Origin of the sequence: Rhizobium sp. SG741, assembly GCF_012275435.1 — a bacterium.
GTDB lineage: Bacteria > Pseudomonadota > Alphaproteobacteria > Rhizobiales > Rhizobiaceae > Rhizobium > Rhizobium lusitanum.
This window is the reverse complement of record NZ_JAAZQP010000001.1, coordinates 110,154-166,918: the sequence shown is the minus strand read 5'-3', so window position 1 is coordinate 166,918 and position 56,765 is coordinate 110,154. Positions and strand designations below refer to the sequence as shown.

Here is a 56,765-nt window from a genome sequence, read left to right as displayed (position 1 = left end):
CCGGCGCCATTGCGGGTAATCAGCCGCTTCTGCTCGCCGAACGGCGTGTACCAGAGATAGTTCGGATCCGCCTGCGTCCATTCGAGGCCGCCCTTGGTGCCATAGACCCGGAGCTTCAGGCCGTTCTCATGGCCCGGCGCCACCTGGCTGCACCAGAGCATGCCCTTGGCCGGCTTTTCCGAACCCTTGGCCTTAAAACGCAGCAGCAGATGGGCATTATCATCTAGACGTCGGCCTTCGACGAAGCTGTCGAGATCGGCAGCAAGGCTGTCGAGTTCCAGGCCGGTGACGAAGGAGGCGAGATTATAGGCATGCGTGCCGATATCGCCGGTGGAACCGCCAGCACCGGACTGCGAGGGATCGGTGCGCCAGGCCGCCTGCTTCTGGCCCGACTGCTCGATATTCTCCGTCAGCCAGTCCTGCGGATATTCCGCCTGCACGATGCGGATATCGCCGAGCTCGCCATTGGCGATCATCTCGCGCGCCTGCCGGATCATCGGATAGCCGGTGTAGTTGTGCGTGAGGATGAAGAGCGCGCCGCTCTCGTCGGCCACCTTCTTCAGCTTCTTGGCATCGGCAAGATTGGATGTCAGGGGCTTGTCGCAGATGACGTGGATGCCGCGCCTCAGGAATTCCTTGGCAGCATCGTAATGGACATGGTTCGGCGTCACGATCGAAACAGCCTCGATGCCGTTCTTCAGCTTGGCTTCGCGGATCGCCATGTCACGATAGCTGGAATAGGTGCGGGTCGGATCCAGCCCGAGATCGCGCCCGGAAGCAATGGCCTTTTCCGGCGAGGACGACAGCGCGCCGGCGACGAGATCGAACTGATCGTCAATGCGTGCGGCGATGCGGTGCACCGCGCCGATGAAGGCGCCAGCCCCTCCGCCCACCATGCCAAGCCGAATGCGCGGCTCCCGCGTCTGTTCCGATGATCCTTCGATTGCCATAAGGCTCCTCCTCAATGAAATGAATTGTTTGAACACGATCGCTTGCCGCAATCGTCCCCTCTCCCCGCCTGCGGGGAGAGGGTTAGGGTGAGGGGCTACCGCGGGTCCGGCAAACTCTGCCGTCGCGATGGATATCGAAAAGGCCCCTCATCCGTCCTCTCTCGGCTTCGCCCCACTCAACCGTTCGAGTCCACCTTCTCCCCGCTTTGCAGGGCGAACGGGCTTGATTACAGCCCCAACATGCGCCGGTTGGCTGCCTGATCCGTGCCGCTGCCGGCGAAGTCGTCGAAGGCCTTCTCGGTCACCCGGATGATATGTGCCTTGACGAACTCGGCGCCTTCGCGTGCGCCGTCCTCGGGATGCTTCAGTGCGCATTCCCATTCGACCACGGCCCAGCCGTCGAAATTGTTGGCGGTCATCTTCGAGAAAACAGCGCCGAAATCGACCTGGCCATCGCCGAGCGAACGGAAGCGGCCAGCGCGCTCGACCCAGCCCTGATAGCCGCCATAAACACCCTGACGTCCGGTCGGATTGAATTCCGCGTCCTTGACGTGGAACATCTTGATCCGGTCCTTGTAGATGTCGATGTTGTCGAGATAGTCGAGGCACTGCAGGACGTAGTGCGAGGGGTCATAGAGCATGTTGGCGCGCGGATGGTTCTTCACGCGCTCCAGGAACATCTCGAAGGTGATGCCGTCATGCAGGTCTTCACCGGGATGGATTTCGTAGCAGACGTCGACGCCGTTTTCGTCGGCATGGTTGAGGATCGGCGTCCAGCGGCGGGCAAGCTCTTCGAAAGCGGTTTCGACGAGACCGGCCGGGCGCTGCGGCCAGGGATAGATGAAGGGCCAGGCGAGCGCGCCTGAGAAGGTGGCGTGCGCCTTGATGCCGAGATGCTTCGAGGCCGTCAGCGCCATCTTCACCTGCTCGACAGCCCATTCCTGCCGCGCCTTGGGATTGCCGCGCACCTCCGGCGCCGCAAAGCCGTCGAAAGCCTCGTCATAGGCCGGGTGGACAGCGACGAGCTGGCCTTGCAGATGGGTCGAAAGCTCCGTCACTTCGACGCCGTTCGAACGGGCAACGCCGGCGAATTCGTCGCAATAGTCCTTGGATGTGGCCGCCTTCTTCAGGTCGATGAGCTGGCCGGCCCAGGTCGGAACCTGTACGCCGATATAGCCGGCATCGGCCGCCCATTTGGTGATCGAATCCCATGAGTTGAACGGCGCCGCATCGCCTGCGAACTGGCCGAGAAACAGGCCGGGGCCCTTGATCGTCTTCATCCGTAATTCCTCCCTAATCGCGTTCTGTAAACGTTTCCGAAGCCTTTCGAACCTCTATTCGAGGTGGTTTTGACACCGTTACCTCAAAAAACATAGGGTCGTTTGGCTGAAAGTCGAATGCCTCGTGACCTAATCACGGCCCGCCGCCGACGGCAAGAGGTACGTGCCGCAAAAATCGCCGCCCAGTGCGAAACGAAGCGGCAGCTGCATAGAAAACGCCCGCCGGAACCGGCGGGCGCATCCGTTCAAATCAACCGATCAGAAGGGTGAATCGGCGAAGTAGAAATCCTTGGCATTGTCCTTGGTGACCAGGGTCGCATCCAGGATGTAATTGCCGCGAACCGGAACCTGATTGTAGAAGTTGGCGGCGGTCAGCTCCATGGCCGTCCCGACCATTGCCGGTGGGTAAAGCACGTCGACCGGGATCAGCTTGTCGCCGTCCATGACCTTCTTGACCATGTCCTTCGAGCCGGCGCCGGCGATGACATACTTGATGTCGGTGCGCTTGGCCTGATCGATCGCCTGCAGCACGCCGACGGCCATGTCGTCATCCTGGCACCAGACCACGTCGATCTTCGGGAACTTCGTCAGATAATCCTGCATGACCTTGAAGGCGTCGTCTCGATTCCAGTTGCCGTATTGGCGGTCGAGAACCTTGACGTTCGAGCCGGCAATACCCTTGTCGAAACCGTCCTGGCGCTGCTGATCGATCGGGATCGGCAGACCGCGGATGACGACGACCTGAGCGTCCGGCGTATTCTTCTTGATATATTCGCCGGCGGTCTGGCCGAGCGCCGGATTGTTGCCGGCGACATAGAGGTCGCGGACGGAATTGTCGTTGTTGCTCGGCGCACGGTCGACAAGCGTCACGAACTTGCCCTTGTCCTTCACTTCCTTGATGGCGTTGACGAGAGGATCAGGGTCCGAAGGCAGGATCACGAGCGCATCGATGCCCTGGGTCTCAAGGTCCTGCACGGCATTCGCCTGGCTTGCCGCATCCGGCGAGGTCTTGACGATGACGGTGAGCCCCGGATGCTCCGCCATCAGCAGCTTGGCGACACGCTCGGCATGAAAGACGACGCCCGAGGTCCAGCCATGATCCGCCGCCGGAATGGAAACGCCGATCGTCACCTTCTTGTCCTCGGCATGCACCGTGCCGGCCAGAGCGGCGAGCACGACGGCCAGACCAATTAGTCTTTTACGCATGATTTATCCTCCCAGATAGAAACAGGGCCTTGTCCTGATGACCGGGCGCCCCTTGACCCGGTTATTCATGATTTGCGAGCAAGCGAGCGCTGAACCAGCATGGCGATGATGATGATCGCGCCCTGGATGGCACTCAGCAGATACTCGCTGATGAAATTGGAAAGCAGCATGATATTGCCGACCAGCTCGAGGATGAAGGCGCCGCAGATCGTACCCCACACCCTGCCCGCACCGCCCTTCAGCGCCGTGCCGCCCACGACGACGGCGGTGATCGCCTGCAACTCCCAGAGGATACCCGTCGTTGCCGAGGTGGAGCCAAGCCGTGGCACGTAGAGAAGCACGGCAATCGCCACACACAGACCCTGGATAACGAAGGCGACGGTGCGGACGCGATTGACCGCCACGCCGGAATAACGCGCAACGTCGCGGCTGGAGCCGACGGCGATGACATGCCGCCCGTAACGGGTGCGATAAAGAATGAAGGCCGCGACGCAGGTGACGACAAGGATGACCACGATCGGCACCGGCACACCGAGAACGGAGCCGTAATAGGCGGGCTTGTAGAGCGCCTGCAGATTCGCCGGGCGCAAGGTGATCGCGCCGCCCTGCGACAGCCAGGTCGTCAAGCCGCGGTAGACGCCCATTGTGCCCAGGGTCGCGATGAAAGGTTCGATCTTGCCCATGGTCGTGATCAGGCCATTGGCCAGGCCGCACAGGACACCGGCGATGATCGAGAACAATACCGCGGCCGCCAACATCAGGCTGGGATCGGCGATGACGCCCGAGTTCATAAAGAGGATCATCAGGCTCGCGACGAAGGCGACCATCGCACCAACGGACAAATCGAGATCGCCGGCCGAAATGACGAAGGTTGCCCCCACCGCGATGATCGCAATAAAGGCGCATCTCGTCGCGACATTGGTAAGATTGGTCATGCCGATGAAATTCGGATTGACCAATGCGCCCACGATCAGAAGCAGCACCAGCGCCGCAAACGGTGCGACTGCCCGCAGATCGACATCCCGCCAGGATCGGCCCCGTCTGCCTGTCTTCTCGCCGCTATCCTCGCCCACGCTCATATCCAAAACCAACCTCCCGTCCCATTATTGCTGGGAATTCACCCATGCCTTCGCCGCCCGTTCAGGCGGCCGTCTTTTTCTTCAGGCCCGCCGCATACCGCATGATTTCCTGCTCGGAGATCTCTTCGCCCTCGAGCACGCCGACGATCCGGCCCTCTCGCATCACGGCAACCCTGGTGCACAGCCCGATGACCTCAGGCATCTCCGACGAAACCACGATGATCGAATGGCCGTCGCGCGCCAGCGCCGAAATGAAATGATAGATCTGCTGCTTCGTGCCGACGTCGATGCCGCGGGTCGGCTCGTCGATGATGATGATCTGCGGCTCGGTCTCCATGACCTTTGCCAGCAGCAGCTTCTGTTGATTGCCGCCTGACATGCGGCCGGCGACGATATTTCCATCGCGGACACGGATATCGAAGCGACGGCGCGCCCGCGCCAAGGCGTTCGCCTCGCTCGTGGCGCTGAGATAGCCGAACTTGCCGTGCCGATCGAGAGATTGCAGGGTAAGGTTCGCCGTCATGCCTGAGTTCAGAAGCAGGCCCTTGGATTTGCGGTCCTTGGTCATATAGGCAAGACCGGCGTCGATCGCGGCATGCACATCATGCGGCGGCACGGGGTGCCCATTGGCGATGACTTCACCGGCGGCACGCGAGCGCAGACCGACGATCGCCTCCATCAATTCGGTACGCCCGGATCCGATCATACCGGAAAAGCCGAGTATCTCGCCCTTGCGCAGCTCGAAGCTCGCATCGCGGACATAGCCCGTCGAAACGGAATTCACGGCGAGCACGACCTTCTCATCGACATCGGGCTCGTTCTTGGCAGGATAGAGGCTGGAGAGTTCGCGCCCAACCATCAATTGCGCAATCGATTCACCGTCGAGCAGTGAAGTCGGCGATGTCTTTACCCACTGGCCGTCGCGCAAGATCGTGACCCGGTCCGTCAATTCCATGACCTCGTCGAGCTTATGGGACACGAAGACGAAACTCGTCCCCTGGTCGCGGAGCTTGCGGACCTGCTTGAACAGGAAATTGGTTTCCTCCCGCGACAGCACGGCGGTCGGCTCGTCCATGAAGACGATCCTCGCGTCGCGGCTGATCGCCTTGGCGATCTCCACCATCTGCTTGTCGGCGATCGAAAGCGTGCCGATCAGGGCATTCTCGTCGACATGCGAACCGAGGAGATCAAGCACGCGCCGCGTCTCGGCGCGCATATGCTTGCGGTCGAGCACGCCGAAACGCGTGACCTCGCGGCCGAGAAACAGGCTCTCGGTCACGGTCAGATGTTCGGCGAGATTGAATTCCTGGTGGATGATGACGATGCCGAGCGCTTCGGCGGCGCCATTCGGCGGCAGCTTCACCGGCTGGCCGTCGAGCAGGATTTCGCCGGAGCTCGGCTGCTCGAAACCTGAGAGAACCTTGACCAGCGTCGACTTGCCGGCGCCGTTTTCGCCCATGAGCGCATGGATTTCGCCGGCGCGGAGATCGAAGTTGACGCTGAACAGCACCTGCACGCCGCTGAAGGATTTGCAGATTCGCCTCGCGGACAGCACAACTGCACCGTCGACGGCCTCCGAACTCATGGCTTCCTCCCTTGCGGCTCCACCCGCTTTCCATGCTATGTAAACCTTTACATATAACGTGTAAAGGTTTACATCTTTGGATATTGCACAATTTTTCGCGGTCGCCTTTGACCTCCACGGAAGTCTGTGTAGTGTCCGGTGCGAGACGAGACCCAAGGCAGAGCGCAGTGTCGAATTCCACGCCCGCAACCATCGAAGACGTCGCCCGAATTGCCAATGTTTCGATCGCAACGGTCTCGCGGGCAATCCATATGCCGGAGAAAGTCGCCAACTCGACGCGGCTGAAGGTCAACCAGGCGATCGCAGTCACCGGTTATACGACCAATGCCATGGCGCGCAGCCTTCGGCTCGGCCGCTCGAACATGATTCTGGTGGTCGCACCTGACATCGGCGACCCCAATTTCTCTAATATTCTCATCGGGCTGGAGAACGAGGCGCGTTCGCACGGCTACGGCATTCTGATCGGCCACACGCAGAACGATGCCCAGCGCGGGCTGGAATATCTGAAATTCCTGAATTCCAACCAGGCGGCGGGTCTGATCCTGTTCACCGGCATCCTGCCCTTCGGACATCAAACGATGACGGCACGGCTGCCGCCGAGCGTCGGCGTCTTCGAGCCGGTCTTCAATGGCGGCATCCCCTATGTCGGCGTCGACGACATCGCGGGAGCCCGCAAGGCCGTCGACCTCTTGATCGCCGAAGGCCACCGGAAGATCGCCTTCATCGGCGATTCCCGTACCCGCCTCGCCTACAGCCGGCGGCGCATGGGCTATGAGGCGGGGATGGATGCCGCTGATATCAGCGCCAATCTCCGCATCGTTTTCGAAGGCGACGGCACCATCGAGAGCGGCCGGCTGGCCGTCGAGCGGCTTTTCATGCGCGACACGCTGCCGACAGCCTTCATGTGCGTCAACGATCAGACTGCGATCGGCGTTATGATCGGCCTCAAGGCGCGCGGTTACGACATTCCCGGGGATTTTTCGGTGACCGGCTTCGACGACGTGCCGCAAGCCGTGTTCATGACGCCGTCGCTGACGACGATCCGCCAGCCGCGCACCGCCATCGGCAAGCATGCCATGGCGCTTCTCCTCGAACTCTTGTCCGACGGCCAGCCGGCCGAGACGGAAATTCTGCTCCGGCCGGATCTGGTGGTACGCAATTCGGTCTCGGCGCCGTCGCGTATCAGGCGATAGGAATGCGAAGCGATGCCGCTCGGCAGGATCACTCTTTATGTCCGCGATGTGGAGGCGACGATCGGCTTTTACGAGAGGCATTTTGGGTTCAAGCCGCTCCGGCAGGAGGGCGATCGGATTGTCGAGCTGCTGGCGCAGGATGGTGGCGCCAATCTGATGATCCATCTCGCAGGAAAGGCTCAAAAGATGGGCCAGGTGCTGGTGAAACTGGGCTTCGACGTGGAAGATGTCGAAGCCTTCCGCGCCAAATGCGCTGCCGAGGGACTTGAATTCGGACCTCTGCATCAGGCCGACGGCTATGTGTTCGCCAATGCCAAGGATCCCTCTGGAAATCCCATAGCTATTTCCAGCCGCGCATTCAGGCGGTAGCCCGAGAGGCGATGAGTGATCGCCTCTCGGATGTCGTCGATCAAACGTAGCGGTTGACGATATTCTCAAGCAGTTCCTGCTTGCCGGATTTCGGCTGCGGATTGATATCCTTGGCCTCGACCCACTGGGCGATCTGATCGAGCGAATATTCGCCGCGAAGCAGCTTCTGGCCTTCGGCCGAATCCCAGCCGGCGTATCGGTCAGCGAGCGGCTTGGAGAGCGCCTTGTCCTCGATCATCTTAGCGGCGGCCTTGAGACCACGGGCGCAGCAATCCATGCCGCCGATATGGCCGATCAGCAGGTCTTCCGGATCGAGCGACTGACGGCGCAGCTTCGAGTCGAAGTTGGTGCCGCCCGACTTGAAGCCGCCGCCTGCCAGGACCTGATAGTAGGCGAGCGTCATTTCCGGAACATTGTTCGGGAACTGGTCGGTATCCCAGCCGGACTGGTAGTCGTTGCGGTTCATGTCGATCGAGCCGAAGATGCCGAGCGCGTTGGCAAGTGCCAGTTCATGCTCAAAGGAATGGCCGGCGAGGATCGCATGGCCCTGCTCGATATTGACCTTCACTTCGTTTTCGAGGCCGTTCTTCTTCAGGAAGCCGTAGACCGTCGCGACGTCATAATCGTACTGATGCTTGGTCGGCTCCTGCGGCTTCGGCTCGATCAGGATCGTGCCCTTGAAGCCGATCTTGTGCTTGTATTCGACCACGAGGTTGAGGAAGCGGCCCATCTGGTCCAGCTCGCGCGACAGATCGGTATTGAGCAGGGTTTCATAGCCTTCGCGGCCGCCCCAGAGCACATAGTTCTCGCCGCCGAGCTTGTGAGTCGCGTCCATGCAGGTCTTCACGGTCGCAGCCGAGAAGGCGAAGACATCCGGATCCGGATTGGTGGCAGCGCCCGACATGAAGCGGCGGTTGGAGAAAAGGTTAGCCGTACCCCACAGCAGCTTGACGCCGGTATCGGCCTGCTTCTGGGCGAAGTAATCGACGATCTCATTGAGGTTCTTGGTGTTCTCGGCGAAATTCTTGCCTTCCGGACGCACGTCTGCATCGTGGAAGCAGTAATAGGGCGAGCCAAGCAGGGTAAAGAATTCGAAGGCGACATCGGCCTTCAGCTTGGCGGCTTCCATCGTGTCGTTGAACCAGGGGCGAAGGAAGGTCTGGCCGCCGAAGGGATCGCCGCCCGGCCAGGTGAAGGTGTGCCAATAGGCGACGGCAAAGCGCAGATGGTCTTCCATGCGCTTGCCGGCAACAACCTCGTCCTTGTTGTAGTGGCGGAAGGCCAGCGGATTGGTGCTGTCGGGGCCTTCATATTTTACCTTGCTGATGTCGCCGAAAAATCCGGTGCTCATGATCTATCTCCTTGGGTTGGTTGTTCAAATGTTGTTGTTCGTGTCGTGTCGCTTAGCCCTTCACCCTAACCCTCTGCCCGCCTGCGGGGAGAGGGGATGACCTCTGTATCCTCGCCGAGAAAATCGTTAGGGACGGGCAGTAGCTGCCGCTTTCCTCTTCTCCCCGTCAAAACGGGGAAAAGGTGCCCGACAGCGCGGATGAGGGGCATTACGCCACGGTATTTCAATGCGCAGACCACGGCTTGATCGCCGGATAGAGCGCCCGATAGCGCTTGTAGGCATCCGCATAGGCATCGCTCAGCGAAGCAACCGGTTCGATCGTGCCGGCCGTCTGCGGAGGGGTGCAGACCGCAACCGGATCGGCGCCGGTCGCCGCGATCAGGCCGAGACGTGCCGCACCGAAGGCAGCTCCGAAATCGCCGTCCGCCGGCAGATCGACGGGTACGCCGAGCGCGGTGGCGATCGAGGCCAGCCAGTAGCGCGACCGCGAGCCGCCGCCGATGGCGGTGACGCGCGCGATATCGGTGCCGGCCGAACGCAACGCCTCGAGATTGTCGCGGATGGCGAAGGCGACGCCTTCGAGCACGGCCTGGGTCAAGACGACGCGGCCGCTTTCATGGCCGAGACCGATAAAGGCGCCGCGGATCGTCGCATCATTGTGCGGCGTGCGCTCACCAGAGAGATAGGGCAGGAAAGTGACGCTGGAAGGCGCTTTCAGCGTCTCGCCAAGTTCGCCAGTAAGGTCTGCGGCGGATTTGCCTGTCACGCTCGAATGCCAGTTCAAAGCATCGGTCGCGGACAGGATGACGCCCATCTGATGCCAGGTGTTCGGAAGCGCATGGCAGAAGGCATGAACGGCGCTTTCCGGCTTCGGCAGGTAGGAGCCGTTGGCGGCGAAGAGCACGCCGGATGTGCCGAGCGAAACGAAGGCGGCGCCATGGCTCACCGTGCCCATGCCGCAAGCCGAGGCCGCATTATCCCCTGCCCCGCCGGCGACGACGACATCGCCGCCAATGCCCCATTTCGACGCCAGTTCGCCACGCAGCTTGCCGGCGACTTCGGTGCCCTCGACCAGTGTCGGCATCTGCTTTTCATCGAGGTTGGTTGCGGCCAGCAGCTCGGAAGACCATTTGCGCTTGCCGGTGTCGAGCCAGGAGGTGCCGGCGGAATCGGACATTTCCGACATGTGCTCGCCCGTCAGCCAGAGACGCAGATAGTCTTTCGGCAAAAGCACCCAGCGCACTTTGGCGAAGACGTCGGGCTCATGCTTGGCGACCCATGCAAGTTTCGGCGCGGTGAAGCCGGGGAAGACGATGTTGCCGGTCAGCGCGCGGAAACGCGGGTTGGCATCGAGCGCCGCCGCCTCATGATAGCTGCGCGTATCGTTCCAGAGGATGCAGGGCCGCAGCACCTTGTCGTCGGCGTCGAGCAATGTCGCGCCGTGCATCTGACCGGAAAGGCCGATGCCGCGCACGGCAGCCAGCTCCTTCGGATGCGCCGCCTTCAGGCCGGCAACCGCTTGCTCGGTCGCACGGATCCAGTGCGCCGGCTCCTGCTCCGACCAGCCGGAATGCGGACGCGATACATCGAGGTCGCCATTGGCGGAACCGATGATCTTCTGATTGCCGTCGATCAGCATTGCTTTGACGCCGGACGTTCCGAGATCGAGACCCAAATACATCAGATGCTACTCCCTATGTTCTGCCGCTTTCGAATGATCAGGGCAGATTGTCCTTCAAGAAAATGTCGAGACGTATGCGCTCCTGGTCGGCGATGACGCTTTGACCATCGGCCTTCGCCTTCATGACGCGAATGGCGCTGCGCACTTCATGACCGGCATCCTGGTTGAGAACGGCATCGACCGTGCCGTCCATCAGCGCGGCCCGCGTATGCTGTGTCAGCTCGTGCACGACCACCGTCAGCTCCCGCTTGGGCCGGACGGCCTTCAGCGCCGCGATCAGCCCTCGATTGCCGGCGCCGAGGCTGTAGACGCCGATGATGTCCTTGCTTGCCGAAAGCGCCTTGGACACGAGCGATCTGGCAAGCTCCGGATCGTCTCGCCCCTCGAGCACGGGCAGCAGCCGCAACCTCGGAAACTCCGCCGCCATGACGGCCGAGAACCCTTCCACGCGCTCGCGATGGTCGCGCACCAGCATCGAGCCTGCAAGAACGGTGATATCGCCCTCGTGGCCGCCGAGAAAACGGCCGAGCAGCCGGGCAGCAGTCCGCCCCGCTGCGATATTGTCGATGCCGGCATAATGATGCCGGGTGGAATCGGTGAGATCTGAGACCAGGGTGACGACGGGGATTCGCTTGGATACGAGCCGATCGACCGCAGCCCGCACCTCCGGCGCATCCGTCGCCACCAGGGCGACGCCGGCGATATCCTGCCCCTGAAGGGCATCGAGTGCCGCAACCAGCGCCGATACGTCGAAAGCCGGTACCTCTACGATGCGGATTTCCGTGCGCTCGAAGCTCGAGCGCAACGTCGCGTGATGCACTTCGGAGCGGAGCCCGTGCATAAAGGAATTGTCGCCCGTCGGAAGGATGAAAACGAAGGGATAGACGCGCCCCTTGGCCAGATTGGCGGCGGCGACATCGCGGACATAGCCGATCTGGCGGATGGCCGCCTCCACCTTCTCCCGCGTCACCAGCCGCACGCCCGGCCGCTGGTTCAGCACGCGGTCCACGGTGGCGAGGCTGACGCCCGCAGCGGCGGCGATATCATGCACAGTCGGTCTCATCAGCTCCTCCTGCTGAAATCCTTACTGCGATTTCTGATGTACGTAAATCAGAAATTTTCGACGGCCCGATTTTCCTGTCGTTCGCCCTCCTGAAACGAAAAAAGGCCCCTTGGAGCGAGGGGCCTTACATTGATGCTGGCATCGCGGCGAGGTCAATGGCCTCCGCCGCCGCCGCCTCCCGGTGCCTTCGGCTTGCTGAGCATGAGGACGCCGAGGATCATCGCCAGGAACAGGATGGTGAGCATCAGGAAGATATCGCTGAAGGACATGACGATTGCCTGTTGCGTCGCCATGTTGACCATCTGTTTCAGCGCAGCCTGCTTCCCATCCAGGCCAGACGCGCTGAAGTTGGCGGCCATGTTGTTCAGCTGAGCGACGGCAGCCTGGTTGCCCCAATGGATATTGTCGCGCAGGTTGAAGTAATGCTGATCCTGCCTGTCCGTCAGCAGCGTATTGATGATCGCAAGACCGACGGCGCCGCCGAGGTTACGCGTCAGGTTGAACAGGCCGGAAGCCCCGCGCATGCGGGCGGGCGGCATGGTTCCGAGCGCGATATTGTTGATCGGCACCATGCAGAGCATCAGTCCGAAACCGCGCAGGATCTGCGGGATCAGCAGTTCCCAGAAATCCCAATCCGTCGTCAGATGCATCATGATGTAGGTGCCGGCCGAGAAGCTGGTGAAGCCGATGATCATCAGGATGCGCAGGTCCAACTTGCTCGACAGGAAGCCGGCAAGCGGCGCAGTGAAGAACATGGTCAGGCCCGAGACGAACATAGTCTCGCCGATCTGCAGCGAATCGTACCCACGAATACGGGCAAGATAGAGCGGGTAGATATAGGTCAGACCATAGAGGCCGATGCCCATCACGAAGGAGAACACCGAACCGAAGGAGAAGTTCTTATTCGTGAAGGCCTTCAGATCGACCACGGGGAAATCCACCGTAAAGGCACGGTAGAAGAAAATCACAGCTGCGATGGCAGACGCGATGGCACCGGCAACGATGTAATTGTCGTTGAACCAGTCGTTGGTGTTGCCTTCCTCGAGCACATATTCCAGTGCGCCCAGGAAAACGCCCATCGAAACCAGGCCCCACCAGTCGAATTTCTTGAACAGCGATAGTTCTGGCTTGTCGAAATCGATGTAGTTCCAGGTGACGATGGCAACGATGATACCAGGTGGAATATTGACCAGGAACAGCCAGTGCCAGGAAAAGGCATTGGAGAGATAGCCGCCGACCGTCGGGCCGATGGTCGGCGCCAGCGTCGCGATCAGGCCGATGATCGGCGAGACGACATTGCGCTTCGACGGCGGGAAGATGGTGAACGCCGCCGCAAAGACCGAAGGGATCATGCCGCCGCCGATAAAGCCCTGAAGAGCGCGATACACGATCATCTGGTCGATGTTGGTGGCGGTCGCGGCGAGCGCGCTCGCCGCGGTGAAGCCGGCGGCCGAGATCGCGAACAGGTAGCGCGTCGAGATGATGCGCGCCAGCGTTCCCGACAGCGGAATCATGATGACTTCGGCGATCAGATAGGCCGTCTGCACCCAGCCGATCTCGTCCGAGCCGGCACTGAGGCCGGCCTGGATTTCGCTGAGCGAGGCCGAGACGATCTGAATGTCGAGGATCGACATGAACATGCCGAGCACCATCGCCAGGAAGGCGATGAGCTTTCTCGGCTCGATATGATCCACCGCCGGTGGCGCGGCGGGCCCGGCCGCGCGTGGGGGCGACCCGGCTGTAGTGCTGGCGGACGACATGGCGCGTCTCTCCCGAGCTTGATCGCTTACTTTTCCGGTGCCGTGCGGGTATCGACGTCGACAACGACGCTGAGGCCTGCGCGCAGACGACCGGTATCGAGCGCATCCTGTGGCAATGCGATGCGAACAGGCACACGCTGGATGATCTTGGTGAAATTACCGGTCGCATTTTCAGGCGGCAGGAGCGAGAAGACCGAGCCGGACGCCGGCGAGATCGACTCGACGGTGCCGACGATCGGATGATCGCCGTAGGCGTCGACGTGAACATTGACCTTGGAACCGGGAACCAGGTGCTGGATCTGCGTTTCCTTGAAGTTGGCATCGATATAGAGCTGCCGGGTCGGCACGATCGCCATCAGCTTCTGTCCGGGAGAGACAAGGTCACCTTCCTGAACGGAACGATTGCCGACGACACCGTCATAAGGCGCCTTGAGCACGGTGAAGGACAGGTCGCGGGCAGCTTTGTCACGAGCAGCCGCGAGACCCTTGATCGTGCTTTCGGCCTGGCGCCGCTGGGCCTGCAGCAGGTTGATATTGGCTTGCGAGGAAGCGATGGCGGCATCGCCACCGACCAGGTTGGCCCTTGCTTGGTCGAGCGCGATGTTAGCGCTATCCAAGGCGGCCGTGGTGCCGACCGACTTGGACTGCAGTTCCGCAGCGCGCGTCTGGGTGATCTGGGCGCCACGAACAGTGGCTTCCAGGGCAACCTTCTGCGCCTGCGACTGGGCAAGAGCGGCCTGGCCGGCGGCAATTTGTGCATCGATGGTGTGGAGCGAAAGCTGTTCGGTGTCGTACGAGGCCTGAGCCTGATCCAGCGCCAGCTTGTAGTCACCGTCATCGAGCGTGGCAAGCACATCGCCCGCCTTGACCAGCTGGTTGGCGACGACGTTCACCTTGGCGACATAGCCGGTAACCTTCGGCTGGATGGTCGCGATATCGCCTTCGATATAGGCATCATCGGTGGAGACCATGAAGCGGCCCGTCGTCCACCAGTCATAACCGTACCAACCGCCGGCTGCGAGGGCCAGGACAACGATGATCCGCATGGCCAGGCTGCGCCGCTTCTTTGCCGGCGGCGGTGGGGCCGCGGGAGCCGGAGATGCGGGCGCAGCCTGGGCCGGAGCCGGATTGCCGCGCGTTTCAGCAACGGGAGCATCGGCAGATGCGCCGACCTCCTGGGCTTCCGCTCCGGCATCAGCGGGCTCATTCACGATGCGCGCTACATTGTTACCATGACTTGACGACATTGCCCTACCACCGGAATTCTGGGTAAAATAATCGAACCGAACGGTTCAGTTCAATTGACATAGAGCCTTTTTCACTCCATATCAAGAGATATCGAACTGCATGGTTCGATTATTTGACGAGTCTGTTTAAGATTCATAAAAAATGATCGATTGAAGGAGACGATGAAACACGAACCGCAAAATGCCATTGCACTCGACGCCACAGCGCCTGCATCTGGTGGGCGTTGGGCCGCTGGCGAAGATCCGGTCAAACGTCACCAGATTCTAGAGGGCGCCAAGCGCGTCTTCATGAAGATGGGGTTTGACGCGGCGAGCATGAACGACGTTACCCGTGAGGCCGGCGTCTCCAAAGGCACGCTTTACGTCTACTTCGCCAATAAGGAAGACTTGTTTTCCGCGATGATGGACAGCGAGCGCGCTCATTTCGTCGAGTTGGTGCGTACCGTCCTTGCCGACGAAGCGGATGTCGCTTCCTGTCTTTATGAATTTGGCATGGTATTTGGGACGCATGTTACCTCGGACAAGACCATCAGCGCAATGCGCACGGTCATCGGCGTGCGCGCGCGCATGCCTTCGCTCTGTCAACGCTTCTTCAGCGGCCCGGAAAACCTGCGAACCGTGTTGCGCGGCTTTCTCGAACGCAAGGCTGCGGTAGGCCAGGTGAAGATCGACGACTTCGATATGGCCGCGCGGCAGTTTCTTGAGATGGCAAGCGGCGGTTACTTCAAATTACGGCTGTTCGGCGACATGGACGTCCCTCCTTCGAAAGAGGAGATCGACTACGTCGTGCGCGGTGCCGTGCGCGTCTTCCTTGCCGCTTATGGCCCCAATCGCCGGGATCAAGACTGACAATCTTCCCAGTTGCCAGCGAGCGGAGGCACCCCAACTCCGCAATGGCGATCAAGCGTCCCGGCCACCATGCGGCTATGACTGGCCCGGCAACCAGGGGAGTTAAGCATTGAGCGCGATCGGAAGAGCGATATGGTTTATCGAAAGCCACTTTGCATCCGACATCTCGCTGGACGAGATCGCCGAAACGGCCGGTCTGTCGCGCTATCATCTGTCGCGCGTTTTCGGGATGACGACAGGCCATTCGATCAGCGGCTATATCCGTAGCCGCCGCCTCAGCGGGGCAGCTCTCGCCCTGATCGACAGCTCCTCCACAATTCTCCAGGTTGCCCTCGATGCCGGCTACGGCTCGCACGAGGCTTTCACCCGTGCCTTCCGCGAGCAATTCGGCATGACGCCGGAAAACCTGCGCAAACAGGGGCACGTTCGCAACCTCGCTCTACAGGAGCCGATCAGAATGGACGACACCCGCCTTCCCAAGCTCGATGCCCCGCGCTTCGAGACCCGCCCCGCAATGTTGCTTGCCGGCCTTGTGGAAACCTATGCCTATGAAGCCACGCAGGCGATCCCTTCGCTCTGGCAGAAGTTCAATCAGCATTTCGGCCACATCCCGGGCCAGGTCGGCAATGTCGCCTATGGCGTCTGCACCCAGGCGGACGAGGGCAGCGAAGGCTTTCGCTATATGTCCGCCGCCGAGGTCACGGGCACCGACGGCCTGCCCGAAGGGTTCACGACGACAAGACTGCCGCAGCAACGCTATGCGGTTTTCACCCATCGCGGCCATATATCGGGCATTTCCGCTACCGTGCATCAGATCTTCGGCGAATGGCTTCCGCAATCAGGCCATCAGCACGGCGGAACCCCCGACATGATGGAGCGCTATGACGATCGCTTCGATCCGCGTACCGGCATGGGCGTGACCGAGATCTGGATCCCGCTCAAGGCGTAGATGCGCCCGCCGCCATGAAAATGACGGCGGCGCTTGTCTTGTACGGACGGCGACGCTCCTTACATTACGGCCATTCTTGACAGGCCGGGCTGGGGGTCAGCATCGGCATATGCTGACCAAAGGGGAAATAGTCTATGGATATTGTTGGGCTGGTGCAGGATCCGAGTGCGTGGGTCGCACTCGTCACGCTCGTAGTCATGGAGGTGGTGCTTGGCATCGACAACCTCATCTTCATCTCGATCCTGACCAACAAGCTGCCGGCGGAACACCGCGACAGGGCGCGCAAGATCGGCATCGGCCTTGCCCTTGGCATGCGTCTCGTCCTGCTCGGCACGGTCGCCTGGATCGTGCAACTGACGACGCCCGTCTTCGAGATCTTCGGTCAGGGCTTCTCCTGGAAGGACATGATCCTCATCGGCGGCGGCCTCTTCCTGGTCTGGAAGGCGACGAAGGAGATCCATCACAACGTCGATCCCCAGGAACAAGGCGAGGATTTCATCGCCAAGTCGACGACATCGACCTTCGCTTCCGCCATCGGTCAGATCCTGCTGCTCGACCTGGTCTTCTCGATCGACAGCATCATCACCGCCGTCGGCATGACACAGCACCTGCCGATCATGTTTATCGCCGTGATCGCCGCCGTTACCGTGATGCTGGTGGCCGCCAATCCGCTCGCCAACTTCATCGAGAAGAACCCGAGCATCGTCATGCTGGCACTGGCCTTCCTGCTGATGATCGGCACGACGCTGATTGCCGAAGGCATGGGCGTGCATGTGCCCAAGGGCTATATCTACGCCGCCATGGCCTTCTCCGCTCTCGTGGAAGTGCTCAACATGCTGGCGCGAAACCGCCGGAAAAGGGCATCCGGCAGCCATTGAGGACAAGACCCGCACCCCGAAACGGGTGCGGCGTTCATTCCTGAACGTGGACGTCGACCCATTCGCCGGTGTCGCCGCGCCCATAGATATCGACCTTGATCCAGACATTGCCGCGGACGATGAAGTTCCCGGCATCGTCCGCGATATTGCCGCTTGCCAGCATGGCTTCAAGCTTCTGACGGTTTGATGGCAGCGAGAAGAAGCTGTCGCCCTGATCACCGCGGTCGCGGCGGCGGTAGGCGTGATAGTTCGCGCGATCCTGACGGATGATCTGCCAGGGCAGCGTCAGACGCTCCCCCTTCGAGTTGTATAGGTCGTCGCTGCCGATATAGGCACGATAGGACTCGATCAGCTTCGCCGAACTGTCGCGCGTAATCGTCGATTGGGCCGCGGCGGGACCGAAAACGGCGGCTGCCAATATGAAGCTCAAAATCAATCTCTTCATTGTTTCCTCGCGGTGATTGATTGAAGACCTATTCCGTCACTGCCCCAAGAATTGCAAATAAAATTCAGCGAGCGACCCTGTTTTATCCCGATAGCCTTATGAGGGGTAAAGAGGCATCATGACTTTGATAGGTCGGCTCGAATCGTCGCGCCGTACTGTCCCTAGCATATTACCCGGTTGATCTTGCGGCGCAGTTTCCCTTGACGTCATCCATTGAATATGGCCTAAGGCCAGCCATACGGAAAACGCGGGATTGAAGCGGCAACACGCCCTTTTCCGACCGGTTTCCTGATCCAGATACACATCTTCGGCTGGACAGCGCTTGTCCCGAGCGCGGCCCGGCCTTTTATGACGGGCAAACAAAATGACCACTTCAGGCGTTCGCGTCCGCATCGCACCCTCTCCGACAGGCGAACCGCATGTCGGCACCGCCTATATCGCGCTGTTCAACTATCTCTTCGCCAAGAAACATGGCGGCGAGTTCATCCTGCGCATCGAGGATACCGACGCGACCCGCTCCACCCCGGAATTCGAGACCAAGGTGCTCGACGCGCTGAAATGGTGCGGCCTGAAATGGCCTGAGGGACCCGATGTCGGTGGCCCCTATGGCCCCTATCGCCAGAGCGACCGCAAGGATCTCTACAAGCCCTACGTCGAGAAGATCGTCGAGGCCGGCCACGGTTTCCGCTGCTTCTGCACACCCGAGCGCCTGGAGCAGATGCGCGCCGCCCAGCGCGCCGCCGGCCTGCCGCCGAAGTATGACGGCCACTGTCTGAACCTTTCGGCCGAGGAAGTCTCAACGCGCGTTGCCGCCGGCGAGCCGCATGTCGTGCGCATGAAGATCCCGACCGAGGGCACCTGCAAGTTCCACGACGGCGTCTATGGCGACGTCGAAATTCCGTGGGATGCCGTCGACATGCAGGTTCTGCTCAAGGCCGACGGCATGCCGACCTATCACATGGCCAACGTCGTCGACGACCATCTGATGAAGATCACGCATGTGGCACGCGGCGAGGAATGGCTTGCCTCGGTGCCGAAGCATATCCTGATCTACCAGTATCTCGGCTGGGAGCCGCCGGTGTTCATGCACCTGTCGCTGATGCGGAATGCCGACAAGTCGAAACTGTCGAAGCGCAAGAACCCGACCTCGATCTCCTATTATACGGCCCTCGGCTATATCCCCGAAGCGCTGATGAACTTCCTCGGCCTGTTCTTCATCCAGATCGCCGAAGGCGAAGAGCTCTTGAGCATGGATGAGCTTGCCGCAAAGTTCGATCCGGAAAACCTCTCCAAGGCCGGCGCGATCTTCGACATCCAGAAGCTCGACTGGCTGAACGGCCGCTGGATCCGCGAAAAGCTGTCGGAAGAAGAATTCCAGCACCGGGTGCTGACCTGGGCGATGGAAAACGACCGCCTGAAGGAAGGCCTGAAGCTGTCGCAGTCGCGCATCACCAAGCTCGGCGAGCTACCCGACCTCGCCGGTTTCCTGTTCAAATCCGACCTCAACCTCGATCCCTCTGCTTTCGCCAGGATCAAGTCGACGCCGGAAGAGCTGCTGGAAATCCTGAACACGGTGCAGCCCGACCTCGAAAAGATCCTCGAATGGAATGTCGAGACCATCGAAGCCGAACTGCGCGCCATCGCCGACCGCATGGGCAAGAAGCTGAAAGTCATCGTCGCGCCGCTCTTCGTCGCCGTCTCGGGCTCCTCGCGCTCCCTGCCGCTTTTCGATAGCATGGCGATCCTCGGCCGTTCCGTCGTGCGCCAGCGGCTGAAACTTGCCGCCCAGACCGTTGCGACCCTCGTCGGCCCGAAGAACTGAACCGGACTTTAAAACCATGAACGACAAGACCGAAGCCTCCGCCCTCTCCTCCGACGCAACGGAAGTTCGCCGCCAGAAGCTGAAGCTGCTGCGCGAACAGGTCGGCGACGTCTATCCGGCGCATTTCCACCGGACCATGACCAATGCCGAACTGGCTGCGAAATACGAAGGCCTGGAGCCGGATACCGAGACCGGCGATGTCGTCACCGTTGCCGGCCGCGTCTATTCCTCGCGCAACTCAGGCATGTTCATGGATATCCACGACGCCTCGGCCAAGATCCAGATCTTCAGCCACAAGGACGTGACCGGCGAAGAAGCCCGCGCCTTGCTGCCGATGATCGATATCGGCGACATCATCGGCGTCACCGGCGTCGTCCGCCGCACCAAGCGCGGCGAGCTGACGATCAATGCGCAGCAGATCACCATGCTGACCAAGTCGCTGTTGCCGATGCCGGAAAAGTGGCACGGGCTTTCCGATATCGAGCTGCGCTACCGCAAGCGCCACCTCGACATCATGACCAACGAGGAATCGAAGCTGCGCTTCCAGCAGCGCAGCCGCATCGTCTCCGGCATTCGCCGTTTCATGGAAAATGACGGCTTCATGGAAGTCGAGACGCCAATGCTGCATTCGGTCTATGGCGGCGCCACCGCCGAGCCGTTCAAGACGCATCACAACACGCTGAAGCTTGACATGTACCTGCGCATTGCGCCGGAGCTGTTTCTGAAGCGTACTCTGGTTTCCGGCCTTACCGACAAGGTCTTCGAGATCAACCGCAACTTCCGCAACGAAGGCGTCTCCACCCGGCACAATCCTGAATTCACCATGATGGAGTGCTACTGGGCCTACGCCGACTACGAGGACATCATGGACCTCGTCGAGCGCTTGTTCTCGACGCTCGCCATGTCGATCCACGGCAGCACCGAATTCGCCTTCGGCGACAAGCAGATTTCCTTCAAGGGCCCGTTCCGTCGCGTGCCGATGCCCGATGCAGTCAAGGAAGCGACCGGCATCGATTTCCTGGCGATCAAGACCGACGAGGAAGCCCGTGCCGCCTCCAAGGCTGCCGGCTTCGCTGTCGAGAAGGACGCCACCTGGGGCGAATGCCTCGCCTTCATCTTCGAAGAGAAGGTCGAAGGCACGCTGATCCAGCCGGCGCATGTCACGCATTTCCCGAAGGACATCTCGCCCTTCGCCAAGGAAGTGCCGGGCGAGCCGCGCCTCGTCGAACGCTTCGAGACCTATTGCAATGCCTGGGAGCTCGGCAACGCCTTTTCCGAACTCAACGATCCGGAAGAGCAGCGCGCCCGCATGGTCGAGCAGCTCGAGCAGGCCCATGCGCGCGGCGAGAAGCAGAAGGAACTGGATGAGGAATTCCTCGACGCCATCGACCAGGGCATGCCGCCTGCAGGCGGTCTCGGCATCGGCGTCGATCGCCTGATCATGCTGCTCACCAACTCGCCGTCGATCCGCGACATCATCCTCTTCCCGGCGCGTCGCGCCAAGGCGGATTGACAGTTCCGCCCTCCGAAAATCAAAGGTGAACCATGACCGAGAAAGAGACATTGGCCGCGGATGCCGACAGCGAGCAGCAGCGGCTGGCCGATCTTGCGGAGATCGGCGATATCGATCTGTCGCAATACGCGCCGGGAACTTTCGGCTGCCACGAGGCGATGCACACGACGTCGCTCATGCTCGACATGACCGACGATCACTTGCTGCAACACCCCGCCATCGTCGCGGATCCCGAATTCTACCGTCTTGCCGGCGAAGTTCACGAGGCGCTCTTCGCGCTTTACCAAGCTATTGGCGAGAAGCATCTGGCGGATTGACGGGTATTCCCCTTCCGCTCACGGCGCAAAGCCAGCTTAGATCAGTTCGTTACCGGCGAGCGTCGTTCGGCAGCACCCGTCATGGTCGGATCGAGCCCCGGTGAGGGGCTCTTTTCCCTGTCGCTGGCATCGGCGCCGATGAATTCGCCATTCTTGTCATATCCGGGCTGCACGTTGCCGGTCGACTTCGGCTCCGGAGGAGCCGGCTTCGCTTCCCGCTCTTCCGTCTTGGCAGACGCCTTTTCTTCGGCGGCGATCGCTGCCTTGACCTTATCCTTCTTGGCATTGCCGCCAGCACCGGCGTCGGCCGCCAGCGCATTGTCACAATCGCTGTAATCCTTCAATCCGGCCAGTGCTGCATCGATATCCTCGGCGGGCATCGTGATCTCCTCGCCGTAAAACAAGCCAGCAGTGCTTGCGCCGCCATTGTAATAACGTGCTGTGACCGGCTCTTCGACACTGCCTTCGGTAAGTTTGTCGGGATGCGGGACGTAGACGACATCGGCACCCAGCGCCCGACCGCGTATGTCGGATCGAAGCGACGGCCCATTCTTGTCGAGAACCACAACCTGAACGAGATCGGGCTTTTGCTCCTGGTATACGGCTTTAGCGACACGAAGCGCCGTTCTTACCCGGGTCAAACCATCGGTCGGATCGGTGCGGATATATTTGCGCACCCAGAAGCGATTTTCCTTGCGAATGGTCACGAGATTGACGTCGGTGCACTCCAACCCGTTGGGCGAAGGCGACATAAAACCAAGCAGTCTGTCTTTGCCGATACAAAGCGCGAAAACGCCGGAGGTGCCTATGAGAAAGGCCACTCCGCCGATTATGACGACAAGCTTCCGGGGAATCCGGAAAATGTGCAGTAAGGCGCTCACGCCAACTGCTCCCGCATAGACCGCTCCAAGGCAACAAAGATGATCAACCCTCACGTTAGGGAAATGGCGTTTCGGAATACTTAAAGCAGAAGCGAAACTTGCAACTCTAACGGCATCGACACAAAAAAGGTCCGAACTTTCACAGCGATGGCGACGCTTGCCTTCGGTGCCGCGCACATGCTCTAACGGCAACATGGCGTTCACCTTGAGACAGCTGCAATACTTTGTCGCCGTGGCGGAACAGGGCTCGATCACCCGCGCCGCGCAGAACCTGTCTATCTCGCAATCCTCGGTCACCGAGGCCCTGAAGGAGCTGGAAGGCGACCTCGGTGTCGAGCTGTTCGACCGGCATCCGCGCGGACTGTCCATCACCCATAACGGCCATCAGTTCCTGCGTCATGCCACGAAGATTCTGGCGACCGTTTCCGATGCCCGCACGAGCTTTTCCGGCCAGCAGAATGCAGCCGGCGGCACGCTGAACATCGGGGTCACATCGCTCGTCGCGGGCTATGTCCTGTCGGATCTCCTGGCGCGCTACCGTCGTGCCTGCCCCGGCGTCGAGGTCAGCGCCATCGAAGACAATGGCGGCTATCTGGAACATCTTCTGGTTGGTGGCGAGCTCGACGTCGCTGTCATGGTCATTTCCAACCTGCGCGACCGCATGGCCCTGCAGGCCGAGATCCTTGAAACGTCGCCCTACCGGCTCTGGTTGCCCATGGGCCATCCGCTCGTCTCGGCCGACATCATCAGCGTCGCCGATATCACCCGCGAGCCGCTGATCATGCTGACCATCGACGAGATCGAGGAAAACACCGGCAAGCTGCTGACCGCGCTTGGCGCCCGCCCTCACGTCGCCTTCCGCACACGCTCGGTCGAGGCGGTGCGCAGCCTCGTTGCAACAGGCGCCGGCGTGGCGCTGCTGCCGGACCTCGTCTATCGCCCCTGGTCGCTCGAAGGCGACCGCATCGAGAGCCGCGACGTGTCCGGCTCGTTGCCGGTCGTGCAGGTCGGCATGGTGTGGCGCAAGGGATCAAGCCTGCCGCAGGCCGCCCGGGACTTCGTCGGCGTCGCGGAGAGCATGCGCTCCGGGCGCCAGAGATAACGCAACGCCAATCATTGCGAAGGAAAGGGACCGATTATGAAGAACGCAATCATATTCGACTGCGAATTTCTTTGTCTTGAAGGCTCGCAACGCAGATTCTGGTGCGCGGCCCATGATCCCGATCCGGTCATCGCTGAGATCGGCGCCGTCAAGCTGGGGCTGGAAGGCGATTTTCCTATTTTGGGCACCTATAAGGCCTATGTTCGCCCGATCGACAGATTTGGCAACCAATATGCGCTCGACCCGTTCTTCACCACGCTGACCGGCATTACCGACGAGAATATCAAGGCCGAAGGAGTGGCCTTGCAGGATGCGCTTGCTGGCCTCGACAGCTTCTCGGACGGCGCCCGCTTCTGGTCCTGGGGCAAGGACGAACTGAACATGGTGGCGATCAGCTGCTATGTCTCCGGAATTCAGCCTCCAATTCCCGCCCACCGGTTCGACAATGCCGTCAAGCTCCTGATTGCGGCGGGAATGCCGATCGAGGATCTGGCGAAGACGCCGAGCAACAAGCTTGCCGACTACTATGGCGTGGAACATCCGCATTTACAGGGTCATGACGCGCTCGACGATGCACTTTCGGTGTCATATACCCTGCAACACCTTATGAAGGCTGAACATTTGCGGCCTGAAGTCTTCGACCGCAACTAGCAGCGCCGCGCTTTAACTTGGTGCATATGGAGTGCGATCGCCTCTCAAGCAGGCCATATTCCCCCTCACCTACGGTCACACACGAAGCAATCGGAATTTCCGATATCGACTTTCTGATAAATGAATTTGCGAATGCGGCGAAATCAGATCACCTTTTCTTCCGGGAACAAAAAGCCAGCTACTGGCTCCGCCAATATCAAGGCTCAAAAACCGGGAGAGTCCGATGAAGCATCTGCTGAAATCATGCACGGCTGCATTCGCATGCTTAAGTTTCGCCACGCAGGTCATAGCTGCTGAGCCGCTGAAGACGCTCGGCAAGGGCGAAGGCGCCGTCAGCATCGTTGCCTGGGCCGGCTATATCGAGCGCGGCGAAAGCGACAAGAATTACGACTGGGTCACCGGTTTCGAGAAGGAAACGGGCTGCAAGGTCAGCGTCAAGACCGCCGCGACCTCGGACGAAATGGTCGCCCTGATGAACGAAGGCGGCTTCGACCTCGTCACTGCCTCCGGTGACGCATCGCTGCGGCTCGTCGCCGGCAAGCGCGTCCAGCCGATCAACACCGACCTGATCCCGAGCTGGAAGACCCTCGACGACCGGCTGAAGAATGCTCCCTGGAACACGGTGAACGGCGTCCATTACGGCGTTCCCTATCTCTGGGGGCCGAACGTGCTGATGTACAACACCGACGCCTTCAAGGGTGAGGCACCGAAGAGCTGGAACGTCGTTTTCGAAGAAACGACCCTTCCCGACGGCAAATCCAACAAGGGCCGCGTCCAGGCCTATGACGGCCCGATTTATATCGCCGACGCCGCCCTCTATCTGATGGCCCACAAGCCCGAACTCGGCATCAAGGACCCGTACGAGCTCAACGAAGATCAATACAAGGCCGCCCTCGACCTGCTGCGCGGCCAGCGCAAGCTCGTCAGCCGCTACTGGCATGATGCGATGATCCAGACCGACGACTTCAAGAACGAAGGCGTTGTTGCCTCCGGCTCCTGGCCGTTCCAGGTGAACCTGCTGCAGGCCGACAAGCAGAAGATCGCCTCGACCTTCCCGGATGAGGGAACGACCGGATGGGCCGATACGACCATGCTGCATGCCGACAGCGAACATCCGAACTGTGCCTACATGTGGATGGAGCATTCGCTCCAGGCCAAGGTTCAGGGCGACGCGGCAGCATGGTTTGGCGCCGTGCCCTCGGTTCCGGCCGCCTGCAAGGGCAATGAGCTGCTGACCGACAGTGGTTGCGCCACCAACGGCTACGATCACTTCGACAAGATCAAGTTCTGGAAAACCCCTGTCGCGAAATGCGGCACGCAGGGCGAATGCGTGCCCTATCATCGCTGGGTCTCCGACTATATCGGCGTGATCGGCGGGCGGTGACGTCTCTTCTTCCCCAGCGGGGAGAAGATGCCCGTCGGGGCAGATAAGGGGGCGAGGAGCGAAGCGACGAACGTCCTGAGCGATAAACGAAGGACAGCTTATGCCGCGCTAGCCCTCATCCGACCCTTCGGGCCACCTTCTCCCCGCTGGGGAGAAGGAGAAGTGTCTCCGCCAAGCGCCCTTCGAACATCAAGCCGGCGCAAGACATAACCATTTTGGGGAGAAACCAATGACCGCCGTTCGTTTCCAGCAGGTGTCGCGCCATTTCGGCCAGGTCCGCGCTGTGGATCGCGTCGATCTGGAGATCGCGTCCGGCGAGTTCTTCGCCATGCTCGGCCCTTCCGGTTCCGGCAAGACCACCTGCCTCAGGCTGATTGCCGGCTTCGAGCAACCCACAGGCGGCCATATCGAGATCTTCGGCGAGACCGCCGAAGGCGTGCCGCCTTACCGGCGCAACGTCAACACGGTCTTCCAGGATTATGCGCTCTTCCCGCATCTGAATATTCTCGACAATGTCGCCTACGGCCTGATGGTCAAGGGTGTGGGCAAGGCCGAGAGGCTACGCGCCGCCGAGCAGGCGCTGGAACTGGTGAAGCTGCCAGGCTATGGCGCCCGCCGCCCCGGTCAGCTCTCCGGTGGGCAGCGCCAGCGCGTGGCGCTTGCCCGCGCCCTTGTCAACAAGCCGAAAGTCCTGCTCCTCGACGAGCCGCTCGGCGCGCTGGACCTGAAATTGCGCGAGCAGATGCAGGAGGAGCTGAGGGGCTTGCAACGGGCACTCGGCATCACCTTCGTCTTCGTCACCCATGATCAGGGCGAAGCGCTTTCGATGGCCGACCGCGTTGCCGTCTTCAACGATGGTCGCATCGTGCAGCAAGGCACGCCGCACGACATCTATCAACGGCCGAAGACTCGTTTCGTCGCCGATTTCGTCGGCTCTTCCAACGTCATTGCCCCTGAGATGATGTCGTCGCTCGGCGGCGAGCGGCGTTGGGCGAGCCTGCGCCCGGAAGCAATACGGTTGACTGAGGAGAGCGGCGTGGCAGCGACCGTGAAAGCGATGAGCTTTCTCGGCGCTGCTACCCGCCTCTCGGTGGAGGCGAATGGCGCGCACCTGCATGTAACCGTGCCCGCCGGCCAGCCGACGCCGGATACCGGCACTTCCGTCCGCCTCGCATGGCTACCCGCGGATGTGCACTACATGGATGATGCCGCATGAACGCCGCCGCCTTCCCAGCCTCGTCAGCGCAAGCGCCGGCCTCGATCCTGCCGAGCCGTGGCGGCTTCTTCGGCCGCCTCTCGGATCTCTTCTGGCGCCGTCCGCGACTGCTGCTCTTCCTCATGCTGACGCCGCCGCTGCTCTGGCTCGGCGTCATCTATATCGGCTCGCTGATCGCGCTCTTGCTGCAGAGCTTCTTCTCGATCGACGACTTCTCGGGAATGGTGAACTACGAATTCACGCTCTCGACCTATGCGCAGCTGCTGAATTCAGCCAATTTCGATATCATCGTCCGCACGGTGGTCATGGCCGCCCTCGTCACGTTAGCCTCCGCCTTCGTCGCCTTCCCGATCGCCTATTATGCGGCGCGCTATGCCCAGGGAAAATGGAAGGCGCTGTTCTATCTCGGCGTCATGCTACCGCTCTGGTCGAGCTATCTGGTGAAGGTCTACGCCTGGAAGCTGATCCTCGCCAAGGAGGGCATCCTCACCTGGATCTTCGACAAGCTGCATCTGGGTTGGCTGCTCGACGGCGTGCTCGCTTTGCCCATCATCGGCGGCAATTCGCTGTCGGTGAGCTATATCGGCACCTTCCTGGTCTTCGTCTATATCTGGTTGCCCTATATGATTCTGCCGACGCAGGCTGCTCTCGAGCGCGTGCCGGCCAATCTGCTCGAAGCCTCGTCCGACCTTGGTGCGACGCCGAATCAGACCTTCCGCACCGTGCTGCTGCCGCTGGCGCTGCCCGGCATCGTCGCCGGCTCGATCTTCACCTTCTCGCTGACATTGGGCGACTACATCATCCCGCAGATCATCGGCTCCTCGCGCCTCTTCATCGGCCAGGCCGTCTATGCGCAGCAGGGCACCGCGGGCAACGTGCCGCTTGCCGCAGCCTTCTCGGTTGTGCCGATTGTCATCATGGCCATCTATCTCTGGATCGCCAAGAAACAGGGAGCTTTCGATGCGCTCTGATCGCGGCCAACGCGCCTCCCTATCGTTGAAGACAGCCGCTGCCGGCGGCCTGCTCTTCCTGCATCTGCCGATCCTGCTGATCTTCGTCTATGCCTTCACGACCGAGGAGAAGAGCTATCAGTGGCCACCACCCGGCTTCACGCTGCAATGGTTCGGCATTGCCTGGAACCGGCCGGACATCTGGTCGTCCCTGGCGCTCTCGGTGCAGGTGGCGACCATCGCGACTGCCATTGCGCTCGTGCTCGGCACGCTTTGCGCCGCCGCCGTCAGCCAGACCAAGTTCTTCGGCCGCGAGGCGATCTCGCTGCTGGTCATCCTGCCGATCGCGCTTCCGGGCATCATCACCGGCATTGCGCTGCGTTCCGCCTTCAGCCTGTTCGACATCCCGTTTTCAGTCTGGACCATCGTTCTCGGCCATGCGACCTTCTGCGTCGTCGTTGTCTATAACAACGCAGTCGCCCGCTTCCGCCGCACCTCCGGTTCGCTGATCGAGGCGTCCATGGATCTCGGCGCCGATGGCTTCCAGACCTTCCGCCATATCATCCTGCCGAATATCGGCACGGCGCTGCTCGCCGGCGGCATGCTCGCCTTCGCGCTGTCCTTCGATGAAGTCATCGTCACCACCTTCACCGGCGGCCAGCAGATGACCCTGCCGATCTGGATGCTGGAGGAGCTTATCCGCCCGCGCCAGCGACCCGTGACCAACGTCGTCGCCATGGTCGTCGTGCTTGTCACTTTCCTGCCGATCCTGGCAGCCTACTATCTTACCCGCGACGGCGACCAGATCGCCGGCGGCGGCAAATGAAAGGGAGATAAATATGGATACCCAGATGCTGATCGGCTCCCGCTTCGAAGCCGGCACGGAAACGGAAGAGCATGTCCTCAACCCGAAGACGGGCGAGACCGTGCTCGACCTGCCGGAGGCCTCGCTCGGCCAGATCGATGCCGCCGTCGATGCTGCCGAAAAGGCCTTCACGAGCTGGTCACAGACGACGCCGAGCCAGCGTTCGGCCTATCTCCTCAAGATCGCCGACGCCATCGAGAGGGATGCCGAAGGCTTCGCTGCCCTCGAAGCTCTCAACTGCGGCAAGCCCATCAATGCCGTCCTTAATGACGAGATCCCCGCCATCGTCGATTGCTACCGCTTCTTTGCCGGCGCGGTGCGCAACCTGCATGGCCCGGTCGCCGGCGAGTATCTGCCCGGCCACACCTCGATGATCCGCCGCGACCCGATCGGCATCGTCGGCTCGATCGCGCCGTGGAACTATCCGCTGATGATGATGGCCTGGAAGCTGGCGCCGGCGATTGCCGGCGGCAACACCGTGGTCTTCAAGCCCTCCGAACAAACGCCGCTGACGGCGCTGAAGATGGCGAAGCTGCTCTCAGAGATCCTGCCCGAGGGCGTCGTCAACGTCATCCTCGGTCGCGGCGAGAGCGTCGGCAATGCGCTGATCAACCATCCGAAGATCGGCATGGTCTCGATAACGGGCGATGTCGCCACCGGCAAGAAGGTGCTTGCCGCTGCCGCCAAGACCGTCAAGCGCACCCACCTCGAACTCGGTGGCAAGGCGCCCGTCGTCATCTTCGACGACGCCGACATCGACGCCGTTGTCGCCGGCATCCGGACCTTCGGCTATTATAATGCTGGGCAGGACTGTACGGCCGCCTGCCGCATCTATGCCGACGCCAAGGTCTACGACAATTTCGTCGCCGACCTGACTTCCGCCGTCTCCAGCATCAAGTTCAACCAGGCCGACGACACGGAGAACGAGATCGGCCCGCTGATCTCCAAGCGCCAGCGGGATCGCGTCGAAAGCTTCGTCACCCGCGCCGCCGAACACAAGCACATGGAAATCACCACCGGCGGCAAGACCTCCGGCGAGCGCGGCTTCTTCTACGCCCCGACCGTGGTTGCCGGCGCAACGCAGGACGACGAGATCGTCCGCCGCGAAGTCTTCGGCCCTGTGGTCTCGGTCACGCGCTTCACCAATCCCGACGACGCCGTTGCCTGGGCCAATGACAGCGACTACGGCCTTGCCTCCTCCGTCTGGACCAGGGACATCAGCCGCGGAATGCGGACGGCCGCCCGACTGCAATATGGCTGCACCTGGATCAACACCCACTTCATGCTGGTCAACGAAATGCCGCATGGCGGCCTGAAACAATCCGGCTATGGCAAGGATATGTCAGTCTACGCTATCGAAGATTATACGGCCGTCCGACATGTGATGATCAATCATGGGTGAGGCATAGATCTCGATCAGGTCGGTTTTCCGAATTTGGGACAGCATTGTGCCCCCTCCCTCTCTGTCGGGACATCTCTCCCACAAGGAGGGAGATCGTTGGGCGTTTGACGCCCGCCTTCACCAAAATCGGGACATCCGTGCCAGCAGATGCAATGTCGGCGTGAGATGAGAGGATGCCACAAGTTACCAATCTCCCCCCTCGTGGGGGAGATGTCACGAAGTGACAGAGGGGGTGCCCCACTCGCCACAAATTCAGCAGCACCTGCGATAACACTCCTTAATCGAAACGGCTTCGGAACAATTTACCGTCCTTCCGCGTCTTTAAGGAGTGCAACGCAGAGGAGATTCACCATGCTGAAGTGGGCACTTATATTCTTTGTTATTTCGCTGATTAGCGGCTTTTTCGGCTTTTCCGGCGTGTCGGCGGCAACCGCAACCATCGCGCGCGTCCTCTTCGCCATCTTCCTGATCATCTTCCTGGTGTTCCTGGTTCTGGCTGTTATGGCCGGCAACGCCGTGGTCTGAGGATATAAGCCGCTATTTTTGAAGGGCGGGCCTAGATCAGGCTCGCCCCTACATTTATGGCGAGCGCCAGGATGGTCGTGTTGAACAGGAACGACAGGATGGCGTGCAGAAGCACCAGCTTACGCATCCCGACGGTGGAAACGCCGATGTCGGCGGTTTGCGCGGCGACGCCGATGGTGAAGGAGAAATAGAGAAAATCCCAATAGATCGGCTCTTCCACCGGCTCGGCGAATTTAAGCCCCTGCCCCTTGCCCAGGCTGCCATAGAAGCGATGCGCATAGTGGGTGGTAAACAACGTGTGCAGAAACGCCCATGAAATCAGGATCGTCACGATCGCCATCATCACGCGGAAGAATGCGACCTCCGGCGACGCATCCTTCACACCAATCAGATCCAACACGATACCGCCGATGCTGGCAATCGCGGCCGCGATCGACAGGAACAGCAGCAACCCGTCCGAAAAATCGAGATCGGCGGAGCGTTTGCGGATCCGTTGCACATTGGCCGTCAGCATCCGGTAGAGACTATAGAGGATATAGACGACGGCAGTCGTATCCCAGGCGATGAGCAGATTGCTCGTGTCGAGATCCCTGGAGGTCAGCAGCAGAAACACGGCGATACCGGCGAGTACGGCAATCAGGATCACTTGATGCTTGCGCAACAGCACGAGACCCCTGGAACGCTGCAACAGTCCGTTGGTGCTCATGCGCCGTTCTCCCGATCGAAAATCGCCTTGCAGAACCGATTCGCAAACGAGAGTGGCAAATAAAAGGAGGCCCCGCAATACGGAGCCTCTTATCGGTCAAGCGAGGGATTCAGCCGGTCCAGCCGCCGTCGACGACGTGGATCTGGCCCGTCGTGAAGCCTGCCTCGTCGCCAGCCAGGTAGGTCACCAGCGCAGCGATCTCTTCGGCGTTTGCAATCCGGCCCATCGGCTGGCGTGCAATGAAATCCTTCATCGCCTTGTCGTAGTCGCCCGTTGCCCGCAGCCGCTCGTGCAGTGAGGGGCTGTCGACCGTGCCCGGGCAGATAGCATTGGCGCGGATGCCCTTGGAGACGAAATCGGCGGCGATCGACTTGGTAAGCCCGATAACGGCGGCCTTCGAGGCGCAATAGGCGAAGCGGTTGGGCACGCCCTTCACGCTGGAGGCAACCGAAGCCATGTTGACGATCGAGCCCTTGCCCTTGTCAAGCATGCCCGGCAGGAAGGTGCGGCATGTCGTGTACATCGCCTTGGCGTTGAGGTTGAAGGAGAAATCCCAATCCTTCTCTTCGCAGTCTAGGATCGTGCCCGCATGCACGAAGCCGGCACAATTGAAGAGCACGTCGATGGGGCCGATTTCGCTGGCGTAAGCCTTGACCGCGGCACTGTTCAGCACATCAAGCACATGCTTGCTGGCGCCTTCCAGCGTCGAAAGCGTCTGCTCGTTGATATCGGTCGCGTATACATGCGCACCGAGCGAAATGAAGCGCTCCGCCGTCGCCCGGCCGATGCCCTGCCCCGCCGCCGTGATGACGACCTTCTTGCCTTCCAACCCGTGACCCATAATCCTGATCCTTTCCTCGGGAATATGATCTCATCCATTCCGGCCGCCGGAAAAGTCACCGGCGGTATGTCAGATAAGATCATGCAATAACAAACAGATGGCGCAGCCTTTGCCTTAACCTTCGAACGATCGCGCGAAGCGCCGGTTGAGCTTTTCGACGAGGACTGTATGCCGCTCGCCCGTTCGCAGTCCATCGCTAATCATCTCAGACGCCTCGCTCTGGAACGCCATGTAACCGTCGTGCCGCGGCCGCACATAGGCGCCTTCCAGCGTGGCGCGCGTGTTGCGGTAGAAATCGAGCGCCGCGCCGTTGACGGCATCGCTGACCCAGGCGTCGGAATGACCAGGCTGACCGTTGCTGGCGGCATAAATGCCTGCTTGCACCGGGCCGCCGGCGATCCAGCGCGCAAAGGCCTTCGCCTCTTCCAGCGCTTGCGTTCGGGCCGAGACGGCAATGCCTGTGCCGCCAAGCGCCGAACCGTTCGGCATTCGGCTATCGATGACGGGCATGTCGGCGAAGGCGATCCGCGCCGGCCTGAACCCGGCGAAGGAATAGTTGACGTAACCGTAGACGAACGGAGACACATTGTATGGGCTGTCGGGTTGGCTCATCAGATCGAGCACCGCTATCGGATCCATCTCATAGCAGCGGACATCCATCGCGGCGACGATCCTTGCCATCCAGTCGAGCACCGCCTCGCCAGCCGCCTTCCCGATGAAATCCGGTCCCTCGATGCTGCAGGGCGTGCCGAGATGAGCTGCAAGCGTGATGAAGGTCATTAGCGAATGCGGCGGCCGCATCGGCAGGATTGCCTTGCCCTTTGCAGCGAGCGTCACGAACTCGGCAAGGTCCGCCACCGGGGCGCTCAGGCGATCCGGACGGTAAGCCTGCACCTGCGTCGCCGCGTCGATCGGAAAGGCCCATTGCCGACCCTGCCAGTTGTAGCTCGGATAGGAGCGGCCGACCGTGCCGGCGGCAATCGCGGCGATCTCGTCCGTATAAGCGGCATCGTCGAGCGGCAGCAGGCAGTTCTCGCGCATGATCTGCCCGACATGCGGATGATCGATGACGATAAGATCGTAGGCGGCCGCAAGCTCCTCGACCGGGAAGGTCTCGAAATCCTGCAGCGAGCGCTTTTCCCAGGTGATCGCGACGCCGGTCTTGTCCTGCCAGATCTTCGAACATGCCAGCATCGGATCGTAGCCGCGCGGATGCGACCAGGTCATTCCCCTGAGCTTAATCATGTGAGCTTCACCATCATGCCTTCTCCGTAGCCGATTTGCGCTCGACGATCAGGATATGATCGGCGGCGAGCACGACTTCGTCCCGCTGGTTCAGCACCTCACAGCGCTCGACGACGCGGCCGGCCGCCGGCCGCTTCGGATCGTCCTCCTTCGCCGATATGGTGACGCGGGTGCGGATCGTATCGCCGATATGCACGGGACGGACGAAGCGGAGCCGGTCATAGCCATAGGAAAAGGCGACAGGATTGATGAGCGACGCCGTGAGCCCGACGCCAATCGAAAAGATCATCGTGCCATGAGCGATACGCTGCCCACCTGGCAAGGTCTTGGCGAATTCCGCATCCATATGATGCGGAAAGAAATCGCCGGTATGGCCGGCATGAACGACGAAATCGGTCTCTGTGATCGTCCGTCCGGTGGTCACCCTGACATGACCGAGTTCGTAGTCTTCGAAATGGATTGTTTGTTCAGACATTCCTCAAGCCTTCGGAAGTTCGGCAATCGGCGTCGCCGGAGCGGCGCTCGACTGATAGGCGGCTTCGACCAGCGCCATGGTCTGCCAGGCATCCTCGACGGAACCGACCAGCACCTTGTCCTCGCCCGAGGCGAAGCGCTGCAGATTGGCCATGCGATTGACGAAAGCATCCGGAAACCAGGCCCCTTCGAGCTTCACCTCCACCCATTCGCTGCCACCGTCGGGGCGGATCCACAGCTCGTCCGGCTCGCCGCGCGGATAGTCGAGATTGACGCCGAGCTTGATATAGGCAGCCCCCTTGGTGCCGGAGATGCGGAACTCGCACGCCTGGTACTTACGCCCGAAATCATGGTCGTGATTGACCGACAGCACGCAGCGCACCTTGTCGCCATAGTCGAGGATCGCCGCCGTCCGCGTCTGGGCGACATCGTGGTTGGGATGGCCGATGGTCTTGGCATGGACCCCCTGCGGATTGCCGAGCAACCCGCGAATGAAATCGAGGTAGTGGATTGAGTGCATGGCGATCTCGATCCGCGGCAGGCCCTTCAGGAAGGGCCAGAGCCCCCATGGCGTGGCAAGCGCCAGCCAGGCGTCGAAGTCGACGACCTCGCCGAGATAGCCCTTCTCCACCGCGTCATAGAGCGCCAGCATCATCGGCGCGAAACGCAGCTGGAAATTGACCGCCGCCTTGATGTCGCGCTCGCGGCAGACCCGCAGGATTTCCGTGGCGCCAGTGAGATCGCTGCCCATCGGCTTCTGGATCAAAGCAAAAGCGCCGCGCGGCAATTTCGCAAGGATCGCCGCATGGGCGGCCGGCGGCGTCGCGAGATCGAAGATCGCGCCTTCGACGGCTAGCGCCTCGGCCTCATTGGCGAATGCGCGGATGTTCCATTGAGCGGCCAACGCCGCCGCTTTTTCGGCGTTCGGGTCATAAAGGCCCGCCACCGGGAAACCGCCCTTCTTGTAGGCCGGAAGATGCGCGTCGCCGACAATGCTGCCGGCACCGAAGATCACGATCGGGCGGGGATTCGAAGGCTTAGGCCACCATTGGCGGAGGGATTTGGGATCGAAGGTCATTACACCCTCCCCTTGAGGGGGAGGGTCGGACCAAAGGTCCGGGGTGGGGTGATCCCTCCCCGTGTAAGAAAGACAGACATGTGCATCCCGAGCGTCACCCCCACCCGCGCGTACTGCGCGACCTCCCCCCTCAAGGGGGAGGTGACCGCTTCATGGCGCCTTCCATTCCTATCCCTAATCAAGGTGAAACACCTCCTCCATCATGGCCCACCACTCGCCCTCCTTGCGGGTTTCGAATGGCTTCTGGCAGGGAATACAAACCGACCACCATTCCTGGTTCTTCGGGCTCGCGGCCATCTTGCGCATATCGGCCTCGAAATCCGTGCCGACATATTCCCAATAGCCGAAGAGCAGGTTTTCCGGCTCCTTCAGGAAGATCGAATAGTTGGTGATGTTGCAGTCTGAGATCAGCGCCAGGATCTCGGGCCAGACGGCCGCATGCAGCGCCTTGTATTCCGCGATCTTGGCCGGCTCCAGGCCGATCACCATACCCATCCGTTGCATGGCCAGTTCCTCCTCAGCCGTGAATTTCCAGGGTGAATTCGCCGATCGATCGAGCCTTCACCGCCTCCCAATCCCAGGCAATGCCGATACCAGGCTCGGAGGGTGCAAGCGCCTTGCCGTCAACGATCTCCATGCCCTTGGTGGTGAGATCGTCGAGCTGCGGGATGTATTCGACATATTTACCGTTCGGCACCGCGCAGGCGAGGCTGACATGCAGCTCCATCAGGAAATGCGGGCAAACCGGGATGTCGAAGGCTTCGGCCGCATGTGCGACCTTCAGCCAGGGCGTGATGCCGCCGATGCGGGCAACGTCGACCTGCACGATCGAGCAGGCGCCCTTCTGCATATATTCACGGAAATGCCGGATCGAATACATGGATTCGCCGACCGCAATCGGCGTCGGTGTCGATCGCGTCAGCCGGATATGGCCGTCAAGATCGTCGGCTGGCAGCGGTTCCTCGATCCAGGCGAGATCAAGCTCCTTGAGGCGCGCGGCCCGGCGGATCGCCTCATCGACGGTAAAGCCCTGATTGCAATCGGTCATGATCTCGAAACCGGAGCCGAGCGCCAGGCGCATCGCCGCAAGCCGATCATAATCCTCCGAGCCATGCGGCTTGCCGATCTTTACCTTGGAGCCGGAAAAGCCCTTGGCCTTCGCCCGCAGGGCGTCCTCGACCAAGGCTTCCTTCTCGATGTGCAGCCAGCCGCCTTCCGTGGTGTAGAGCGGGCAACGATCCCTAGCGCCGCCGGCGAGCTTCCAGAGCGGCAAGCCCTGCTTCTTGGCCCGCAGGTCCCACAATGCCGTGTCGACGGCGGCAAGCGCCAGCGCGGTTATTGGACCGATGGTCGTCGCGTGGGTGGCGAATTCCAGCCTGTGCCAGATCACCTCGATGCGATCGGCATCCTCGCCGATCAGCAGCGGCACCAGATGATCCGATAGCAGCCGCATGACGGACGAACCGCCCGTGCCGATCGTATAGCTGTAGCCGGTGCCGACGGCGCCGTCGGAATCCGTGATGGTGACGATCGGCGTCTCCTGGCTGACGAAACTCTGGATCGCATCCGTCCGCTTCACCTTCGGCGGCAGGTCGACCATGCGCAGTTCTATCTTCTCGATACGTGCCATGGGACGGCTCCTCAGATTGCCAGGCTCTTGCCGGTTTCGACGGAAAAGAGATGCGCCTGGCTGAAATCGAAGCTCATCTTCAATTGCTCGCCGCTCTTCAGAGCATGCGGATTGAGCATGCGCGACACCCAGTCGCGTCCGGCGAACTCAACGAAAACAAGCGTTTCATTGCCGAGTGGCTCGGTGATGGCGACAGGCAGCGTCAGCTCGTGTACCGCCGATTCAGCACCGGAATGCAGGCCGTGGCCGGTCGGGAAGATATCGTCGGGCCGCAGGCCGAAGGCAACCTTATCGCCTTCCTTGACCCGGCCGACAAACTGGCCGGGCAGTGGCAGCCGGTCGCCGTTCTTGAACACCAGCTCGCCAGCTTTCACCGTCGCCTCCTCGATATTCATCGGCGGCGAGCCGATAAAGCCGGCGACGAAGCGGGTGGCGGGCTTCTTGAACACCTCATCCGGCGTGCCGACCTGCTCGATATAGCCGTCGCGCATGATGACGATACGGTCGGCCAGCGTCATCGCCTCCACCTGATCGTGCGTGACGTAGACAACGGTCGACTGCACCTTGGCATGCAGCTTCTTGATCTCGGTGCGCATCTGCGTGCGCAGTTTGGCATCGAGGTTCGACAGAGGCTCGTCAAAGAGGAAGACTTCCGGCTGGCGAACGATGGCACGGCCCATGGCGACGCGCTGGCGCTGGCCCCCGGAAAGCTGCGCCGGGCGGCGGTCCATCAGCGCCTCGAGGCTTAGAATGGCCGCCGCCTCGTTGACGCGGCGATCGATCTCGGCCTGCGGTTGCTTGGCGATCTTCAGCGAGAAACCCATGTTCTCGCGCACCGTCATATGCGGATAGAGCGCGTAGGACTGGAACACCATGGAGATGTTGCGATCGCGTGGCGGCAGCTCGTTAACGACCGTATTGCCGATCTCGATCGTGCCGCCGGAAACCTCTTCGAGGCCGGCGATCATGCGTAGCGTCGTCGACTTGCCGCAGCCGGAGGGGCCGACGAGCGCGATGAACTCCTTGTCGGCGATGTCGAGATCGATCCCGTGGACGATTTCCAACGCACCGTAGCGCTTGACGAGTTTTTTGAGAGAAACCTGAGCCATGAGGATCAACCTTTGACCGCACCGAATGTCAGACCCGACACCAGATGCTTCTGAATGATGAAAGTGAGAGCGAGTGCCGGAATGATCATCACGACCGCGAGCGCGCACATGCCGCGCCAGTCCATGGTGAACTCGGACGTATAGTCGAGCAGACCCACAGGCAGCGTCTTCGAATCGACCGAGCGCGTCAGCTGCGAGGCCAGTGCGTATTCGTTCCAGCAGGTGAGGAAGGCGAAGATGCCGGCCGAAGCGATACCGGGGCCGGCGAGCGGGAACTCTACCTGCCAGAAGGCCTGCCAGCGCGTGCAACCATCGATCTGCGCCGCCTCGGCGAGATCCTTCGGCACCTGCCGGAAGAAGCCGTCGATCAGCCAGATGGTGAAGGGCACGTTCAGCGCGACATAGGTGAGGATCAGGCCGAAATGCGTGTCGATGATGCCGAGCCGCGCATAGACCATGAACAGCGGCAACGACAGGGCGACGCCCGGCACCGAGCGCGTCAGCATAAGCCCCAGGAACACCGTCGACTTGCCGCGGAACCGGAAGCGGGCGAAGGCATAGCCGCCGGACATGCCGATGATGAGCGCGATGGCCGTCGACGTGATGGAGATGATCAACGAATTGCGGAAGTAATCCCAAACGGGAATGCCGCCCTGCCCGACGCCGCTGAACATCGAGCGGTAGGCTTCCAGCGAAAGCTCCCTCGGGATCCAGACCGGCGGCTTCGCCATGATCTCCACCGTCGGGCGCAGCGAACTGATGATAATCCAGAGCCCCGGCAGGCAGATGATGAGCATCGCGATGAAGAGGCCGATGAGATAGGCGACTTTGCGCAGACGGCGCTGCAGACGTTGTTGAGCGTTGCGATCCATGATTACCACTCCGCTCCTATCTGGGTGCGGGCAAGCGCCAGCTTACGGAAGAAATAGACTGTGAAGGCGATCGACAGGATAATCGAGACATAGGCCATGGCGTTGGCGAGACCCATCTGCGCGTCGGCATAGGCGGTGCGCCCGACCAGCGTCCAGATCAGCTCCGTGCGCCGCGCCGGGCCGCCATCGGTCATGATCTTGACGATGTCGTAGGCGCGGGCGACGTCGAGCGAACGGATCGTCATGGCAATGAAGGCAAAGGGCATCAGGAACGGCCAGGTCACGTAACGGAAGGTCTGCCATCCGGTACAGCCATCGACCTTGGCGGCCTCGACCGGCTCCTGCGGCATCGCGAACAGGCCGGCCAGAATGAGGATGGCGAAGACTGACGTCGACGACCAGACTTCCGCGACGATGATTGAAAACAGCGCCAGATTGCCGTCGATCAGCCACGGGATGGCATCGTTTGTGATGCCTAGGGATTGCAGGGCGTTGTTGATGATGCCGACATTGTCGTTGAACATGAATTTGAACTGGAAGCCGACGAGAACAGGCGAAAACATCATCGGGAACATCATCAGCGTGCGCAGAATGCGCTTGCCGTGCGTCGCCTTGTTGACCAACAAGGCCAATCCCAGGCCGAGCAGCATTTCAAGATTGAGCGCGATCGTCAGCAGCACGACGGTGCGCACGAAAGCGGCCAGAAACACCGGATCGGTGAGGATGCGGATGTAGTTGCGCAGGCCGATGAAGGTGAAGAGCGTGGCCGGACGTGTCAGGCGAAACGGCGTGAAGCTCGAATAGAAGGACAGAAGCAGCGGAAACAGCACCACGGCGACAAGAACGATGATCGCCGGAAGAAGTAGCAGGACCGGTGGAGATATCTTTTTGAACATGGTTTGCACCTGTCGGCATTCCTCGGCAGCGTGGCCCGGACTGCTTGGAATGGATTGCGTGAGGACGAGAGGCCGGCACGAAACCGGCTGGATAGACCGGCTCCTTGCGGCGCAGGTCGAAAGCCATTCTCGAAGTCAGATTGCAGAAGTCCCGCGCACTTGCCGCGCGGGACTTCGATTGCATCGCTTACAGCGCGCCGGCGTCCTTCAGGACATCGGTTGCCTTCTGGGCCGCGGTGTCGAGCGCCTGCTTGGAGGTTTTGTCACCGAGAATGGCCGCCTGCAGTTCCGGATAGACGACGTTGGAAATTTCGATCCATTGCGGCGTGCGCGGAACCGGGAAGGCGTACTTCATCGATTCCTGGAAGGTACTCAGCACTTCCTTCTTGTAGGGGTCGGAAGCAGCCTGCTGGATGTCCCACTCCCAGACCGCCTTGCGGGTCGGCAGCGTGCCGTTGGCAGCTTCGAGCTTCTGCGAGTCGTCGTTGGTCAGGAACCAGACGAGCGAAGCAGCCGCATCCTTGTGGGCGCAAGCCTCGGTTACCGAGAAGCCGTGGTGACCGGACCAGCCTGTGTGCTTGCCGGAGGAGCCAACGGGCTGCACGACGACGCCGACATTGCCGGCGACCTTCGAGGACTTCGGATCGTTGAAGTAAGTCGCCCAGCCCGGCCAGTCGAGATCGAGTGCGATGGACCCGGAAGCAAAGCCAGCGCCCAGATCGTCCCAGAGATAATTGGTCGTACCGGCAGGAACGGCCTTTGCCTTGTACATGTTGACAAACCAGTCGAGCGCGCGCACGCCGGCTTCGGAGTTGAAGGCCGGCTTGCCGTCCTTATCGAGATATTCGCCACCCTCGGCGACCAGCATTTCAAAGAAGCGGCCGTTGATGGCCTCTTCCTTGCCGGGGAACTGCGTGCCGAAGAAGTTCGGTGGATTGGAGAAGAAGATTGCCTGATCGGAGACTTCCTTCCAGGTCTTCGGCGGCGCCAGATCGTAGCCGTACTTCGCCTTGAACGCCGTCTTCTTGGCTTCGTCTTTGTAGAGGCTCTTCTGATAGTAGAGCGCCGAAACGTCGAACTGGGCGCGCGGCAGCATGATCAGGCGGCCGTCGATGGTGGAAGCCTGAATGGTGGAATCGACGAACTGGCCGATTTCTTCCTTGGGCAGCAGCTTACCGAGGTCGGTATAGAGGTCGGGGTACTGAGGCGCGAAGGACGAGTGGTTCGAGCCGACACACCAGGAGATGCTGCCCGAGGCCATGTCGGACTTGATTTCCTTGTCGAGCTCGAAATGGTTCTTCTTGGACAGGATGTTGACCTTGGCGCCCGTTTCCTTCTCCCACTCGGAAATGCGTGCATAAAGCGGCTCATATTGCTGGCCGCCGATGAGCTTGGCGTCGATCGTCACACCCGGAAACTTGCCGGGCAGATCGGCGGCGAAGACCGAAGTGCTCGCAAGCAATGCCATCATGCCGGCAGCAAGACCGGCCCTCCAATTCCTCATCGAAATTCCTCCCAAAAAACCGGACCCCTTGTCCGATAGTCCTCTCGACCCAAATATGGATCAATGATTTATAAGTAAACATCTTATTCATATGCCGTCAAGCCGTGATCGCATGCTTGTAAAATGCAGTCATTCATATATGAATGATGATTCATGTTTCTTCGTTCAGGGGGCCTGTTGATGAATGTAGAAGACGACAGTGATCGCTATCGCGCGCCGGCATTGGACAAGGGGCTGGATATCCTTGAGCTGCTCGCGACGATCGATGGCGGCCTGACGCAGGCAGAAATCGCCAAGGCGCTCAATAAAAGCCCGAACGAGTTCTATCGCATGCTCGACCGCCTGGTGCGGCGCGGCTACGTGCAGAGACAGGATGGCGATCGCTTCTATCTGACGCTGAAGCTCTTTGGCCTGGCGCATTATCATGCGCCGGTGCGCCGGCTCGTCTCCTTCGCCACGCCGCTGATGCGCGAATTCTCCAATCGGGCCGAACAGGCCTGTCATCTGGCGATCTACGACCGCGGCTCGGTCGTCGTCATCGCTCAGCAGGATTCGCCGACCTATTGGGGCATCTCGATCCGGGTCGGCGCCCAGATTAATCTCTACAATACCGGATCGGGTCACATCCTCCTCGCATTCCGGGATGACAAGCAGCGGCAGATGATGATCAACGAGCAGAGGCGTCAGGAGCAGGACGCCGAGGAACCGCCTGCCGATCTCGAGGAGAAGCTGCGGGCGATCCGCGAAAAGGGCTATGAGACCATGGACAGCCTGCAGACCAGTGGCGTGCGCAACATTTCCGCGCCGGTTCTGGCCATGGACGGCAATGGGCTTGCCGCTCTTACCTGTCCCTATATCGAGCCCGTCAACCCCAAGGCGCCCACCTACGATCAAGTCATCGAATATGTGCGAGACGCCGCAAAACAGATCTCCGAAACCGTGGCCGGCACGGTCGACAAGGCTGAACTATAATTTTTATTTGAATAAACTATTCTTCTGTGAGTATATATTGGGCAAGCAGGTATGGGAGGAACGCCATGCTTTTCGACAGCCACTTGCACATCGTCGACCGGAAACGTCTCGCCTATCCCTGGCTGACCGACGCCGGCGCGCTCAATCGCGACAGCCTCTACGAGGACTATGCCCGCGAGGCGAAGCGGCTCGGAATCACCGACACGCTTCACATGGAAGTCGATGTCGCGGAGACCGATATCGAGCGGGAGACCGACTATGTCAAAAGCCTGAGCCGCGAGCCGGGTAGCCTCCTGCGCGGCGTCATCGCCGCCTGCCGTCCTGAGAGTACAGATTTTCCCGCCTACCTCGAACGCGTGCTTGCCGATCCCTTCGTCAAGGGCTTCCGTCGCGTGCTCCATGTGGTGCCGGATGATGTTTCCGAAGGGGCACTGTTCCGCGAGAACCTGAAACGGCTCGCCGGCACTCGCCTCACCTTCGACCTCTGCGTTCTGCCGCACCAGATATCCAAGGCGATCGCGCTCGTCGACCTCAACCCCGACGTCAGCTTCATTCTCGATCACTGCGGCGTGCCGGCTGTCAAGGATGGGCTCAGCGAGAGCTGGTCGTCAGGGATCACAGAAATTGCGAGACGTCCGAATGTCGTCGTCAAGATTTCCGGTGTTGTGGCCTATGCCGATCCCGACAACTGGACGCCCGAAACGCTGCGTCCTTTTGTCGAACACTGCATCGCAAGCTTCGGCTGGGACCGCGTCATCTGGGGCAGTGACTGGCCGGTCTGCACCCTCGGAGGCAATCTCTCCACCTGGGTCGCCGCCACCCATGCGCTGATGCAAGGCGTCAGCGCCGACGAACGCAACAGGCTTTATCATCTCAACGCCAAGCGCCTCTGGTCTCTCTGAGGCCGGACAGTTTTCCATCGAAAGACAATGCCATGACCGCCACCGTCGGCGTATCCAGCACCTATCCGAAGACCATGCCGGCCGATCACGCGGAGATTCCCGTCTGGAATGCGGAAAACTGGTTCTATGAGGATTTCGAAGTCGGCCACAAGATCCGCTCGCTGCGCCGCACGATCTCCGAGGGCGAGTCCCAGCAGTTCAACGCGCTGGTGCTCGACATGCATCCCTATGTCAGCGACCAGATCTTTGCCGAAACCGAAGGCCTGTTCGGCAAGCGGCTCGTCGCCGGCGCCTTCGTCTTTTCCGCCGGCCTCGGGCTTGTGGCTACCAACTGCGTCAACGCCTTTTCCTATGGTTATGACAAGCTGCGCTTCATCAAACCCACCTTCATCGGCGACACCATCTACACCATCCGCACCAATCTGGATAAGCAGCCGAAATATGCCGAACTCGGCCTGATCCGCTCTTCTTACGAGGTCTTCAAGGGCGAAGGCGAATTGGTGCTTTATTGCGAGCATATCCAGACCGTGCGCTACAAGAACGGCCGTCCGGCGGACGCGCCGCCGCTGAAAGCCTGACATGACTACGAAAAACGAAGAGGGCCTGCTTTCCGGCATTATCGTGCTGGATATGAGCCAGTTTCTTGCGGGACCGATGGCCGCCCTGCGGCTCGGCGATCTCGGCGCGCGCGTCATCAAGATCGAGCGGCCCGACGGCGGCGATCTCTGCCGCCGGCTCTATCTCAGCGACACCGAGATCGGCGGCGATTCCACGCTGTTTCACGCCATCAACCGCGGCAAGGAAAGCTTTGCCGTCAACATGAAGGATGAAAGCGATCTACAGGAACTGCGCACGCTGATCGCCAAGGCCGATGTCGTGATCCAGAATTTCCGCCCCGGCGTCATCGAGAGGCTCGGCCTCGATTATGCCTCCGTCGCCGCCATCAATCCACGCATCGTCTATGGCAGCATAACCGGCTATGGCCCCGACAATGAGTGGCGGCATTTCCCGGGACAGGACCTGCTCGCCCAGGCCCGCTCCGGCGCCATGTGGCTGAATGGCGAAGCCGATGACGGACCGGTGCCATTCGGGCTTGCCGTCGCCGACATGCTGGCCGGCAACCTCCTCGTCCAGGCGATCCTTGCCGGCCTGGTGCGGCGTGGCGTGACCGGGCGCGGCGTTCATGTCGAAACGAGCCTGCTGGAAGCAATGGTCGATTTCCAGTTCGAGGTACTGACCACGCACCTGAATGATGGCGGACGCCTTCCTAAGAAATCCGCCGTGCGCAATGCCCACGCCTATCTCGCAGCCCCGTATGGTGTCTATCGCTGTGCCGATGGCTGGCTGGCGCTGGCGATGATGCCGCTGGCGAAGCTTGCCCCGCTGCTGGACCTCCCTGCCCTTGCCGACTACACGCCGGACGATGCCTTTCAGCGCCGCGACGAGATCAAGAGCCTGATCGCTAGCCGCCTTAAGCAAAAGGCGATCAGGGAATGGCTTGATATAATGGAACCCGCCGATATCTGGGCGGCGGAAGTACTCGACTGGCCGAAGCTGCTGCAGACGTCAGCCTTCCGCCAACTCGGCATGCTGCAGACCGTCACGCGCGGCGATGACGTCTCCGTGCAGACGACGGCAAGCCCGATCCGCGTGAACGGCGTACGAGCCAAGAACGGATTGGCTGCGCCGGCGATCGGTAGTCAGTCGGATAAGATCCGGGCGGAGTTTATTGAGGGTCGGTAGTCTTCTCAGACTTCTCATCCGCCGCACCCGCGAAAACATAAAGGGGTGCCGCATTGCTGCGGCACCCTCTCAAAATGACAGCTCCCCTTAAAGGAGAGCCAAACCGCCTCAGGCAGCAGCGAGCTGCAGTTCCTTGCTGACCATGGCGCGTAGCGTGCCAAGATCCTTGGCGAAGGCGCGGATGCCTTCGGAGAGCTTTTCGGTGGCCATTGCGTCTTCGTTCATCATCCAGCGGAAGGTCTTCTCGTCGACGGTGATCTTGGCGACGGCGGTCTTGTTTTCCGGCGAGAGCTTGCGCTCCAGCTTGCCTTCGTCCTTGGCGAGCTCGTCGAGCAGGTTCGGGCTGATCGTCAGGCGATCGCAACCGGCCAGAGCTTCGACTTCGGCAGCGCTGCGGAAAGAGGCGCCCATGACGATCGTCTTGATGTCGTTGGCCTTGTAGTAGTTGTAGATCTCGCGAACGGACAGAACGCCCGGATCTTCTTCCGGCGTGTAATCCTTGCCGGTCGACTTCTTGTACCAGTCGAGGATGCGGCCGACGAAGGGCGAGATCAGGAAGACCTTCGCATCGGCGCAGGCAACGGCCTGAGCCTTGCTGAACAGCAGCGTCAGGTTGCAGTCGATGCCTTCCTTCTGCAGCACTTCGGCGGCGCGGATGCCTTCCCAGGTGGAAGCAAGCTTGATCAGGATGCGGTCGCGCTCGATGCCGCGCTCCTTGTAGGAAGCGATGATGGAGCGAGCCTTGGCGAGCGAGGCTTCGGTATTGAAGGACAGGTCGGCGTCGACTTCGGTCGAAACACGGCCGGGGACGAGGCCGGACAGCGCAGCGCCGACGGAGATGGCCAGACGGTCTGCCACGGCGTGAATCACTGCTTCCGACGCACCGCCCTGCTTCTTGCCCCAGGCGACGGCTTCCTTGATCGCATCGGCGAACATCGGCGTGCCGAGCGCCTTGAGCACGATGGTCGGGTTGGTGGTGCAATCCACCGGCTTCAGGCGTGCGACAGCCTCGATATCGCCGGTGTCGGCCACGACCGTGGTCATGGCGCGGAGTTGGTCAAGCTTGGAAGTCATAACAGGTATCCTTGTTGAATGAGGCCCATTTGAATGGGGAGATGCCGGGCTGCAAATTCCGTCCGGTCGATGGACGGCTTGAAGGCGTCAGGCGGAGCGCGCCCTTCCTTCTCCTATGTGTCGATAACGGGATAAAAAGCGCGAAAGTTCCATTTCCGGTGAACGGCCGAGCGGTGAACAAACAACCTTCCGACGACAAGCTTTTCACCGGCACCGGGCGCCCTATATGGTCCCATGTCCGGTCTGGCACTTGCTCGGAGCAACACTCGCACATTGTCCTCCTCGATTGGACAAGACCGAATTCCTCAGCACCGACTATCAGCAATCTGGCAACGAAAAGTCAAGGACATTTGTGCAATTCAATTGACATAAGTTTCATGTCATAGAATATCGGCAGCAGAAGAGCCGATCTCGCCTGCCCCTGTCATCCGCCATCGCCACAATTCCTGTTCGGGGCGATCATGACGCTAAAAGGCGCATGCGACAATCATGCCGGAGGACCTGTGGCCAAACTGAGACGCGGGACGCATACCGCCTATTCGGAGACCTCGTCCCTGAGGCTTCGCGCCGCATGGCTCTACTACAACCAGGGCCTGACGCAGAAGGATGTCGCCGAACAGCTGGGCATCAGCCGCACCACGGTCATCCGCCTGCTCGACGAGGCGATGCGCCGCGCCGAGGTGCAGATCTGGATCACCGAAGGCATCGACGATTGCGTCGAGCTGGCGATCAAGCTGGAGCGTATCTATGGGCTGGATGAGGCGATCGTGGTTCCCGAGCCAGCCGGTGGCGACGTCAACGCGCAGGCAAAAAGCGTTGGCCTGGCGCTCGGCCAGTTCCTGACGGAAGCTATCCCGGACAATTATACGATCGGGGTCGGCTGGGGCCGGACGATGACGGCCTCTCTTGCAAGCTTCCGCCCTCCCCGGCGTGACAATTGCAAGGTGGTCTCCCTGCTCGGCGGCATCGTCGCCGTCCATCAGACCAACCCGATCGATTACACGTGGCGTCTGGCGAGCCAGCTCGGCGCGGAATGCTACATGTTCCTGGCGCCATTGCTGGTCGATTCCATCGAGACCAAGCGCAACCTCATCGAAAAATGCGGCCTGGAAGCGATCTATCGGCTGGCGGAGAACCTCGACCTAGCCATCGTCAGCTGCGGCGACATCGGCCCGCAATCGACGTCGCTGTCGGAGGGTTTCATTTCAAAGAGCGAGTTGCAGCAGCTGATCGACGCCGGCTGCGTCTGCGATACTATGTTCAACTTCCTCGACGCCGAGGGCAATTCCGTCGATCACCCCATCAACAAACGCGTCATGTCCGTCGACCTCGACACATTGAAGAAAGCCAAGCATATCGTCCTTTCTTCCGGCGGCGCGCACCGCGCCCGGGCGATCAGCGCCACCATCAAGCGCATCGGCTGCAACACGCTGATCACGGACGAGAGTGCCGCCAAGGCGCTGTTGCAGATGGCTATGGCGAAGGCGGCTTGATCAATTAATTCCGTGTTTGCGGAGGGTTACGCAGGTTCGGCAAACTCAAAACCTTCAAGAATACACCAACCCTCAAGCGTCGCCCGCTTCCCATCCCAGCATCGCGCGCTTGCGCGTCAGCCCCCAATGGTAGCCGGTAAGCTGGCCGTTCTTGCCGAGCGCGCGATGGCACGGCACGACGAAGGAGATCGGGTTGCGGCCGACGGCTGCCCCCACCGCCCGCATCGCCGTCGGCTGGCCGATATCACTGGCGATATCTGAATAGGTCACGGCGCGACCCATCGGAATCTTTAGCAGGCTTTCCCAGACGCGCAGCTGGAAATCCGAGCCGATCAGCACCACGCGCAGCGGCTGATCGCTCGACCAGTTCGACCGTTCGAAAATGCGCGCCGCGTAGGGTGCCGTCGCCTGCGAATCCTCGATGAATTGCGCATTCGGCCAACGGCAGGTCATGTCCTCCAGGCAAGCCCTTTCATTGCCGGAATCGCTGAAGGCAAGTCCGGCGAGGCCACGATCCGTGACCATGATCAGGGCAAGACCGAAGGGCGAGATGTGGAAACTGTAGCGCATCACCAGACCGCTGCCCCTGGCCTTCCATTCGCCCGGCGACATCGCCTCATGCGTGACGAAGAGATCGTGCAGCCGGCTCGGGCCGGAAAGGCCGACTTCGAACGAGGTCTCGAGAAGCGGCAGATCTTCCTGGCGCAGCAGGCGCTTGGCATGATCTAGGGTCACCGCCTGCAGAAAGGCCTTGGGCGACAGCCCGGCCCAGCGGGTGAACGTCTTCTGCAACTGGGTCGGCGACTGGCTGAGCCGATCGGCGAGCATCTCCAGCGATGGCTGGTCGCGATATTCCTCGGTGATGAGCTCGATGACCCGCCGAACGGTCTCGTAGTCCTGACCCTGCGGCGTGATGTCGTGCTTCAACTGTGCAATCGCATTCATGATCTTTCTCCTTGGGAAGGAGAAAACCACGGCAACGGAGGCAAAACCACCCGTTTCTTGCGCAGGCGGCCCGCCTGCGGAAATGTGATGCCGTCGGTTTTGACAGGCCCACTCATATCCGCTGCGTCACCGTCGCCAAGGCACGCTTGAAAGCCTTGGCAAAACTCTCCCGATCTTCCGGATTGAGGAAGGAGCCGACATCGGTATCGTGGTGTCTGTCGCGAACATGCATGGATACGACGCCGATTTCACGGTGGCGGCGAACGAGGAAGCGCGTCCAGAACGGATTGAAGCGATGCTCCACCATTCGCCCGGTGGGCGAGAATTTGCGGATGGAGACATTGGTACGCGACACCGTGACCTCCTCCCACACGCGCCCGGAACGGTAATTCAGCCAGAAAGCCCCGTAAAGCAGGAAGAAATCAGCGCCGAAGAAGAGGCCGATCGGCCATGCGCCCTTCGCGACAAACAGAACGCTGTAGAAGAGGCAGAAGGCACCTGCCAGGGCCAGCATGATCCTGAACCCCTTTCGTCCCAGCGAGCGATGGGGGAACAATTCGGCGGCGAAAACCGGCCTGTTGCCGTCTGCCGCAGTATCGGCGTTGCGTTCCATCATAGGACTTGAGTATAGGTCGTTCATGGCAAATCCCAAGATCAAATCCAGCGCCCAAAACGCGAAAAAGTCAAATGCGACCGCAGGCCGCAAGCCGGCGTCGAAGAGCCTTTATTCGAAGGCGGATTTGGAAGAGATCTTCCGCCGCTTCTCCATTCAGCGGCCCGAGCCGAAGGGCGAGCTGGAGCACGTCAATCCCTTCACCCTCGTCGTTGCCGTGGCGCTATCGGCACAGGCGACCGATGCCGGCGTCAACAAGGCGACCCGCGCCCTCTTCGCCATTGCCGATACGCCACAGAAGATGCTCGATCTCGGCGAGGAACGCATCCGCGACTACATCAAGACGATCGGCCTTTACCGCAACAAGGCCAAGAACGTCGTGGCGCTGTCGGAAAAGCTGATCACGGATTTCGGCGGCGAGGTGCCACGGACGCGTGAAGAGTTGATGACCTTGCCGGGCGTCGGCCGCAAGACCGCGAACGTCGTGCTGTCGATGGCCTTCGGTCAGGCGACGATGGCAGTCGACACGCACATCTTCCGCATTGCCAACCGGCTGCTGTTGGCGCCCGGCAAAACGCCCGACGAAGTCGAACAACGGCTGATGAAGGTGGTCCCTGACCAATATCTCTACCACGCCCACCATTGGCTGATCCTGCATGGGCGCTATTGCTGCAAGGCGCGCAAGCCGGAATGCGAGCGTTGCGTCATTGCGGATCTCTGTCGCTCGCCCGAAAAGACCTGGGATATCCCCGCCCCGCTGGTCGAACTACCCGCTCAGATCATCGGTGCAGAAGCCGCCGGCTAGATCCCGCTACACGCGCAGACCCATCTCCCGGCGCGAGATCAGCTTGTGCAGATGCACCATCATGCCAGCTGCAAATAGCGGCGTCAGCAGATTGAGAAGGGGGATGGCGAGGAAAGCGGCGATCGCGAGGCCGGCGAGGAACACCGTGAAGGCGTGCTTGACGCGGAACTGCCGCGCCTCTTCCGGCGAACGAAACCGCATCGCGGCGAATTCGAAGAATTCCCGGCCGAGCAGATAACCGTTCACCAGAAAGAAGGCGATCAGATTGACGCCCGGAATGAACAGCAGGAACAGCGCCACGATATTGCCGACGATGACCACGCCCAGAAACCGCACCGAGCTTTTCATCGCTGCTGCGAACGGCATGGCCTTTCCCGGTGGATCGGAAGGATAGTCGCGCCTTTCCACGACCTCGGCCACATCGTCCAGAAACAGGCCGGCAATCAATGCCGTCACTGGCGAGATCAGCAACGCCATTGCGAGCGCCAGCGCGATGCCGGCCAGAATGGCGAGGAAGAATGTAAGCCAACTCGTCCAATCCGAAGTGGACGGCATGAAACCCTGCAGCCAGGGTAGAGCGAAAGAATTGAACACGCCGCGCAGCAGGAACCAGAACGCGGCGAGCGCCAGCAAGGTCAGGCCAAGAACCTTCCAGAAGACCTTGCGCGTTTCCGGTGCGAAGAGGTTTGCCAGGGAAAGGCGCACAGCAAGAACAATCATTCGGGTCGACATCTCCTGGTTGGTGAACCGACACCTAGGTATCGGCGACGCCGATATCAATATCTCCGCCGATATACGAATACGCTCAATTAAAAATTTGCATTGTTGTAATAAAGTTTAAGCTAATATATTCTGCGAGTCATATTAAGAACAACAACCAAAACAAGATCGGCGGCTTTGTGAAATCTGCGCGCCCGATTGTTCCAGCAGTTGGTGCGACCAGACATCGGAAAGACCGTCAGCGAGGCGCAAAATTTGGAAGACCTTAGCCAGAAACTTAGGGAATATATAAAGGTTGGCACACCGGCCGAGCGACGTATTGCCAAGTATTTCTCTGAGCACCTGAATGAACTGCCCTTCGAGACGGCCTCCTCCGTGGCCGATAGACTGGAATTGAGCCCGATGACAGTTGGGCGTTTCCTGCGATCTCTCGGCTATCACGGACTGGATGGAATAAAGGTCCATCTGAAAGACAACCTGGCCCCGGTTACGTTACACTTGCCTAACATTCTGGAGCAGCTTCAGAAGGACGCCAGCGAGGGTCGCCCGCTCGCAACCCAGATCGCCGAACAGGTCGAGATGCTGCAGCATATCTACAATCTCGCCAACCAGCCGCAATGGCTGGAAGCGGTGACAACGATCCTTTCATCCGGGAATGTCTTCATCACCGCCCATCCCAGCCTCGCAGGTCTCGGGCGCCATTTCTGCGACCGCCTGACATTTGCCCGCGATCATGTGCTCTTCCTCGACGGGGCCAACGGCAGCTATGTTGAGCTGCTGGGCGGGCAGTCCCAAGACGAGCTGCTCATCGTCATCGATTCGCCGCGCTTTGTCGCATCGCGGCTGTTGGCACGTTCCGCCCGTCGCGCCGGACACAAGGTGCTGCTGGCAACCGGCCAATTCACGGAATGGGCGCATGAATTCGCAAACATCACGCTTTCGCTGCCGCCTCAACGGGCCAATAGCCGCGAGAATCTCTCGGCCATGATGTCGCTGCTGGAATTCCTGGCCATAGCCGTCATCCAAGCCGCCGGCGAAACCGCGGAAACCAGAATTCGCCGGATCGAAGAGCTGCAAGGCATGTTTGCCTATGCACCGCTGCGGTAGCGGACGCCCTCGCGGCAAGCCGACCGCCTATTCCATCGCGTCCAGTTCGGCCCGATGCCGATACATGGCAAGGAAGCGCCTGTATTCGCGATCGTAAAGCGCCTTCTTGCCGGCGTCAGGCAGACGTTCGTAACCGCCCGGATACATAGCGGCGCCAGCAACAGCCAGGCTTTCATGAAGACCACAGGAAACGGAAGCCGCGATTGCGGTCCCGAGCAGCACCGCCTCGTTCATTTTCGGAACGACGACCCTGCAGCCGGTGACGTCGGAATATAGCTCCATGAGCACCGAGTTCTTCACATGGCCGCCTGCGACATGCAGCGTGTCATGCACGTAGCCATAGTCGCGCATCCTGTCGAGGATATGGCGGATACCGAGCGCTATGCCGATGCTGGTACGCCAATAGAGCCGGCAAAGGCCATCGAAGGACGCGTCAAGCGTCATACCGCTGATAACGCCCATCGCGTGCGGATCGGCCAGCGGTGACCGATTGCCATGAAAATCGGGCAGCACATGGATGCGCCCGCCGAGGGATTCGCCCTCGGCAAGCCGAAGCTCCGCGATCCTCTTGACGATACGGTCATGCAATGCCGCCGTCGGCTGGCCGCCCGCCGCGTGCATGCTGACGATATGGTCGAGCAGCGCGCCCGTTGCCGATTGCCCGGCTTCGGCAAGCCACATGCCTGGAAAGACGGCCTCGTAATAAGGGCCCCACATGCCGGTGCTACGCTTTCGTTCGCGCGCGAGGGAGACGATGCAGCTCGACGTTCCGGCGATGAGCGCCAGCTGGCGTTCCAGAGTGCCGGGATCCCCGGCATGCCCACTGAGCGCGCCGAGCGCACCCGCATAGGCGTCGATCATGCCGGCGCCAACATGGCAGGCGCGATCGAGCCCCAGCGCTTCGGCAGCCTCCGGCGTCAACGTTCCCATGCTCTTTCCGACGGGAACGCTCTCTTCGGGCAGGCCGCCGCGCTCGCGCAGGTCGCCGAGGCCGATCACGTTCAGGAAATCCGCCTGCCAGCCCGGTTGGCGATGGGCGAGATAGTTCCATTTCGCCACGAGCGTGCAGCGCGAGCGCGCTGGTGATCCCGTTGCCTTCCAGGTCATGAAATCCGCGAGATCGAAGAAATAGCCGGCCTGCACCCAGCTTTCCGGCAGGTTCTCTTTCAGCCACATCAGCTTCGGCATTTCCATTTCCGGCGACATGAACTCGCCGGAATAGTCGAGAACCTCGTGCCTCGTCGCCGTGCAGTAATCCGCTTCGGCAAGCGCCCGGTGATCGAGCCAGACGAGGGTATCGAAACGGGCCTCGCCTCCTGTGGAAACCGTCAACTGCCTGCCCTGCCTGTCGCGCACGACCAGCGAACAGGTAGCGTCGAATCCGATCGCGCCGATAGCGGATGCATCGACACCGGAGACCTTCACCGCACTACGAACGGCCGCGCAGACGGCGGCCCAAATGTCCTCGGAATCATGCTCGGCGTGGTTTTCACGCGGGCGATTCATCAGGATCGGAAATTCGCTTTTTCCCAGCAGTGAGCCGTTCGCCGTGAAGACACCGGCGCGTGCGCTGCCTGTGCCGATATCGACCGCAACCACGTGATCACGCATGCAAAAGAGGTCCCGACCACTTATCTCTTGTTGCGGACAAGTTGTATCAAATCCGGCATCGCGTCAAACACGACTTCCGGAGAAAGCTGCTCCAGTTCCGCGCGATAACTGGGTGAATGAGCATGCGAACCACCGGTAAACGCGAAGACCGTCATGCCCGCCGCCCGCGCCGCCGTGATCCCCGCCGGACTGTCTTCGATGACGATGCAATCTCCTGGAGCGACCCCCATCCGTTTGGCGGCAAAGAGGAAAAGATCGGGTGCGGGCTTGCCCCGCTTGACCATGCTGGCGCTGAAGATGTTCGGCTCCAGCCGCTGCAGAAGGCCGGTCACCCCGAGCGAGAGCCGGATACGCTCCAGCTGGCTCGAAGATGCGACGCAACGGGGAAGCGTCAGTGCATCCAGCGTTGCCCCAATGCCGTCGATCGGCTTCAGCTCGTGCTTGAAGCGCTCGTAGAGGTCGTTGCGGATGCGATCGAGGAAAACCTGGTCGATGAAAACATCGAATTCCGTCTGCAGCGTGTCGACGAGCGTCGCGAGGCTCTTGCCGAGAAAGCGGCTGTAGACATCCTCCTCGCTCATATCCACGCCGACATCGTGCATCGCCCGGATGAGCACGCTGACCGACAGCGGCTCGCTATCGACAAGCACGCCATCGCAATCGAAGATTACGAGTCCCTTCTTCGCATCGGTCATCGTAGATCCAACCCGAATTCTGTTGCTGTCCCGCCGACCCTAATATCGACATGACAATGAAAAACGGCCGGAGCAGGAGAACTCCGACCGTTCAAAAGTTATTCCGCGAGTTTGTTGTCCAGGTATAGCTGCAGGGTGACGCGGGTACCCTTTTCCCACAGCGTTTTTAGGGCATGCGCGAAGCGCTTGCGGAAGAGATCGGATTTGGCGACGGTGCCGAAGATATCGTCGAACACGAGGAAGGCATCCGGATCGTCCTTTGCCTTCAAAGCGGCTTCGTGCAGCCGGTCGGCGCTGGCATCGTTGAAGACGATGTCCTGGCCGCTGTCCGTCTTGCCGGCGAAATATCGGCACCACAGGGCGGAGACCAGCGCGAGACCGACCACATCCTCGCCGCGGGCGAGGCGGTCTGCCGTGGACGGCAGGATGAACTTCGGCTGGCGGTTGGAGCCGTCCTGCGCCAGACGCGGAATGGTGTCGGCGATCTTCGGATTGGAGAAGCGCCGCTCGATCAGCTTGAAGTAATCCGCGAGCACCGTGTTCGGCACCGGTGGAATGACGGGGATGATCTCGTCATTCTCGAGCTTGGCGAGATAGGCGCGGATCAACGGTTCCTCCATCGCCTCATGCACGAAATGCACATCCATCAGTGCCGCCGGATAGGCGATGGCCGCATGACCGCCATTGAGGATGCGGATCTTCATGTGCTCATAGGGCGTGACATCCGGAACGAAGGTAACGCCGACCTTCTCAAGCGCCGGGCGGCCTGCCGGAAAATTGTCTTCCAGCACCCACTGCTTGAATTCCTCGCAATAGACGGGCCAATTGTCCTCGATATCGAAGACATCCTTGAGCAGATCGATCTCGCGCGTGCCGGTCGCCGGCGTGATGCGGTCGACCATGCCGTTCGGGAAGGCGACATTTTCGGCGATCCAGTCGGCAAAGGCCGGATCGGAAAGCCGCGCCGTACCGATGACGGCGGCTTTGGTGACGCCGCCATTATGGGGGATATTGTCGCAGGACATGACGGTGAACGGCTGCAGACCGGCAGCGCGGCGCGCCTTGAGGCCGGCGACAATAAGGCCGAACACCGTCTTCGGCGCATCCGGGTTCTGCCCGTCGGCGACGATCGCCGGATGGGCCGGATTGAACTTGCCCGAGGCATCGATGAAATAGCCGCCTTCGGTGATCGTCATCGAGACAATGCGGATGGAGGGATCGGCAAGCTTGGCGATGATCGTCTTGGCATCGCCGACCGGCAGGATGCCGACCATGGGCGCGGTGACGCGGGCAGCCGTGCGGTTGTTGTCCTGCTCGACGACGGTCGTCAGAAAGTCCTGGGCGGCGAGCTTCTCCCGCATGGCGGCATCGGACGGCAGCACGCCCGCGCCGACGATCGCCCAGTCATGGTCGTGGCCGGCGTTGAACAGGTCGTCGAGATAGATTGCCTGATGCGCGCGATGGAAATTACCGACACCGAAATGCACGATGCCCGCCGACAGCGACTTCGGATCATATGCGGGAATGGCGGCTGTTGCGGCCGCCTCCTGGAGAGTTGCGAGCGATAGTTTGCACGTCATGTCTCTAGTCCTTCTGGAAAGGTCTCTAGCTCCGGGCGGCTTGGGAGGACCGCTCCGGCTGGTATGCTTCCCGGCCCGCTGATATCGATGGATGCGGACCGGGACAGATGCATTTGCCGAGCGCATGCGGCGAGCAAGGCGCCGGCGCGGGGCTCAGATCGACAATCCCTCGGCATTGAACCGGTGAATTTGCGACTTGTCCGGCGTCAGATAGACGGTATCTCCGGCGCGGGCCGGGAAATCGCCGGAACCGCGTGCCGTCATGACACCGATCCCGTCGACGTCGATATGCAGGAACGTGTCGGAACCAAGGTGCTCGGCGACGGTTACCTTGCCCTGCCAGTCGCCCGAGGTGGTCGACAGCAGGACATGCTCCGGCCGTACGCCGATCGTGTCGCCGCCAAGACTCTGCGCATAGGCGCCCTTGACGAAATTCATCTTCGGCGAGCCGATGAAGCCGGCGACGAAGAGATTGCGCGGTCGCTTATAGAGCTCCAGCGGCGAGCCCACCTGCTCGATATTGCCGCGGTTGAGCACGACGATCTTGTCGGCCATGGTCATGGCTTCGACCTGATCGTGCGTCACATAGACCATCGTCGTCTTCAGCTGCTGATGCAGCTCGCTGATCTCGAGGCGCATGTTGACGCGCAGCGCCGCGTCCAGGTTCGACAAGGGTTCGTCGAACAGGAAGGCTGCCGGCTGGCGCACGATGGCCCGGCCGATGGCGACGCGCTGACGCTGGCCGCCGGAAAGCTGGCGAGGCTTACGCTCCAGATAATCGGTCAGGTTGAGGACGCGTGCTGCGTCCGACACCTTCCTGTCGATCTCCGCCTGCGGCAGGTTCGCCATCTTCAGCGGAAAGGCGATGTTCTTGCGTACGCTCATATGGGGATAGAGCGCATAGGACTGGAACACCATGGCCAACCCTCGGTCGGACGGCTTCAGATTGGTGCCGTCCTTGCCGTCGATCAGGATCTGCCCGCCGGAGACGTCTTCGAGGCCGGCGATCAGACGCAGCAGCGTGGATTTGCCGCAACCCGACGGGCCGACGAACACCACGAACTCGCCATTGCTGATTTCGAGGTCGATGGAAGGGATGACCTTGGCTTCGCCAAAGACCTTAGAAACCTTCTTAAGGACAATGCTACCCATGTTTCTCTCCCTTACTTAACCGCGCCGAAGGTAAGGCCGCGAACGAGTTGTTTTTGACTAAACCAGCCGAGGATCAGGATCGGGGCGATCGCCATGGTCGATGCCGCCGAAAGCTTGGCATAGAACAGGCCCTCCGGGCTGGAATAGGAGGCGATGAAGGTGCTCAGCGGCGCCGCGTCGACGGCGGACAGGTTGAGCGTCCAGAAGGCTTCGTTCCAGGCGAGGATGATGTTGAGCAACATCGTCGAGGCAAGGCCGGGGATCGCCATCGGCGTCAGCACGTAGATGATCTCTTTTGCCAGCGTCGCGCCGTCCATGCGGGCGGCTTCGAGGATCTCGCCGGGGATCTCCTTGAAGTAGGTGTAGAGCATCCAGACGATGATCGGCAGATTGATCAGCATCAGCACGACCACCATACCCACCCGGCTGGCGAACTGGTTGTTGAGCAGCCCGAAACCTTGGAACAGCAGATAGATCGGGATGAA

The 56,765-nt window shown here is 60.8% G+C and carries 55 protein-coding genes (2 of these 55 cut by a window edge); 23 read left to right on the top strand and 32 right to left on the bottom strand.

Annotation, left to right across the window (positions count from 1 at the left end; translation table 11 throughout):
- The 5 genes from FHT29_RS00905 to FHT29_RS00885 form a co-directional block, all read right to left on the bottom strand.
- A protein-coding gene (locus FHT29_RS00905) for a Gfo/Idh/MocA family oxidoreductase (RefSeq protein ID WP_047555293.1) crosses the window boundary here: on the bottom strand, positions 1–950 show its 5' portion. It extends 238 nt beyond the left edge of the window; only the first 950 of its 1,188 coding nucleotides appear in the window; its start codon is at positions 948–950; its stop codon lies off the left edge, out of view.
- Between the two features lie 227 nt (positions 951–1,177).
- Positions 1,178–2,230 carry a sugar phosphate isomerase/epimerase gene (locus tag FHT29_RS00900; RefSeq protein WP_047555292.1) on the bottom strand — a complete coding sequence of 351 codons (1,053 nt, stop codon included), beginning with the start codon at positions 2,228–2,230 and terminating at the stop codon, positions 1,178–1,180.
- Positions 2,231–2,488: 258 nt separating this feature from the next.
- A complete protein-coding gene (locus tag FHT29_RS00895) occupies positions 2,489–3,436 on the bottom strand; it encodes a substrate-binding domain-containing protein (RefSeq protein ID WP_037196308.1) in 948 nt (315 codons plus the stop codon).
- A gap of 65 nt (positions 3,437–3,501) precedes the next feature.
- The gene (locus tag FHT29_RS00890; protein ID WP_037196579.1) at positions 3,502–4,515 is read right to left on the bottom strand and encodes an ABC transporter permease; all 1,014 of its coding nucleotides are present in this window, start codon (positions 4,513–4,515) and stop codon (positions 3,502–3,504) included.
- A gap of 61 nt (positions 4,516–4,576) precedes the next feature.
- Positions 4,577–6,100: a sugar ABC transporter ATP-binding protein gene (locus FHT29_RS00885; RefSeq protein WP_047555291.1), complete on the bottom strand. Its 1,524-nt coding sequence runs from the start codon at positions 6,098–6,100 to the stop codon at positions 4,577–4,579.
- Positions 6,101–6,267: 167 nt separating this feature from the next.
- On the opposite strand from FHT29_RS00885, the gene FHT29_RS00880 reads away from it, so the two are divergent.
- Together FHT29_RS00880 and FHT29_RS00875 are read left to right on the top strand one after the other, a co-directional pair.
- On the top strand, positions 6,268–7,293 hold the full coding sequence (locus FHT29_RS00880) for a LacI family DNA-binding transcriptional regulator (RefSeq protein WP_047555290.1): 1,026 nt from the start codon (positions 6,268–6,270) through the stop codon (positions 7,291–7,293).
- Positions 7,294–7,305: 12 nt separating this feature from the next.
- The gene (locus tag FHT29_RS00875) at positions 7,306–7,662 is read left to right on the top strand and encodes a VOC family protein (RefSeq protein ID WP_047555289.1); all 357 of its coding nucleotides are present in this window, start codon (positions 7,306–7,308) and stop codon (positions 7,660–7,662) included.
- Positions 7,663–7,702: 40 nt separating this feature from the next.
- On the opposite strand, the gene xylA is transcribed toward FHT29_RS00875, so the two are convergent.
- From xylA to FHT29_RS00850, 5 genes are all read right to left on the bottom strand, one after another.
- Positions 7,703–9,013, bottom strand: a complete 1,311-nt coding sequence (xylA, locus tag FHT29_RS00870) for a xylose isomerase (RefSeq protein ID WP_047555288.1) — start codon at positions 9,011–9,013, stop codon at positions 7,703–7,705.
- Between the two features lie 223 nt (positions 9,014–9,236).
- Positions 9,237–10,694: a xylulokinase gene (gene xylB, locus FHT29_RS00865; protein ID WP_168599006.1), complete on the bottom strand. Its 1,458-nt coding sequence runs from the start codon at positions 10,692–10,694 to the stop codon at positions 9,237–9,239.
- Positions 10,695–10,731: 37 nt separating this feature from the next.
- Positions 10,732–11,757 (bottom strand): LacI family DNA-binding transcriptional regulator, encoded by a 1,026-nt coding sequence (locus FHT29_RS00860; RefSeq protein ID WP_037196301.1) that lies wholly within the window; start codon positions 11,755–11,757, stop codon positions 10,732–10,734.
- Between the two features lie 152 nt (positions 11,758–11,909).
- A complete protein-coding gene (locus FHT29_RS00855) occupies positions 11,910–13,517 on the bottom strand; it encodes a DHA2 family efflux MFS transporter permease subunit (protein ID WP_037196300.1) in 1,608 nt (535 codons plus the stop codon).
- A 26-nt stretch (positions 13,518–13,543) separates the two neighbouring features.
- The gene (locus tag FHT29_RS00850; protein ID WP_168599005.1) at positions 13,544–14,764 is read right to left on the bottom strand and encodes an HlyD family secretion protein; all 1,221 of its coding nucleotides are present in this window, start codon (positions 14,762–14,764) and stop codon (positions 13,544–13,546) included.
- 162 nt (positions 14,765–14,926) lie between these two features.
- On the opposite strand from FHT29_RS00850, the gene FHT29_RS00845 reads away from it, so the two are divergent.
- The 3 genes from FHT29_RS00845 (at position 14,927) to FHT29_RS00835 (ending at position 17,440) form a co-directional block, all read left to right on the top strand.
- A complete protein-coding gene (locus FHT29_RS00845; protein ID WP_047555439.1) occupies positions 14,927–15,613 on the top strand; it encodes a TetR/AcrR family transcriptional regulator in 687 nt (228 codons plus the stop codon).
- 109 nt (positions 15,614–15,722) lie between these two features.
- Entirely contained in the window at positions 15,723–16,562 is an 840-nt protein-coding gene (locus tag FHT29_RS00840; RefSeq protein WP_168599004.1) for a GyrI-like domain-containing protein, read from the top strand.
- A gap of 134 nt (positions 16,563–16,696) precedes the next feature.
- Entirely contained in the window at positions 16,697–17,440 is a 744-nt protein-coding gene (locus FHT29_RS00835) for a TerC family protein (RefSeq protein WP_037196296.1), read from the top strand.
- A gap of 34 nt (positions 17,441–17,474) precedes the next feature.
- On the opposite strand, the gene FHT29_RS00830 is transcribed toward FHT29_RS00835, so the two are convergent.
- Complete coding sequence (locus FHT29_RS00830; protein ID WP_047555283.1) at positions 17,475–17,885, bottom strand: hypothetical protein; 411 nt, start codon at positions 17,883–17,885, stop codon at positions 17,475–17,477.
- A 364-nt stretch (positions 17,886–18,249) separates the two neighbouring features.
- On the opposite strand from FHT29_RS00830, the gene gltX reads away from it, so the two are divergent.
- The 3 genes from gltX to FHT29_RS00815 are packed head-to-tail and all read left to right on the top strand — an operon-like array spanning position 18,250 to position 21,537.
- Positions 18,250–19,707 carry a glutamate--tRNA ligase gene (gene gltX, locus FHT29_RS00825; protein WP_168599003.1) on the top strand — a complete coding sequence of 486 codons (1,458 nt, stop codon included), beginning with the start codon at positions 18,250–18,252 and terminating at the stop codon, positions 19,705–19,707.
- A gap of 16 nt (positions 19,708–19,723) precedes the next feature.
- A complete protein-coding gene (gene lysS / locus FHT29_RS00820) occupies positions 19,724–21,220 on the top strand; it encodes a lysine--tRNA ligase (RefSeq protein WP_047555281.1) in 1,497 nt (498 codons plus the stop codon).
- A 32-nt stretch (positions 21,221–21,252) separates the two neighbouring features.
- Entirely contained in the window at positions 21,253–21,537 is a 285-nt protein-coding gene (locus FHT29_RS00815; protein WP_037196292.1) for a hypothetical protein, read from the top strand.
- 41 nt (positions 21,538–21,578) lie between these two features.
- Here the strand turns inward: FHT29_RS00815 and FHT29_RS00810 are convergent, their stop codons facing one another.
- On the bottom strand, positions 21,579–22,418 hold the full coding sequence (locus tag FHT29_RS00810) for a hypothetical protein (RefSeq protein WP_168599002.1): 840 nt from the start codon (positions 22,416–22,418) through the stop codon (positions 21,579–21,581).
- Positions 22,419–22,611: 193 nt separating this feature from the next.
- Between FHT29_RS00810 and FHT29_RS00805 the strand changes: the two genes are divergently transcribed.
- The 8 genes from FHT29_RS00805 to FHT29_RS00770 all read left to right on the top strand — a co-directional run bounded on the left by FHT29_RS00805 (position 22,612) and on the right by FHT29_RS00770 (position 30,513).
- A complete protein-coding gene (locus tag FHT29_RS00805) occupies positions 22,612–23,520 on the top strand; it encodes a LysR substrate-binding domain-containing protein (RefSeq protein ID WP_037196290.1) in 909 nt (302 codons plus the stop codon).
- A 36-nt stretch (positions 23,521–23,556) separates the two neighbouring features.
- Positions 23,557–24,171 carry a 3'-5' exonuclease gene (locus tag FHT29_RS00800; RefSeq protein WP_047639004.1) on the top strand — a complete coding sequence of 205 codons (615 nt, stop codon included), beginning with the start codon at positions 23,557–23,559 and terminating at the stop codon, positions 24,169–24,171.
- 223 nt (positions 24,172–24,394) lie between these two features.
- Positions 24,395–25,555 carry an ABC transporter substrate-binding protein gene (locus FHT29_RS00795; protein ID WP_037196286.1) on the top strand — a complete coding sequence of 387 codons (1,161 nt, stop codon included), beginning with the start codon at positions 24,395–24,397 and terminating at the stop codon, positions 25,553–25,555.
- A gap of 229 nt (positions 25,556–25,784) precedes the next feature.
- The gene (locus FHT29_RS00790; RefSeq protein ID WP_168599001.1) at positions 25,785–26,771 is read left to right on the top strand and encodes an ABC transporter ATP-binding protein; all 987 of its coding nucleotides are present in this window, start codon (positions 25,785–25,787) and stop codon (positions 26,769–26,771) included.
- Positions 26,768–27,742 carry an ABC transporter permease gene (locus FHT29_RS00785; RefSeq protein WP_037196283.1) on the top strand — a complete coding sequence of 325 codons (975 nt, stop codon included), beginning with the start codon at positions 26,768–26,770 and terminating at the stop codon, positions 27,740–27,742. The genes FHT29_RS00790 and FHT29_RS00785 overlap by 4 nt, the downstream gene beginning before the upstream one ends.
- Entirely contained in the window at positions 27,732–28,547 is an 816-nt protein-coding gene (locus FHT29_RS00780) for an ABC transporter permease (protein WP_037196281.1), read from the top strand. The genes FHT29_RS00785 and FHT29_RS00780 overlap by 11 nt, the downstream gene beginning before the upstream one ends.
- Before the next feature lie 13 nt (positions 28,548–28,560).
- On the top strand, positions 28,561–29,988 hold the full coding sequence (locus tag FHT29_RS00775; RefSeq protein ID WP_047639006.1) for a gamma-aminobutyraldehyde dehydrogenase: 1,428 nt from the start codon (positions 28,561–28,563) through the stop codon (positions 29,986–29,988).
- Between the two features lie 351 nt (positions 29,989–30,339).
- The gene (locus FHT29_RS00770; protein ID WP_037196276.1) at positions 30,340–30,513 is read left to right on the top strand and encodes a DUF1328 domain-containing protein; all 174 of its coding nucleotides are present in this window, start codon (positions 30,340–30,342) and stop codon (positions 30,511–30,513) included.
- 31 nt (positions 30,514–30,544) lie between these two features.
- Here FHT29_RS00770 and FHT29_RS00765 read toward each other — a convergent pair whose 3' ends face one another.
- The 11 genes from FHT29_RS00765 to FHT29_RS00715 form a co-directional block, all read right to left on the bottom strand.
- Positions 30,545–31,219, bottom strand: a complete 675-nt coding sequence (locus FHT29_RS00765) for a DUF1345 domain-containing protein (RefSeq protein ID WP_047555276.1) — start codon at positions 31,217–31,219, stop codon at positions 30,545–30,547.
- A gap of 109 nt (positions 31,220–31,328) precedes the next feature.
- Entirely contained in the window at positions 31,329–32,060 is a 732-nt protein-coding gene (locus FHT29_RS00760; protein ID WP_037196272.1) for an SDR family oxidoreductase, read from the bottom strand.
- Between the two features lie 114 nt (positions 32,061–32,174).
- On the bottom strand, positions 32,175–33,305 hold the full coding sequence (locus FHT29_RS00755; protein ID WP_168599000.1) for an extracellular solute-binding protein: 1,131 nt from the start codon (positions 33,303–33,305) through the stop codon (positions 32,175–32,177).
- Positions 33,306–33,318: 13 nt separating this feature from the next.
- A complete protein-coding gene (locus tag FHT29_RS00750) occupies positions 33,319–33,780 on the bottom strand; it encodes a MaoC/PaaZ C-terminal domain-containing protein (protein WP_037196268.1) in 462 nt (153 codons plus the stop codon).
- A 3-nt stretch (positions 33,781–33,783) separates the two neighbouring features.
- Positions 33,784–34,857, bottom strand: coding sequence for a Gfo/Idh/MocA family oxidoreductase (locus FHT29_RS00745; RefSeq protein WP_037196267.1), 1,074 nt, complete (start codon positions 34,855–34,857; stop codon positions 33,784–33,786).
- A 174-nt stretch (positions 34,858–35,031) separates the two neighbouring features.
- Entirely contained in the window at positions 35,032–35,361 is a 330-nt protein-coding gene (locus tag FHT29_RS00740; protein WP_037196264.1) for an L-rhamnose mutarotase, read from the bottom strand.
- Between the two features lie 13 nt (positions 35,362–35,374).
- Complete coding sequence (locus FHT29_RS00735) at positions 35,375–36,487, bottom strand: mandelate racemase/muconate lactonizing enzyme family protein (RefSeq protein WP_168598999.1); 1,113 nt, start codon at positions 36,485–36,487, stop codon at positions 35,375–35,377.
- Positions 36,488–36,498: 11 nt separating this feature from the next.
- Positions 36,499–37,596: a sn-glycerol-3-phosphate ABC transporter ATP-binding protein UgpC gene (gene ugpC, locus FHT29_RS00730; RefSeq protein ID WP_047555271.1), complete on the bottom strand. Its 1,098-nt coding sequence runs from the start codon at positions 37,594–37,596 to the stop codon at positions 36,499–36,501.
- Between the two features lie 5 nt (positions 37,597–37,601).
- Complete coding sequence (locus FHT29_RS00725; protein WP_168598998.1) at positions 37,602–38,468, bottom strand: carbohydrate ABC transporter permease; 867 nt, start codon at positions 38,466–38,468, stop codon at positions 37,602–37,604.
- Positions 38,469–38,470: 2 nt separating this feature from the next.
- Positions 38,471–39,364, bottom strand: coding sequence for a sugar ABC transporter permease (locus FHT29_RS00720; RefSeq protein ID WP_037196258.1), 894 nt, complete (start codon positions 39,362–39,364; stop codon positions 38,471–38,473).
- Positions 39,365–39,551: 187 nt separating this feature from the next.
- Positions 39,552–40,868, bottom strand: coding sequence for a sugar ABC transporter substrate-binding protein (locus FHT29_RS00715; protein ID WP_047555269.1), 1,317 nt, complete (start codon positions 40,866–40,868; stop codon positions 39,552–39,554).
- 180 nt (positions 40,869–41,048) lie between these two features.
- On the opposite strand from FHT29_RS00715, the gene FHT29_RS00710 reads away from it, so the two are divergent.
- The 4 genes from FHT29_RS00710 (at position 41,049) to FHT29_RS00695 (ending at position 44,485) form a co-directional block, all read left to right on the top strand.
- The gene (locus FHT29_RS00710; protein ID WP_037196575.1) at positions 41,049–41,840 is read left to right on the top strand and encodes an IclR family transcriptional regulator; all 792 of its coding nucleotides are present in this window, start codon (positions 41,049–41,051) and stop codon (positions 41,838–41,840) included.
- Between the two features lie 65 nt (positions 41,841–41,905).
- Positions 41,906–42,742, top strand: coding sequence for an amidohydrolase (locus FHT29_RS00705; RefSeq protein WP_047555268.1), 837 nt, complete (start codon positions 41,906–41,908; stop codon positions 42,740–42,742).
- 32 nt (positions 42,743–42,774) lie between these two features.
- Positions 42,775–43,320 carry a MaoC family dehydratase gene (locus FHT29_RS00700; protein ID WP_047555267.1) on the top strand — a complete coding sequence of 182 codons (546 nt, stop codon included), beginning with the start codon at positions 42,775–42,777 and terminating at the stop codon, positions 43,318–43,320.
- Position 43,321: 1 nt separating this feature from the next.
- Positions 43,322–44,485, top strand: coding sequence for a CaiB/BaiF CoA-transferase family protein (locus FHT29_RS00695; protein ID WP_168598997.1), 1,164 nt, complete (start codon positions 43,322–43,324; stop codon positions 44,483–44,485).
- A 108-nt stretch (positions 44,486–44,593) separates the two neighbouring features.
- Here the strand turns inward: FHT29_RS00695 and tal are convergent, their stop codons facing one another.
- Complete coding sequence (gene tal, locus FHT29_RS00690) at positions 44,594–45,559, bottom strand: transaldolase (RefSeq protein ID WP_047555265.1); 966 nt, start codon at positions 45,557–45,559, stop codon at positions 44,594–44,596.
- 503 nt (positions 45,560–46,062) lie between these two features.
- On the opposite strand from tal, the gene FHT29_RS00685 reads away from it, so the two are divergent.
- Positions 46,063–47,052: a sugar-binding transcriptional regulator gene (locus FHT29_RS00685; protein WP_047555438.1), complete on the top strand. Its 990-nt coding sequence runs from the start codon at positions 46,063–46,065 to the stop codon at positions 47,050–47,052.
- Positions 47,053–47,124: 72 nt separating this feature from the next.
- Here FHT29_RS00685 and FHT29_RS00680 read toward each other — a convergent pair whose 3' ends face one another.
- On the bottom strand, positions 47,125–47,997 hold the full coding sequence (locus FHT29_RS00680; RefSeq protein WP_047555264.1) for a bifunctional helix-turn-helix domain-containing protein/methylated-DNA--[protein]-cysteine S-methyltransferase: 873 nt from the start codon (positions 47,995–47,997) through the stop codon (positions 47,125–47,127).
- Between the two features lie 112 nt (positions 47,998–48,109).
- Positions 48,110–48,613, bottom strand: a complete 504-nt coding sequence (locus FHT29_RS00675; RefSeq protein ID WP_047555263.1) for a DUF2244 domain-containing protein — start codon at positions 48,611–48,613, stop codon at positions 48,110–48,112.
- 22 nt (positions 48,614–48,635) lie between these two features.
- Here FHT29_RS00675 and nth point away from each other — a divergent pair, with 22 nt between their 5' ends.
- Complete coding sequence (gene nth / locus FHT29_RS00670) at positions 48,636–49,415, top strand: endonuclease III (RefSeq protein ID WP_037200082.1); 780 nt, start codon at positions 48,636–48,638, stop codon at positions 49,413–49,415.
- A 6-nt stretch (positions 49,416–49,421) separates the two neighbouring features.
- Here the strand turns inward: nth and FHT29_RS00665 are convergent, their stop codons facing one another.
- Positions 49,422–50,135 (bottom strand): sulfate transporter family protein, encoded by a 714-nt coding sequence (locus tag FHT29_RS00665; protein ID WP_047555262.1) that lies wholly within the window; start codon positions 50,133–50,135, stop codon positions 49,422–49,424.
- Between the two features lie 255 nt (positions 50,136–50,390).
- Here FHT29_RS00665 and FHT29_RS00660 point away from each other — a divergent pair, with 255 nt between their 5' ends.
- Positions 50,391–51,242, top strand: a complete 852-nt coding sequence (locus tag FHT29_RS00660) for a MurR/RpiR family transcriptional regulator (protein ID WP_047639036.1) — start codon at positions 50,391–50,393, stop codon at positions 51,240–51,242.
- A 27-nt stretch (positions 51,243–51,269) separates the two neighbouring features.
- Here the strand turns inward: FHT29_RS00660 and FHT29_RS00655 are convergent, their stop codons facing one another.
- The 5 genes from FHT29_RS00655 to FHT29_RS00635 form a co-directional block, all read right to left on the bottom strand.
- On the bottom strand, positions 51,270–52,853 hold the full coding sequence (locus tag FHT29_RS00655) for an FGGY-family carbohydrate kinase (RefSeq protein WP_168598996.1): 1,584 nt from the start codon (positions 52,851–52,853) through the stop codon (positions 51,270–51,272).
- Between the two features lie 20 nt (positions 52,854–52,873).
- Entirely contained in the window at positions 52,874–53,548 is a 675-nt protein-coding gene (locus tag FHT29_RS00650) for an HAD family hydrolase (protein ID WP_168598995.1), read from the bottom strand.
- Between the two features lie 98 nt (positions 53,549–53,646).
- Entirely contained in the window at positions 53,647–55,128 is a 1,482-nt protein-coding gene (locus FHT29_RS00645) for a mannitol dehydrogenase family protein (RefSeq protein WP_168598994.1), read from the bottom strand.
- A gap of 153 nt (positions 55,129–55,281) precedes the next feature.
- Positions 55,282–56,280 carry an ABC transporter ATP-binding protein gene (locus tag FHT29_RS00640; RefSeq protein ID WP_037200074.1) on the bottom strand — a complete coding sequence of 333 codons (999 nt, stop codon included), beginning with the start codon at positions 56,278–56,280 and terminating at the stop codon, positions 55,282–55,284.
- Positions 56,281–56,291: 11 nt separating this feature from the next.
- A protein-coding gene (locus tag FHT29_RS00635) for a carbohydrate ABC transporter permease (protein ID WP_037200073.1) crosses the window boundary here: on the bottom strand, positions 56,292–56,765 show its 3' portion. Its footprint extends 369 nt past the window's final position; only the last 474 of its 843 coding nucleotides appear in the window; the start codon falls outside the window, past its right edge; the stop codon is at positions 56,292–56,294.

Bases quoted from the DNA above. Each gene is read 5' to 3' on its own strand.
- FHT29_RS00775 (WP_047639006.1), top strand. From the start codon at position 28,561: ATGGATACCCAGATGCTGATCGGCTCCCGCTTCGAAGCCGGCACGGAA.
- FHT29_RS00780 (WP_037196281.1), top strand. From the start codon at position 27,732: ATGCGCTCTGATCGCGGCCAACGCGCCTCCCTATCGTTGAAGACAGCC.
- FHT29_RS00790 (WP_168599001.1), top strand. From the start codon at position 25,785: ATGACCGCCGTTCGTTTCCAGCAGGTGTCGCGCCATTTCGGCCAGGTC.
- FHT29_RS00875 (WP_047555289.1), top strand. From the start codon at position 7,306: ATGCCGCTCGGCAGGATCACTCTTTATGTCCGCGATGTGGAGGCGACG.
- FHT29_RS00745 (WP_037196267.1), bottom strand. From the start codon at position 34,857: ATGACCTTCGATCCCAAATCCCTCCGCCAATGGTGGCCTAAGCCTTCG.
- xylA (WP_047555288.1), bottom strand. From the start codon at position 9,013: ATGAGCACCGGATTTTTCGGCGACATCAGCAAGGTAAAATATGAAGGC.
- FHT29_RS00755 (WP_168599000.1), bottom strand. From the start codon at position 33,305: ATGATTAAGCTCAGGGGAATGACCTGGTCGCATCCGCGCGGCTACGAT.
- FHT29_RS00645 (WP_168598994.1), bottom strand. From the start codon at position 55,128: ATGACGTGCAAACTATCGCTCGCAACTCTCCAGGAGGCGGCCGCAACA.
- FHT29_RS00650 (WP_168598995.1), bottom strand. From the start codon at position 53,548: ATGACCGATGCGAAGAAGGGACTCGTAATCTTCGATTGCGATGGCGTG.
- FHT29_RS00785 (WP_037196283.1), top strand. From the start codon at position 26,768: ATGAACGCCGCCGCCTTCCCAGCCTCGTCAGCGCAAGCGCCGGCCTCG.
- nth (WP_037200082.1), top strand. From the start codon at position 48,636: ATGGCAAATCCCAAGATCAAATCCAGCGCCCAAAACGCGAAAAAGTCA.
- FHT29_RS00710 (WP_037196575.1), top strand. From the start codon at position 41,049: ATGAATGTAGAAGACGACAGTGATCGCTATCGCGCGCCGGCATTGGAC.
- ugpC (WP_047555271.1), bottom strand. From the start codon at position 37,596: ATGGCTCAGGTTTCTCTCAAAAAACTCGTCAAGCGCTACGGTGCGTTG.
- gltX (WP_168599003.1), top strand. From the start codon at position 18,250: ATGACCACTTCAGGCGTTCGCGTCCGCATCGCACCCTCTCCGACAGGC.
- FHT29_RS00885 (WP_047555291.1), bottom strand. From the start codon at position 6,100: ATGAGTTCGGAGGCCGTCGACGGTGCAGTTGTGCTGTCCGCGAGGCGA.
- FHT29_RS00860 (WP_037196301.1), bottom strand. From the start codon at position 11,757: ATGAGACCGACTGTGCATGATATCGCCGCCGCTGCGGGCGTCAGCCTC.
- FHT29_RS00705 (WP_047555268.1), top strand. From the start codon at position 41,906: ATGCTTTTCGACAGCCACTTGCACATCGTCGACCGGAAACGTCTCGCC.
- tal (WP_047555265.1), bottom strand. From the start codon at position 45,559: ATGACTTCCAAGCTTGACCAACTCCGCGCCATGACCACGGTCGTGGCC.
- FHT29_RS00830 (WP_047555283.1), bottom strand. From the start codon at position 17,885: ATGAAGAGATTGATTTTGAGCTTCATATTGGCAGCCGCCGTTTTCGGT.
- FHT29_RS00675 (WP_047555263.1), bottom strand. From the start codon at position 48,613: ATGATGGAACGCAACGCCGATACTGCGGCAGACGGCAACAGGCCGGTT.
- FHT29_RS00735 (WP_168598999.1), bottom strand. From the start codon at position 36,487: ATGGCACGTATCGAGAAGATAGAACTGCGCATGGTCGACCTGCCGCCG.
- FHT29_RS00850 (WP_168599005.1), bottom strand. From the start codon at position 14,764: ATGTCGTCAAGTCATGGTAACAATGTAGCGCGCATCGTGAATGAGCCC.
- FHT29_RS00890 (WP_037196579.1), bottom strand. From the start codon at position 4,515: ATGAGCGTGGGCGAGGATAGCGGCGAGAAGACAGGCAGACGGGGCCGA.
- FHT29_RS00765 (WP_047555276.1), bottom strand. From the start codon at position 31,219: ATGAGCACCAACGGACTGTTGCAGCGTTCCAGGGGTCTCGTGCTGTTG.
- FHT29_RS00845 (WP_047555439.1), top strand. From the start codon at position 14,927: ATGAAACACGAACCGCAAAATGCCATTGCACTCGACGCCACAGCGCCT.
- FHT29_RS00835 (WP_037196296.1), top strand. From the start codon at position 16,697: ATGGATATTGTTGGGCTGGTGCAGGATCCGAGTGCGTGGGTCGCACTC.
- FHT29_RS00715 (WP_047555269.1), bottom strand. From the start codon at position 40,868: ATGAGGAATTGGAGGGCCGGTCTTGCTGCCGGCATGATGGCATTGCTT.
- FHT29_RS00805 (WP_037196290.1), top strand. From the start codon at position 22,612: ATGGCGTTCACCTTGAGACAGCTGCAATACTTTGTCGCCGTGGCGGAA.
- FHT29_RS00800 (WP_047639004.1), top strand. From the start codon at position 23,557: ATGAAGAACGCAATCATATTCGACTGCGAATTTCTTTGTCTTGAAGGC.
- FHT29_RS00725 (WP_168598998.1), bottom strand. From the start codon at position 38,468: ATGGATCGCAACGCTCAACAACGTCTGCAGCGCCGTCTGCGCAAAGTC.
- FHT29_RS00665 (WP_047555262.1), bottom strand. From the start codon at position 50,135: ATGATTGTTCTTGCTGTGCGCCTTTCCCTGGCAAACCTCTTCGCACCG.
- FHT29_RS00795 (WP_037196286.1), top strand. From the start codon at position 24,395: ATGAAGCATCTGCTGAAATCATGCACGGCTGCATTCGCATGCTTAAGT.
- FHT29_RS00895 (WP_037196308.1), bottom strand. From the start codon at position 3,436: ATGCGTAAAAGACTAATTGGTCTGGCCGTCGTGCTCGCCGCTCTGGCC.
- FHT29_RS00655 (WP_168598996.1), bottom strand. From the start codon at position 52,853: ATGCGTGATCACGTGGTTGCGGTCGATATCGGCACAGGCAGCGCACGC.
- lysS (WP_047555281.1), top strand. From the start codon at position 19,724: ATGAACGACAAGACCGAAGCCTCCGCCCTCTCCTCCGACGCAACGGAA.
- FHT29_RS00700 (WP_047555267.1), top strand. From the start codon at position 42,775: ATGACCGCCACCGTCGGCGTATCCAGCACCTATCCGAAGACCATGCCG.
- FHT29_RS00900 (WP_047555292.1), bottom strand. From the start codon at position 2,230: ATGAAGACGATCAAGGGCCCCGGCCTGTTTCTCGGCCAGTTCGCAGGC.
- FHT29_RS00760 (WP_037196272.1), bottom strand. From the start codon at position 32,060: ATGGGTCACGGGTTGGAAGGCAAGAAGGTCGTCATCACGGCGGCGGGG.
- FHT29_RS00720 (WP_037196258.1), bottom strand. From the start codon at position 39,364: ATGTTCAAAAAGATATCTCCACCGGTCCTGCTACTTCTTCCGGCGATC.
- FHT29_RS00640 (WP_037200074.1), bottom strand. From the start codon at position 56,280: ATGGGTAGCATTGTCCTTAAGAAGGTTTCTAAGGTCTTTGGCGAAGCC.
- FHT29_RS00750 (WP_037196268.1), bottom strand. From the start codon at position 33,780: ATGTCTGAACAAACAATCCATTTCGAAGACTACGAACTCGGTCATGTC.
- FHT29_RS00695 (WP_168598997.1), top strand. From the start codon at position 43,322: ATGACTACGAAAAACGAAGAGGGCCTGCTTTCCGGCATTATCGTGCTG.
- FHT29_RS00680 (WP_047555264.1), bottom strand. From the start codon at position 47,997: ATGAATGCGATTGCACAGTTGAAGCACGACATCACGCCGCAGGGTCAG.
- FHT29_RS00855 (WP_037196300.1), bottom strand. From the start codon at position 13,517: ATGTCGTCCGCCAGCACTACAGCCGGGTCGCCCCCACGCGCGGCCGGG.
- FHT29_RS00770 (WP_037196276.1), top strand. From the start codon at position 30,340: ATGCTGAAGTGGGCACTTATATTCTTTGTTATTTCGCTGATTAGCGGC.
- FHT29_RS00815 (WP_037196292.1), top strand. From the start codon at position 21,253: ATGACCGAGAAAGAGACATTGGCCGCGGATGCCGACAGCGAGCAGCAG.
- xylB (WP_168599006.1), bottom strand. From the start codon at position 10,694: ATGTATTTGGGTCTCGATCTCGGAACGTCCGGCGTCAAAGCAATGCTG.
- FHT29_RS00740 (WP_037196264.1), bottom strand. From the start codon at position 35,361: ATGCAACGGATGGGTATGGTGATCGGCCTGGAGCCGGCCAAGATCGCG.